At 66.5% G+C, this 56,542-nt stretch carries 50 protein-coding genes (1 of these 50 cut by a window edge); 22 read left to right on the top strand and 28 right to left on the bottom strand.

The features are described 5' to 3' along the window. Positions 1 to 374 carry the 3' portion of a nucleotide exchange factor GrpE gene (locus DQW50_RS07875; RefSeq protein ID WP_112078742.1) on the top strand. It extends 292 nt beyond the left edge of the window, so 374 of the gene's 666 nt are visible here — the last part of the coding sequence; its start codon lies off the left edge, out of view; it ends in the stop codon at positions 372 to 374. A 52-nt stretch (positions 375 to 426) separates the two neighbouring features. Here the strand turns inward: DQW50_RS07875 and surE are convergent, their stop codons facing one another. Then, a complete protein-coding gene (gene surE / locus DQW50_RS07870; RefSeq protein WP_112078741.1) occupies positions 427 to 1,221 on the bottom strand; it encodes a 5'/3'-nucleotidase SurE in 795 nt (264 codons plus the stop codon). Positions 1,222 to 1,381: 160 nt separating this feature from the next. Here surE and DQW50_RS07865 point away from each other — a divergent pair, with 160 nt between their 5' ends. Next, a complete protein-coding gene (locus DQW50_RS07865) occupies positions 1,382 to 1,699 on the top strand; it encodes a DUF5798 family protein (RefSeq protein ID WP_112078740.1) in 318 nt (105 codons plus the stop codon). 11 nt (positions 1,700 to 1,710) lie between these two features. Here DQW50_RS07865 and DQW50_RS07860 read toward each other — a convergent pair whose 3' ends face one another. The 3 genes from DQW50_RS07860 to DQW50_RS07850 form a co-directional block, all read right to left on the bottom strand. Then, on the bottom strand, positions 1,711 to 2,373 hold the full coding sequence (locus DQW50_RS07860) for a DapH/DapD/GlmU-related protein (RefSeq protein ID WP_112078739.1): 663 nt from the start codon (positions 2,371 to 2,373) through the stop codon (positions 1,711 to 1,713). Between the two features lie 60 nt (positions 2,374 to 2,433). Next, positions 2,434 to 2,754 carry a HalOD1 output domain-containing protein gene (locus tag DQW50_RS07855; RefSeq protein ID WP_112078738.1) on the bottom strand — a complete coding sequence of 107 codons (321 nt, stop codon included), beginning with the start codon at positions 2,752 to 2,754 and terminating at the stop codon, positions 2,434 to 2,436. An 87-nt stretch (positions 2,755 to 2,841) separates the two neighbouring features. After that, positions 2,842 to 3,627 carry a TrmB family transcriptional regulator gene (locus DQW50_RS07850; protein ID WP_112078737.1) on the bottom strand — a complete coding sequence of 262 codons (786 nt, stop codon included), beginning with the start codon at positions 3,625 to 3,627 and terminating at the stop codon, positions 2,842 to 2,844. A 369-nt stretch (positions 3,628 to 3,996) separates the two neighbouring features. Between DQW50_RS07850 and DQW50_RS07845 the strand changes: the two genes are divergently transcribed. Continuing rightward, positions 3,997 to 4,803 (top strand): TrmB family transcriptional regulator, encoded by an 807-nt coding sequence (locus DQW50_RS07845; RefSeq protein WP_112078736.1) that lies wholly within the window; start codon positions 3,997 to 3,999, stop codon positions 4,801 to 4,803. A 24-nt stretch (positions 4,804 to 4,827) separates the two neighbouring features. On the opposite strand, the gene DQW50_RS07840 is transcribed toward DQW50_RS07845, so the two are convergent. Beyond that, entirely contained in the window at positions 4,828 to 5,157 is a 330-nt protein-coding gene (locus tag DQW50_RS07840; RefSeq protein ID WP_112078735.1) for an ArsR family transcriptional regulator, read from the bottom strand. Positions 5,158 to 5,417: 260 nt separating this feature from the next. Between DQW50_RS07840 and DQW50_RS07835 the strand changes: the two genes are divergently transcribed. The 3 genes from DQW50_RS07835 (at position 5,418) to DQW50_RS07825 (ending at position 7,136) form a co-directional block, all read left to right on the top strand. Further along, on the top strand, positions 5,418 to 6,524 hold the full coding sequence (locus DQW50_RS07835; RefSeq protein ID WP_112078734.1) for a redoxin domain-containing protein: 1,107 nt from the start codon (positions 5,418 to 5,420) through the stop codon (positions 6,522 to 6,524). An 86-nt stretch (positions 6,525 to 6,610) separates the two neighbouring features. Further along, the gene (locus DQW50_RS18140; RefSeq protein WP_198664636.1) at positions 6,611 to 6,781 is read left to right on the top strand and encodes a hypothetical protein; all 171 of its coding nucleotides are present in this window, start codon (positions 6,611 to 6,613) and stop codon (positions 6,779 to 6,781) included. Positions 6,782 to 6,842: 61 nt separating this feature from the next. Beyond that, on the top strand, positions 6,843 to 7,136 hold the full coding sequence (locus tag DQW50_RS07825; RefSeq protein ID WP_112078733.1) for a HalOD1 output domain-containing protein: 294 nt from the start codon (positions 6,843 to 6,845) through the stop codon (positions 7,134 to 7,136). An 85-nt stretch (positions 7,137 to 7,221) separates the two neighbouring features. Here the strand turns inward: DQW50_RS07825 and DQW50_RS07820 are convergent, their stop codons facing one another. Further along, complete coding sequence (locus tag DQW50_RS07820; RefSeq protein ID WP_241964377.1) at positions 7,222 to 8,280, bottom strand: hypothetical protein; 1,059 nt, start codon at positions 8,278 to 8,280, stop codon at positions 7,222 to 7,224. A gap of 275 nt (positions 8,281 to 8,555) precedes the next feature. Here DQW50_RS07820 and DQW50_RS07815 point away from each other — a divergent pair, with 275 nt between their 5' ends. Together DQW50_RS07815 and DQW50_RS07810 are read left to right on the top strand one after the other, a co-directional pair. Continuing rightward, entirely contained in the window at positions 8,556 to 11,051 is a 2,496-nt protein-coding gene (locus tag DQW50_RS07815) for a bacterio-opsin activator domain-containing protein (RefSeq protein WP_127341319.1), read from the top strand. Between the two features lie 134 nt (positions 11,052 to 11,185). Beyond that, positions 11,186 to 11,431, top strand: coding sequence for a HalOD1 output domain-containing protein (locus DQW50_RS07810; RefSeq protein WP_112078731.1), 246 nt, complete (start codon positions 11,186 to 11,188; stop codon positions 11,429 to 11,431). A 13-nt stretch (positions 11,432 to 11,444) separates the two neighbouring features. Here the strand turns inward: DQW50_RS07810 and wecB (DQW50_RS07805) are convergent, their stop codons facing one another. The 3 genes from wecB (DQW50_RS07805) to DQW50_RS07795 form a co-directional block, all read right to left on the bottom strand. After that, complete coding sequence (gene wecB, locus DQW50_RS07805) at positions 11,445 to 12,548, bottom strand: non-hydrolyzing UDP-N-acetylglucosamine 2-epimerase (RefSeq protein WP_112078730.1); 1,104 nt, start codon at positions 12,546 to 12,548, stop codon at positions 11,445 to 11,447. Next, entirely contained in the window at positions 12,545 to 13,711 is a 1,167-nt protein-coding gene (locus tag DQW50_RS07800) for a glycosyltransferase family 2 protein (protein ID WP_112078729.1), read from the bottom strand. Before DQW50_RS07800 ends, wecB (DQW50_RS07805) begins: the two co-directional genes overlap by 4 nt. 368 nt (positions 13,712 to 14,079) lie before the next feature. Beyond that, entirely contained in the window at positions 14,080 to 14,364 is a 285-nt protein-coding gene (locus tag DQW50_RS07795; RefSeq protein WP_112078728.1) for a PadR family transcriptional regulator, read from the bottom strand. A gap of 276 nt (positions 14,365 to 14,640) precedes the next feature. Between DQW50_RS07795 and DQW50_RS07790 the strand changes: the two genes are divergently transcribed. Continuing rightward, the gene (locus DQW50_RS07790; RefSeq protein ID WP_112078727.1) at positions 14,641 to 15,162 is read left to right on the top strand and encodes a hypothetical protein; all 522 of its coding nucleotides are present in this window, start codon (positions 14,641 to 14,643) and stop codon (positions 15,160 to 15,162) included. Between the two features lie 31 nt (positions 15,163 to 15,193). Here DQW50_RS07790 and DQW50_RS07785 read toward each other — a convergent pair whose 3' ends face one another. The 5 genes from DQW50_RS07785 to DQW50_RS07765 all read right to left on the bottom strand — a co-directional run bounded on the left by DQW50_RS07785 (position 15,194) and on the right by DQW50_RS07765 (position 21,643). Then, complete coding sequence (locus DQW50_RS07785) at positions 15,194 to 15,802, bottom strand: hypothetical protein (RefSeq protein ID WP_112078726.1); 609 nt, start codon at positions 15,800 to 15,802, stop codon at positions 15,194 to 15,196. Positions 15,803 to 16,400: 598 nt separating this feature from the next. Next, positions 16,401 to 18,212, bottom strand: a complete 1,812-nt coding sequence (gene glmS / locus DQW50_RS07780; RefSeq protein ID WP_112078725.1) for a glutamine--fructose-6-phosphate transaminase (isomerizing) — start codon at positions 18,210 to 18,212, stop codon at positions 16,401 to 16,403. Then, entirely contained in the window at positions 18,212 to 19,411 is a 1,200-nt protein-coding gene (locus DQW50_RS07775) for a sugar phosphate nucleotidyltransferase (protein WP_112078724.1), read from the bottom strand. Before DQW50_RS07775 ends, glmS begins: the two co-directional genes overlap by 1 nt. A gap of 321 nt (positions 19,412 to 19,732) precedes the next feature. After that, entirely contained in the window at positions 19,733 to 20,035 is a 303-nt protein-coding gene (locus DQW50_RS07770) for a HalOD1 output domain-containing protein (protein WP_157964854.1), read from the bottom strand. Between the two features lie 399 nt (positions 20,036 to 20,434). Next, positions 20,435 to 21,643, bottom strand: a complete 1,209-nt coding sequence (locus DQW50_RS07765) for an alpha-D-ribose 1-methylphosphonate 5-triphosphate diphosphatase (protein ID WP_241964376.1) — start codon at positions 21,641 to 21,643, stop codon at positions 20,435 to 20,437. 270 nt (positions 21,644 to 21,913) lie between these two features. Here DQW50_RS07765 and DQW50_RS07760 point away from each other — a divergent pair, with 270 nt between their 5' ends. The 3 genes from DQW50_RS07760 to DQW50_RS07750 are packed head-to-tail and all read left to right on the top strand — an operon-like array spanning position 21,914 to position 26,051. Further along, positions 21,914 to 23,002, top strand: coding sequence for a DUF1616 domain-containing protein (locus tag DQW50_RS07760; RefSeq protein WP_112078723.1), 1,089 nt, complete (start codon positions 21,914 to 21,916; stop codon positions 23,000 to 23,002). Further along, a complete protein-coding gene (locus DQW50_RS07755; protein ID WP_112078722.1) occupies positions 23,002 to 24,918 on the top strand; it encodes a hypothetical protein in 1,917 nt (638 codons plus the stop codon). Before DQW50_RS07760 ends, DQW50_RS07755 begins: the two co-directional genes overlap by 1 nt. Then, the gene (locus tag DQW50_RS07750) at positions 24,915 to 26,051 is read left to right on the top strand and encodes a glycosyltransferase family 4 protein (RefSeq protein ID WP_112078721.1); all 1,137 of its coding nucleotides are present in this window, start codon (positions 24,915 to 24,917) and stop codon (positions 26,049 to 26,051) included. Before DQW50_RS07755 ends, DQW50_RS07750 begins: the two co-directional genes overlap by 4 nt. Here DQW50_RS07750 and DQW50_RS07745 read toward each other — a convergent pair. Beyond that, the gene (locus DQW50_RS07745; protein ID WP_127341318.1) at positions 26,036 to 26,254 is read right to left on the bottom strand and encodes a CopG family transcriptional regulator; all 219 of its coding nucleotides are present in this window, start codon (positions 26,252 to 26,254) and stop codon (positions 26,036 to 26,038) included. The genes DQW50_RS07750 and DQW50_RS07745 overlap by 16 nt on opposite strands. A 197-nt stretch (positions 26,255 to 26,451) precedes the next feature. Here DQW50_RS07745 and DQW50_RS07740 point away from each other — a divergent pair, with 197 nt between their 5' ends. Then, positions 26,452 to 27,657: a sulfatase gene (locus DQW50_RS07740; protein WP_112078719.1), complete on the top strand. Its 1,206-nt coding sequence runs from the start codon at positions 26,452 to 26,454 to the stop codon at positions 27,655 to 27,657. 63 nt (positions 27,658 to 27,720) lie between these two features. On the opposite strand, the gene DQW50_RS07735 is transcribed toward DQW50_RS07740, so the two are convergent. After that, on the bottom strand, positions 27,721 to 28,644 hold the full coding sequence (locus DQW50_RS07735) for a glycosyltransferase family A protein (protein ID WP_112078718.1): 924 nt from the start codon (positions 28,642 to 28,644) through the stop codon (positions 27,721 to 27,723). An 8-nt stretch (positions 28,645 to 28,652) separates the two neighbouring features. Continuing rightward, complete coding sequence (locus DQW50_RS07730; RefSeq protein WP_112078717.1) at positions 28,653 to 29,441, bottom strand: glycosyltransferase family 2 protein; 789 nt, start codon at positions 29,439 to 29,441, stop codon at positions 28,653 to 28,655. A 277-nt stretch (positions 29,442 to 29,718) separates the two neighbouring features. Between DQW50_RS07730 and DQW50_RS07725 the strand changes: the two genes are divergently transcribed. Then, complete coding sequence (locus DQW50_RS07725) at positions 29,719 to 30,858, top strand: hypothetical protein (protein ID WP_112078716.1); 1,140 nt, start codon at positions 29,719 to 29,721, stop codon at positions 30,856 to 30,858. Here DQW50_RS07725 and DQW50_RS07720 read toward each other — a convergent pair. Together DQW50_RS07720 and DQW50_RS07715 are read right to left on the bottom strand one after the other, a co-directional pair. Continuing rightward, positions 30,840 to 31,460: a cohesin domain-containing protein gene (locus DQW50_RS07720; RefSeq protein ID WP_112078715.1), complete on the bottom strand. Its 621-nt coding sequence runs from the start codon at positions 31,458 to 31,460 to the stop codon at positions 30,840 to 30,842. The genes DQW50_RS07725 and DQW50_RS07720 overlap by 19 nt on opposite strands. Beyond that, positions 31,457 to 32,860, bottom strand: a complete 1,404-nt coding sequence (locus DQW50_RS07715; RefSeq protein WP_112078714.1) for a metallophosphoesterase — start codon at positions 32,858 to 32,860, stop codon at positions 31,457 to 31,459. The genes DQW50_RS07720 and DQW50_RS07715 overlap by 4 nt, the downstream gene beginning before the upstream one ends. A 211-nt stretch (positions 32,861 to 33,071) precedes the next feature. On the opposite strand from DQW50_RS07715, the gene DQW50_RS07710 reads away from it, so the two are divergent. The 5 genes from DQW50_RS07710 to DQW50_RS07690 all read left to right on the top strand — a co-directional run bounded on the left by DQW50_RS07710 (position 33,072) and on the right by DQW50_RS07690 (position 38,460). Then, entirely contained in the window at positions 33,072 to 34,295 is a 1,224-nt protein-coding gene (locus DQW50_RS07710; RefSeq protein WP_321169395.1) for a Gfo/Idh/MocA family oxidoreductase, read from the top strand. 137 nt (positions 34,296 to 34,432) lie between these two features. Then, complete coding sequence (locus DQW50_RS07705; RefSeq protein ID WP_112078713.1) at positions 34,433 to 34,999, top strand: acyltransferase; 567 nt, start codon at positions 34,433 to 34,435, stop codon at positions 34,997 to 34,999. Between the two features lie 4 nt (positions 35,000 to 35,003). Then, a complete protein-coding gene (locus DQW50_RS07700) occupies positions 35,004 to 36,083 on the top strand; it encodes a DegT/DnrJ/EryC1/StrS aminotransferase family protein (protein WP_112078712.1) in 1,080 nt (359 codons plus the stop codon). After that, a complete protein-coding gene (locus DQW50_RS07695) occupies positions 36,080 to 37,081 on the top strand; it encodes a Gfo/Idh/MocA family protein (RefSeq protein ID WP_112078711.1) in 1,002 nt (333 codons plus the stop codon). Before DQW50_RS07700 ends, DQW50_RS07695 begins: the two co-directional genes overlap by 4 nt. Continuing rightward, on the top strand, positions 37,078 to 38,460 hold the full coding sequence (locus tag DQW50_RS07690; protein WP_112078710.1) for a nucleotide sugar dehydrogenase: 1,383 nt from the start codon (positions 37,078 to 37,080) through the stop codon (positions 38,458 to 38,460). The genes DQW50_RS07695 and DQW50_RS07690 overlap by 4 nt, the downstream gene beginning before the upstream one ends. Before the next feature lie 37 nt (positions 38,461 to 38,497). Here the strand turns inward: DQW50_RS07690 and DQW50_RS07685 are convergent, their stop codons facing one another. After that, complete coding sequence (locus DQW50_RS07685; protein WP_112078709.1) at positions 38,498 to 39,934, bottom strand: sulfatase; 1,437 nt, start codon at positions 39,932 to 39,934, stop codon at positions 38,498 to 38,500. A 210-nt stretch (positions 39,935 to 40,144) separates the two neighbouring features. Here DQW50_RS07685 and DQW50_RS07680 point away from each other — a divergent pair, with 210 nt between their 5' ends. After that, the gene (locus DQW50_RS07680; RefSeq protein WP_112078708.1) at positions 40,145 to 40,396 is read left to right on the top strand and encodes a hypothetical protein; all 252 of its coding nucleotides are present in this window, start codon (positions 40,145 to 40,147) and stop codon (positions 40,394 to 40,396) included. Positions 40,397 to 40,501: 105 nt separating this feature from the next. On the opposite strand, the gene DQW50_RS07675 is transcribed toward DQW50_RS07680, so the two are convergent. Both DQW50_RS07675 and DQW50_RS07670 read right to left on the bottom strand, forming a co-directional pair. Continuing rightward, on the bottom strand, positions 40,502 to 41,662 hold the full coding sequence (locus tag DQW50_RS07675; RefSeq protein WP_241964374.1) for a VCBS repeat-containing protein: 1,161 nt from the start codon (positions 41,660 to 41,662) through the stop codon (positions 40,502 to 40,504). 116 nt (positions 41,663 to 41,778) lie between these two features. Then, positions 41,779 to 43,290, bottom strand: a complete 1,512-nt coding sequence (locus DQW50_RS07670; RefSeq protein ID WP_112078707.1) for a lipopolysaccharide biosynthesis protein — start codon at positions 43,288 to 43,290, stop codon at positions 41,779 to 41,781. A gap of 419 nt (positions 43,291 to 43,709) precedes the next feature. On the opposite strand from DQW50_RS07670, the gene wecB (DQW50_RS07665) reads away from it, so the two are divergent. Then, complete coding sequence (wecB, locus tag DQW50_RS07665) at positions 43,710 to 44,804, top strand: non-hydrolyzing UDP-N-acetylglucosamine 2-epimerase (protein ID WP_112078706.1); 1,095 nt, start codon at positions 43,710 to 43,712, stop codon at positions 44,802 to 44,804. Between the two features lies 1 nt (position 44,805). On the opposite strand, the gene DQW50_RS07660 is transcribed toward wecB (DQW50_RS07665), so the two are convergent. The 6 genes from DQW50_RS07660 to DQW50_RS07635 all read right to left on the bottom strand — a co-directional run bounded on the left by DQW50_RS07660 (position 44,806) and on the right by DQW50_RS07635 (position 55,050). Then, complete coding sequence (locus DQW50_RS07660) at positions 44,806 to 46,014, bottom strand: antibiotic ABC transporter permease (RefSeq protein WP_198664635.1); 1,209 nt, start codon at positions 46,012 to 46,014, stop codon at positions 44,806 to 44,808. Continuing rightward, positions 46,011 to 47,540 carry an alkaline phosphatase family protein gene (locus DQW50_RS07655; RefSeq protein ID WP_112078705.1) on the bottom strand — a complete coding sequence of 510 codons (1,530 nt, stop codon included), beginning with the start codon at positions 47,538 to 47,540 and terminating at the stop codon, positions 46,011 to 46,013. The genes DQW50_RS07660 and DQW50_RS07655 overlap by 4 nt, the downstream gene beginning before the upstream one ends. After that, positions 47,541 to 48,563: a GNAT family N-acetyltransferase gene (locus DQW50_RS07650; protein ID WP_112078704.1), complete on the bottom strand. Its 1,023-nt coding sequence runs from the start codon at positions 48,561 to 48,563 to the stop codon at positions 47,541 to 47,543. Between the two features lie 212 nt (positions 48,564 to 48,775). Further along, positions 48,776 to 49,681 (bottom strand): polysaccharide deacetylase family protein, encoded by a 906-nt coding sequence (locus DQW50_RS07645; RefSeq protein ID WP_112078703.1) that lies wholly within the window; start codon positions 49,679 to 49,681, stop codon positions 48,776 to 48,778. 179 nt (positions 49,682 to 49,860) lie between these two features. After that, positions 49,861 to 53,121, bottom strand: coding sequence for a right-handed parallel beta-helix repeat-containing protein (locus tag DQW50_RS07640; protein WP_112078702.1), 3,261 nt, complete (start codon positions 53,119 to 53,121; stop codon positions 49,861 to 49,863). A gap of 297 nt (positions 53,122 to 53,418) precedes the next feature. Next, positions 53,419 to 55,050, bottom strand: coding sequence for a hypothetical protein (locus tag DQW50_RS07635; protein ID WP_112078701.1), 1,632 nt, complete (start codon positions 55,048 to 55,050; stop codon positions 53,419 to 53,421). 268 nt (positions 55,051 to 55,318) lie between these two features. Between DQW50_RS07635 and DQW50_RS07630 the strand changes: the two genes are divergently transcribed. Next, positions 55,319 to 56,449 (top strand): hypothetical protein, encoded by a 1,131-nt coding sequence (locus DQW50_RS07630; RefSeq protein ID WP_112078700.1) that lies wholly within the window; start codon positions 55,319 to 55,321, stop codon positions 56,447 to 56,449. Positions 56,450 to 56,542 lie beyond the last annotated feature (93 nt).

Below are 56,542 nucleotides of genomic sequence, written 5' to 3'. Positions count from 1 at the left end.
TCAGCAACTACAAACAGCGGGCCAAACGCAAGCGCGAGGAGATCCGCGAGCGGGCCTCCGAGGCACTCGTCGAACGGATCGTGCCGGTCCGAAACGACCTCAAGCGGGCACTCGACCAGGAGGACGGCAGCGACATCCGCCCGGGCGTGGAGTCGACACTCGGGAAGTTCGACGAGGTGCTCGCCGACGAGGGCGTCGAGCCGATCGAGCCGGAACCGGGCGAGGCGGTCGACCCCGCGCGCCACCAGGTCATGCTCAGGGTCGACAGCGACCAGCCCGACGGGACCGTCCACGAGGTGTACGAGCCCGGCTACGAGATGGGCGACCGCGTCATCATCGAGGCGCAGGTGACGGTCAGCGACGACGACGAGTGACCGGCAGCGACGACGAGTGACCGGCAGCGACGACGAGTGACGGTCGGGAGAGTCACTCCCTCGAGGAACGCTCGTACCGCTCCGCGAGCCCGTCGAGCGCGCCGTTCGACGCGACGCCGTGCGGGACCGTAAGCGGCGAGACCGACACCTCGCCGTCGACGACGGCACGGCGGTCGGTGCCGACCGAATCCGGCACGTCCGCCTCGGTCATCCGACCCCAGATCGGGTCGGCGAAGGTTATCGTGCCGTTTCCGTCGTGATCCGCGGTCATGCCGTACCAGTCCGACGGGCGCGTCACCCGCATGGGGGCGGGCTCCTCGTCGGCGATGGGCGCGTTCACGTTCAGGTAGTCGGCCGACTCGAAGACGCCGGCGTCGAACGCGTTGTCGACCAGGTACCGGGTGGCGCGGGCGGCGTGGTCGAAGTGGGCGGGCTCGAGGTCGGTCTTCCACCAGTCGTCGCCGCCGGGGACGTACATCGACGTCGCCACGGCGGGGACGCCGAAGAGCGCGGCCTCCACGGCCGCGGAGACCGTCCCCGACCGGCCGAGGACGTACGACCCCAGGTTCGCCCCCTCGTTACAGCCGGCGACGACCAGGTCGACGTCGGGAACGAGCTCGTCTACCCCCGCGACGACGCAGTCCACCGGGGTACCGTCGACCGCGTAGCCGAGCTCGTGGTCCGAGACCGTCACGCCGTCCGAGAGCGCCCGGCCGACCGAGGAGCGGTCGCCGGTCGGGGCAACCGTCACGACGTCGTACTCGTCTGCGAGCGCGTCGTGGACGGCTCTCAAACCGACAGCGTCGATGCCGTCGTCGTTCGTCAACAGGATCCGGGCTGCGCTCACACCTCTCTCTTGCCGGGTTCGAACAAAAGTCCACCGTCGCACGGGACGTCCCGGGCGAGGCCGGCGTCGCGGCTGTACCGAACCGGTTCCACCGCTCCGAGGGAGGCCCGACCCGGCGACGAACGGAAAAACACAGGTATCGTGGGTGTGAGTGCTCGGTATGGGATTCGGCGACACGGCGAAGAAGATCCAGACGCTCGCCGACAAGGCGGAGCGCACGTACCAGAAGATCAACGAGCTCCGGACGGAGGTCGAGGAGACCCAGACGACGGTGCTCGACACCTCCGAACGGGTCCAGGCGCTCGAAAACGAGATGGCCGAACAGCGCGCGGTCCTCGACGCCGTCGCGGAGGAGGTCGGCGTCGACCTCGACGCCGTGAGCACCGAGGCGCACATCGTCGAGGCGGAAACCGAGGAGGGGCCCGACGCGAACGGGGGCGACGGCACCGACGCACTCGACGATACCGACGAGAACTGACCGGGCGCTAGCTACTCGTCGGCAGTGTTTCCGTCGGCCGCTTCCACGTCAGCAGTGTTTCCGTCGGCCGCTTCCACGTCGCCGGCTCGGGAGACGACCTCCGCGGGAACGCCCGCCACCGTCGTCCGTGGCGGCACGTCCTCGGCCACGAGCGAGTTGGCGGCGACGCGTGCGCCCTCGCCGACCGTCACGCCCGGGAGGACGACCGCGCCCGCGCCGATCATCGCGCGGTCCTCGATCACCACGTCGCCGAGGCGATACTCGTCCTGGAGGAACTCGTGGCACAACAGCGTGGCGTCGTAGCCGACGATGGCGTCGTCCCCCACGGTGATCCGCTCGGGCCAGAACACGTCCGGCGTCGACTCGAGGCCCCAGGAGACGCCCGAGCCGACCGTCACGCCGATCCACGAGAGCAGTCGGTTCTTGAGCCGGAGGCTCGGTGCGATACGCGCGAGAACGATCACGACGTAGTTGCGAACGACGACGAGCGGCGACTTCGCGTCGGGCCAGGACCACAGCGAGTTCCGAACGCCGGGGGTCCGATGGCGTTCGAGCCCGTCGGCGCGCGTCCCGTCGTTCCCGTCCGTACTCGTCCGATAGGCGTCGACGCCCGATCGGCCGCTCGCGCCGTCCGTGCTCTCGTCGCTCGCGCCGTCCGTGCTCTCGTCGCTCACGTCCGGCCGTTCGCAGGGCACGAGTAAAAGGCTCGCTACCGCGTTCGTCGCGGTCCGCCGTCACTCGTCCGAGGGGACCGGACTGACGAAGACGTCGCCGCTCGCGTGAACGCTGACGTGCCGATCGGCAAAGACGAACGAGACGGACGTCCCCTCGTGGACCGTTCCCGAGTCGTTCGATCGAAACACCTCGTTCAACGCGTCGGTGTCGATGGACTCGGACAGGGAGTCGAGCGTCGTCGGCTCGCGATCGACGGCGACCGCGACGACCTCGATGACGGCCTCTACCGGGGTCGTCTCCGACCAGTCGTACCGGGAGTGGACGACGCCGGCGGTTCCGGATCCGTCGTCGTTGCCCGTTCGGTTCGGCTCGTCAATCATGTCGCGTACCGTCGGAAGTGTGTGATGCGTTCAAAGTGTCTGGTGGGTTCATCTCGTCGGTTCGGTGTCGCTCGGCACGGGACCGGGTCATCGCTCCAGTTGCCACGCGAAGATCGCTTTCAGGACGACGACGAGGCTGTTCGTCTCGCCCGACCCCCAGATCGCCGTCTCCGATGGCAGATCGGTCGGGTCCGCGTCCTCGTCGTCGACGAGGACGCTCACGAGCGCGCGCGTCTCGTCGACCATCATCAGTCGGCCCGCGGGCGTGTCCGACCAGAGCCAGATCGAGTCGAACGTCTCCGCCTCGGGAACCTCCTCGCGGATCCGGTCTCGCACGTCGGATGAGACGCCGCCCAGCCGGATCCGCACGCCGCGGTCCACAGCGGAACGGAGCGCGTCGATGACGTCCTCGTCGAGCAGTTCCTCGACGGTCATGTAGACTATCTCGTCGTCCGCGTCGCCGATGATCTCGGTCACGCGGTCGGTAACTGCCTCCCTCTCGTCCACGGTCCAGACGCCGCGCTGTTCCTCGGTTCGACGTGTCGGTTCGATATCGTCCAGTGCGGTCGTCAGGACCGACACCCGGTGAGACATCTCCCGTTCGAACTTCCGGGAGGCGGTCTCCGCCGATATCGCCCAGAACTCCTTGGGAGAGGAGTGCCGGACGTCGACCAACCCCCTCCCGTGGAGTTCGTCGATCGCGTCGTAGACCCGCGTCCGGGGGACGTCCGAGACCTCGCTCACGTCCTTTGCCGTGCCCGCCTCGAGACTCACGAGCGCGACGAACGTCCGGGCAGCGTACGCACTGAGGCCGAACTGCTCGAGTTGCTCGACGGCTGCGGATCGAGGGGTATCGAAGGATCCCGTGTTCATGGTATCGTGACGCCGTACTGCGGAAACCCGGCCACGAAGTGTGACCAGGCCCGGCACGCATCGGGTTGTGGTTGGGACACAAGTACCGAGGCGCGTACCGGGAGTGCGAGTACGACGTTGATAGCTATAATAGTTTTGTGATTAACCGGGTGAAAAGTCGGATCGGAGCGATCGATGACGGCTCGCGAACGTTTTTGTAGTTGTGACCTGAATCGTAACAGTACGTCTCTACAGGATAGAACACGGCGGGAGACCGTGTCACGTGGGACGTCTCCGGTAAGTCGGTCCCGGAGTCAGTGACAACGCCTATTTGGCCGGCGGTACGATAGGCGAAACGATCCGGAGTCTCCGGGTTGCGAGTTGGGACACATGAGCACTGATGATACAGCAAACGAAGCGATCGAAGTCCTTCAGCACCTCGGCTTGAAGGAGTACGAGGCGAAGTGTTTCGTCGGACTGTCACGCGTCGAGTCGGGGACGGCGAAACAGCTGAGCGAGATCACGGACGTCCCCCGGACGCGTATCTACGACGCGATCCGGGTGTTGGAAGCCCAGGGGCTCGTCGAGATCCAGCACTCGAGCCCCCAGCGGTTTCGGGCCGTCGCGATCGAGGAGGCCACCGAAACGCTTCGCGACCAGTACGAGGACCGCGTTGCGCGCCTCCATCGGGCCCTCGATCGAACCGAACCGGTCGAATCGAAGGAGGCGGACCAGGTCCAGGAGGTCTGGTCGATGTCCGGAACGGCCGCGATCGCGAACCGGGCGATTCAGCTGATCGACGACGCGACGGAGGAGGTCGTGTTGGTCCTGGGCGACGACTCACTGCTGACGGACGAGTTGATCGAGAGCCTGAACGCCCTCGATCCCGGGGTCGACCTGCTCGTTGGTGCCGTTAGCGAGTCGCTCGAGTCACGTATCAACGGGGTCATCCCGAACGCGACGACGTTCGTGTCCGGACTGGAGTGGTTGCGCAACGCGGGAGACGTGTCCGACAACCTGGCCATCGGTCGGCTCCTCCTCGTCGACCGGTCCTCGATCCTCGTCAGTACGATCGTCCCCGACACTCGCGAGGAGCAGGCTATCTTCGGCGGCGGGTTCCGCAATGGTCTCGTCGTGATCTCCCGGCGTCTGCTCGCACAGGGTTTGCTCCCGAGACACGATCCCCACCCGGAGTGACGCTTCTCGCCGTATCGACCCCCGTCACACCCAGTCGGCGGGCAGCCGGTCGCCGTTTTCGTCGAGCAGTTCGAGGAGGGGTCTGATCTCCTCGAAGTGAGGACCCTTGCTCACCGAGCGACTGTCCGGGTCGACGTCGATGAACCCGTGTTCCTCGAGTTTCGGGAGGTGGCGGTGACGCATCGACAGCAGTGGGTCCCCCTCGGCGGAGTCGGACGCGAGCCGATCGAACTCGACCGCGCCGTCGTCCGCCGAACTCGTGTCGAGAAGCGCGAGGAGCAGTCGGCGGCGAGCGACGTGGCCGAGCGCATCGAGGTGAGAATCGAACGCCGGAGAAGAGAGCTGTTCGTTCATGCGCGGAGAGACGACGCCACGATGCCTGAACCCCTCACGTTTTCATCAATCGAGTTATTTTGATTATGCGAGTGAATACGTGTGAGCGCACGGGTCCCACGGAAGAGCGCACGCGCCCCCACGGAAGGGCGCACGTGCTCCACGGAACCGCCCTGAGGGGAACGTCGGCTCTTCGACCACCGACGAACGGTTCGTGATCACGGCCCTTCAACCGCGGACGTAGCGATCGGCCTTTTATCACTCGGTCGCTTCGGGGGCGCATGAACGACGCCGAAACGGGTTCGTCCGTAGAGACGGTGCTCGACCGCGTTCGGACGCACGAGTTCCACCCCGTCGACGAGACGAGCTTCACGATCGACAGAACGCTCGAGGAGCACGGTATCGCGGACCTCGACGACGACGATTGGCGAGTCCGACTGCTCGCCGTCCGCGACCTCGTTCGGCTCGGTGACGCCGAAACGGCCGAGATCGCCGTCGGACTCGAGGACGACGACGTACAGGTACGCTACGCGTGTGCGACGGCGCTGGGAGTGCTGCGAGCCCGGAACGAGATCGAGTCGCTCGAACGGGTGGTTCGCGAGGATCCGGACCCGCTGGCACGGTCACAGGCCATCGTCGCGTTGGGACAGCTCGGTGCCACCCGGTCGATGGACCTGCTGCGCGATCGGCACGCGAACGACGACTCGAAGGACGTCCGCCATCAGGCCGAACTCTCGATCGACCGCATCGAGAAGGGTGAAGTCGCCGAACCCGAACTGGAGGCCGCGTATCGAGACCTCGACGAGGACACGTTCGAACGGCTGGCGGTCGGCGAGCCCGCGCCGTCGTTCGCGTTGCCGGACACCGACGGAGGGACGTGGGACCTCGAGGACTCGGTCGGGGACGGCGAGTGGACGGCCCTGATCTGGGTGTTCGCCGACTGGTGTCCCGTCTGTCACCGCGAGTTCGACGAACTGCTCGAACTCCGCGAGGAGTTGCGGGAGACGGACGTCAACGTGGCGACGATAGAGTGTCACGGTAGCTACCGCGGCCGAGTGATGGTCGGTCGGGAGCTCGAACCGGAGTACTGGTTCGCCGAGGAGTCGTTCGTCGAGTCGTACGCGGAGGAGATCTGGTGGCCGCACCTGCTCGACCGTGCGGGTGCGATCGGCGCGAAATACGGCGTCGATCCGATGGCCTACGCCGTCCACGCCGAGTACATCAACCGTCCCGCGACCGTCATCGTCGACCCGACTGGTACCGTTCGCTTCGCGTATTACGGGACGTTCTGGGGCGACCGGCCATCCATCGAGGAGACCCTGGAGATGATCCGGTCGGAGGAGTTCGAGTTCGAGCATCCGGAACGGCGGCACGTCGCGTCCGAGTGACGACCGGTGGTTCGTGGACCGAGCGGTCGAACGCTTCGCCACGGATCGCCGGGCCGAGCGGGTACGGTGGGTGTCGGACGATCGCCGTGAGACGAATCGACCGGATCGACCGGATCGACCGGATCGACCGGATCGACTGGATCGACCGGATCGACTGGATCGACCGGATCGACTGGATCGACGACGGTGTCCTTGCCCCGAGCGCAGTCGGGACGACGACGACGCGTCTCCCGCCGACGAACTGTTCAAACAGCTAATATTTTACCGACGGATGTATAAGTTTAAGATGCCGGATCCCGACTCTAACGTAAGATCCGCATGGGGCAGACATCAGGGGACACGGAACGGCAATCGGAGCGATCAAGCGGTTACACGACGGTATTCGAAAGCGCGGAGGACGCCTCCGTCTGTGTCGCGATAGTCGAGGCCGTCTCGGCGGTGATCGGCACGGAACCGACACGGCTCGATCCGCTGTACGACGTCGTCGACACCGACGCGCTCGAACGGCTCATCGAGACCGGTGGAACGAACGTCGAGGTCACGTTCTCTTTCGAGGGGTGTCGGGTCGCCGTCTTCGGGGACGGCGGCGTCGTCGTCACCGGTCCGATCTAGGGGTCACGACGTCGTCGGAGGGGCAGTCCGTCCGACACGGAGGGCAGGGACGGCACGGAGGGCAGGGACGACACGGTCGAGTAGCTCACTTGTTCCCCTCGCTCGCGAGGTGGTGGTTCATCACCGTGCGGATGCCATCGACGACGGCCTCCCCGTCGACGCTACGGATCTCGACTGCGCGCTTCCGAACGGTTCGGTTCCGGATATCCCACTCCCGAATGAACTCGGATTCGATCCCGTTCGATTCGATCCGGTCGACCAGCTGGTCGACGGTCCGGTCGTCGGCGTCCTCCAGTTCGTCCGGCGAGATCACGCCACGGCGAAGCGCGCAGACGACGACGCCCGAACTGACGTCCCCCTCCGCGAGCTCCCGTTCCCACGTCGTGATCCAGTTGCCGATCCGGGCCATCTGTTGGATCTCACACAGCAGGCTCCGGAGCACGCCGAACTCCTCGCGGTCGAACGACGGGGAGTACATGAGATCCAGACACGCGTAGGGGAACACCGTCATGTTGTAGGCGTCGTACCGTTCGGCCTCGGTTCGGTTCGCCATCGACACGTTGTGGTTTAAGAGTCGGGAGTACTCCATCGCGTTACAGGTCTGACGGAAGTCGTACTCGAAGACGTCCACGAACTCGTCGTACCGTGGGCCGTCCTCGATCGACGTCTCGATCTCGTTCCAGAGGTCGGCGAGGAAGTCGATCACGTCGTGATCGACGTCGGATCGTGTCGTGCCGGCATCGGCGTCCGTGGTCTCGCGGTCCCCGTCGGACCGCACCGTACCCTCCGCACCCGCCCTCGCGCGAAACGGGAGACGCCGTCCGACCTCGAAGGTCGCCCGTTCGTCGCTCACCTCCGCGAGGTCGTCGAGCACGGTGACGTATATCGTCAGGAGGGTCTTGGACTCGTAGAGCCCGTCCCTCGCGTCGTCGTCGACCGACGAGAGCGTGAACTCGTCGAAGAGGTTATGGATCCACTTCCAGAGAAACACGTCCCGTTCGCCGAGAACCCGATCGTATCGGCTCGCGTAGGTCCGTACCGTCGGTGGAAGGTCGATCTCGTCGATGCTGCGCCTGTATCCGTCCCGACTCCACGTCCCGTTCGACACGCGTGCCGCGACGTTTCCCTGACCCTCGTGTACCATACTAGTTAACACATCCATAACTGACTTAATTGTTTTGTTCTGTGTATAAGACACTAATTAAAGTAAGAATACGTGACTTTCACAAAGATTCTAGTAAGATAACATGAACGTAATAGATAGTATAAAACTCCGTATCAAGGCTTAATACAGGTATTTTCGTATAACCATACTATATCTATGATGTATCACTCCCGAGCGACCCTCTTCTGTCAATTCGACATATAATATTTTGAATATACGAAGGTATTTATCAGTACTACGGTGTGTTATACGATGTGTCTAACGACGCATCTGCGGAGGGAGACTCTGCGGGCGGTTTCGAACCCGCGGGGAATGCGTTCCGTCGGATCGCCGAACTCTTCGATGAGTCGTCCACCGGACTCCTCGTCGTAGACGACACCTCGACCGTGACCGCCTGGAACCGGACCGCCGTCGATCTGCTCGAACTCGACGAGGAACCGGGTAGACACGAGGTGAGCCGGCTCGCGGGTTCGGTGGGTGTCGACATCGATACAGCCGTCGAGAAGTCGTTTCGAACGGACGAACTCGTGGCGTTCGAGACGGCCCTCGACCGGAAGGAAGCGTTCGAGATCCGTGTCGTCCCGGTCGGGGACGTCGTCCTGCTGACGCTGCGGGACGTCGGCGAGCGCGTCGAGATGCGGCGCGAACTCCGACGGTCGAGCCGTATCCTCGAAACGCTCGACGACGGCGTATACACACTCGACGAGGCGTTCGTCATCACGACGGTGAACGACGCGGTCACGACGATAACCGGCTACGACCGCGAGGAGCTCGTCGGGTCACACGCGTCCATGCTCGCGGGGTCCGAAACGATCGAAATGGCGGACGAGATCATCGGCCAACTGCGTGCGGACGGCGCGGACGTCGGCGTGATCGAGTCCGCGATCCGGACGGCGGACGGCGACCAACTCCCGATCGAGACGCAGTTCTCGACGGTGGCGTTCGCGAACGGCCGAAAAGAGCGCGTCGGCGTGATACGGGACCTGACCGACCGGCGCCGGAGCGACCGGGCCCTCCGCGAGCTGAACCGGTCGGCCCGCCGATTCCTCCGAGCGGACACGGAACGGGCCGTCCACGAGACGATCCTCGACGTCACCACGACGGTGTGGCCGGACGCGACCGTCGTTTCCTACTCGTTCGACGCGGTGGAATCCGTCCTCGACCCGGTCGTCGCGTCCGGGGAACTCCCGGGACCCCGCGGGCCCGGAAGCACCGTGTGGGAGGAGTTCCTGACCGGGGAGGACGGCGTGACGGTCCCCGCGGACGGGCCTTCGCCCACACGGCCGGACGTCCACGACGAAACCCACCCGAGCGGGCGCGTCGTCGAACGGTCCGAGGGGACGGGGGGGTCGACGGTCCGAACGTTGTACGCGACGCTCGACGAGTACGGACTCCTCTACGCCGAGATCCCGGAGGGGAAGGACGCGAAAAACGTCGAGGAGTCGGTGGAGCTGGTGGCGGCCAACGCGGTCGCGGCGCTCGGACGCGTCGCCCGCGAGACGGAGCTGTCTCAGCAGAGCGAGGCCCTGACCGAACGGAACCGGACCCTCGAACAGCTCCACGAACTCAACGACCTGATCCGTCGCGTGAACGCAGCCCTCGTCGACGCCCGCACCCTCCAGGAGGTGGGCGACGCCGTCTGTGCGCTGTTGGTCGACGCGGACCCGGTCCGGTTCGCCTGGTTCGGCGAGACGTATCTCACCGGCGGCGGTCTCGACCTCGTCTCCGACGCGGGCGACGGCGGGACGTACCTCGACACGCTCGCGTTCGGGAGCACCGCCCCCCCGACCGATCGGTCCGCGTTCAGAAACGACCCCACCCGTCGCGCGCTCGATACCGGCGAGACCGTCGTCGTGACCGACGTCTCGAAGCGGCTCCGCGAGGCCGGGTGGCGGGAGCACGCGCTCGTGTGCGGATTCCGGTCGATCATCGCGGTCCCGCTGTCGTACGAGGACCTCGACTACGGGGTGCTCACGCTGTACGCCGACCGGGTGGGGACCTTCGACGGGGAGTTCGGCGAGCTGCTCGTGGAGCTCGGGAACACGATCGCCGACGCGATCGACAGCATCGAAACGCGGCGCTCGCTTCGAAGCGAGTCGTTCGTCGAACTCGAGATACGCGTCGACGCTCCGGACGCCCTCCTCGTCCGTATCGCCGACGCGGTCGGGGAACCGATCCGGATCGACGGGACGGTGCCGCAGGGGGGCGACCGATCGTTGGTGTACGCCAGCGCCGACGTCGACCTCGAGCCGGCGGCCTCGACGGTCCATGCCGTCGAATCGGCTCGTCGGATCGACGACGGGGCGACGCGTCGGACGGAGCTCTCGGTCACCGGTCCGACCGTGGCCGATCGGTTGGCGGCCCACGGGGCGAACGTCGACTCCCTCGTGGCGACGTCGACCGGTATCGACGCCACGGTAACGCTCCCGCGATCCGAAAGCGTCAGGTCGTTCGTGGAGGCGCTCGACGACCGGTACGGCGCGGTCGAACTGCTCTCGCGTCGGGACACGGAGACGACCGGCGGGCGGTCGTTCGGACCGACGACCGCCGCTGATCGGCTCACCGACAGACAGTTCGAGGCGGTACGGACCGCCTACCTGGCCGGGTACTTCGAGTGGCCCCGGACGAGCACGGGCGAGGAGGTCGCCGAGGCGATGGGGATCACACAGCCGACGTTCAACAGACACCTCCGAACGAGCGAGCGAAAGCTCTTCTCGGACGTGTTCGGTGGGATCGACTCGACGGAGTAACGTCGAACCGGATCTCCCGGTGATCGACGTGAGCCGGTCGGGGTGACGCTACGTGTGTAGTACCGGATCGAACGACATGCTATCCTCGTTGAAGAAGTCGGGATATCCCTGTACCCGTTCGGTACGGACAGACGATGGACCCGAACACAGTCGACGACATCTGCTGGCGGATCGTCACGACCATAGCCGACGAACGGGACGTCGACCCGAGCGCGATCGACGACCGGCTACAGGACATCGTAGACGTCGAGTCCCTGTCACGACTCGTCGATCGGGCGTGGGGATCCGACGACGTCGACCTGTCCGTCTCCTTCCGGATGGCCGGGTGTTTCGTGACGATCACCGGCGACGAGACCGTTCGGGCGACGGTTCCGGAGTGACGCCGTCCCGCGCTCACGAGACGAGCCGGTCGGTCGTCGACTCGACGGGGAGTTCCGCGAGGATCCGTTCGGTGGCGTCACCGTCGCCGAACGGGTTCCGCCAGTCCCCGGGACGATCGATCGCCTCCGCGACGCGTCGAACGATCCGGTCCGGATCACACGAACTGAGTCTGTTCGCGCCGACGTCGACCGTCTCCGCTCGGGCGGTCTCCTCACGCGTCGTTACACAGGGGACGCCGAGGACACACGCCCGCTTCTGGACGTCGTCAGCATCCGTGAGGATCGCCTCCGCGGCGGCCTCAAGCCGGAGGACGTCAAGGTAGTCTGGAGGGTCGATCCGTCGGATCCGGTCCGGGAGTTCGATCCCGAACGCGTCGAGCCGGTCCCGAGCCCGCGGACGGACCGGATACACCACGTCACGCCCGTGCTTCGTGGCGGCCCGTCCGACGCCCGAGAGGAGTCGCTCGAACCGGGTGCGGTCGTCGACGGTCCCATCACGGTCCGTCGTTAGCAGGAAGAACCCTCGGGACTCGAGTCCGAGGTCCTCGAGTATCGTACTTTTCCTGCGTGCGATGTCACGGTGGCGGCGGGTAGCGTCGACGACCGGGCTCCCAGTGACCGTGATCCGAAGCGGTGAAACGCCCTTGCGAACGAGGTAGTTCTCGTCCCCCTCGGTCGGCGCGAAGAGGAGGTCGGAGACGTGGTGTGCGACGGTTCGGTTCATCCATTCGGGCGTCGTTCGGTCGTGGTTCCCGGGTCCTGCATCGACGTGCCCCGACCTCGTGTCCAGCTTGCCGGCGGCGATCGCCCCCGCGAGGGCGCTGTTCGTATGACCGTAGACCAACACGACCTCGGGTGATATCTCCCGAAGGGTCCGATCGAGACCGATCAGCATCTCGCCCGTCTGCCGCCCCTCCGACGCCGAGCCGACCCCGAGCGTGTACTCCGGTTGCGGAAGGTCGAGCCGGTCGAAGAACGCAGTATCGTGTGTCTCCGGGTGTCGTTGGCCCGTGTGGATCACGGCGTACTCCATGTCCCGACGACGACAGGCCTCGATCACCGGTGCGAGTCCGATCGCCTCGAGTCGGGTCCCGAGGACGAAGGCGACGTCGCTCATCGACGGTCGGGGTCCGTTGGATCGATCGTCCCGCCGTCCCGGATCGGTTCGGGTATGGATCCGGGGAGCGTCCGACCCCGTTGGCCGGCGTCCGCGTGGTCAGTGGTCGGCTGTTCGACGTCCCGCACCAACCCCTCGTTCTCGGAGACGTCGAACCACGCACCGAGCGTCAACAGCAGGCCACCGAGTACCCCGACCGTGACCGAGGTCATTCCCCCCAAGAACCCGTCGACGGCGGGCGTGGACACGGCGTACACCCCGCCGGCCACCCCGGTGATCAGGGCGAGAGCGCCCAGAACGTAACAGACGATGAGCGGATGAAACCGCCGGACGAAATACGAGCGCACGAGTCGCTCGAGGAAGTTCCGTGCGAGCAACATCGACAGCGTCGGGACGAACCTCGAGTACCGGATACCGCTCGTCTCGTCCGCGTACTTCGCCGGGTGGGAAACGTCGGCGATCGGCTCCCGGTTGATGTTGAGCGCGAGCAATAGGTGGTTAAGGAACCCGTACTGGTCGTACAGACGGTCGAACCGGATCCGCCGTAACCCCTCGTTGGATATCGCGGTGAACCCGTTCTGGGGGTCGGAGAGGTCCCAGTACCCGCTCGAAACCCGCGTCAAGAACGTGAGGAGCCCGTTCCCGAACAGCCGCCACCGGGACATCTGTTCGTAGTCCCGTCCGGACCGTAGCCGGTTCCCCTTCGCGTACGTGGCGTCGCCGGCGATCACCGGTTCGATGATCCGCTCGAGGTGGTCCGGGTCCATCTGTCCGTCGCCGTCCATCACCGCGATCACGTCGATGTCGTCCGCGAGCGCGTGGGCGTAGCCGGTTTTCACCGCCGCTCCCGCACCCCTGTTGGTCCCGTGTTGGATCGGCACGACCTGGGGTGTCACCCCGCCGTCGGTTCCGACCTCGACCTCGACGACGGACCGATCCGCCCTCGGGCCGACCGGTTCGACGCCGTCGACGCCAGAACCGACGGGCGAAGCGTTGATTCGACGGGCGTGTTCGCGGATCTCTGCCCACGTGTCGTCGGTCGACGCGTCGTCGACGGCGTACACGCGGTCGACGTACGCCGGGATCGTCTCGATCACCTCCCCGACGTGGCCCGCCTCGTTGTACGCCGGAACCACGACGCCGACGGTGTGGCCGTCGTACATCGTTACCCGGCACCTCCGGTTCGGAGCGGGTCGATGGAGTGTCGACCCGCGGCAGGGTACCGAGCGGGACCGTAGCGCACGCGACGGCCGACGCCGCGGGCGCGCCGATCGATACGTACTCGCCACCACCCGCCTCGCCGGGAGAGGGGAGTCCGGTACCGGTCACGTCCAGTTCGTATTCCGTTCATGGTACGGTCCTTTGGTGTGATCTCGACCGCCCGGGAACGAACGCGACCGGACGGGGATCGTGTATGCGAGAGACGGACGAATCGGGCTTTGTTATAGAGAGCCTCACGCCCGTTTCCCCACACCTACCGTCGAGGTCCATGGCACCTGCCGTCGGAGTTCACGGCACCTGCCGTCGAGGTTCACAGGTTCACGTGGCCGTCTTCCCACTCTCGACGTCGTTTGAGGCTCTCTATCGCTTTCTCTGTGGAGCTGTAGTAGTTGGTCCGGCGGTCGCTCTTTCCTTTCTCCACGAAGTCCAGCTTCACCAGCGTGTCCAGGTTCGGGTACAACCGGCCGTGGGTGATCTCGCCCATGTCCTGCTGAAGCTCCTGTTTTATGTCCTGACCCGACGGGTTCGTTTTGCCGGCGATCACGTACAGCAGGTCACGCTGGAAACTGGTTAGCTCGAAGAGCAGGTCTGTCATTGATCCCGACAAGGGGCGATCAGAGTTTTGTTATAGAGAGCTAAATCGACCGTACGACAGGTCTTTCGGCCTCGCCGACCGAGACGGAGCACCGCGATCCGGACGGGAGGAACGTCCCCGTCCGTACCTCGAACACGTCCAACTGGGGCGACAAGGGAGTCAATATCGGCCGATATGGACGTGATAACAAATTGATTGAAGGATAACTGTTGGACCGATCGAGCGTGCTTGTGTGATGACGGGGCCGAACGGTCATCGAATGATGACAGTGAAGATATGAACGAGACGGAACAACTCACCAAAGACGAAGTATTCGAGGTGCTGAGTAGCTCGCGTCGTCGACAGATACTGTACCATCTGCACCGTCGGGGCGGGGAGGCCGACCTTCGCGACCTCGCACGCGACACCGCGCGGGCGGAGAACATCGATTCGATCACCGACGACGTGGTCAAGCGGCTCTACATCTCGCTGTATCAGACGCACGTGCCGAAACTCGAGAAGGCCGGCGTAGTACGGTACGACAGCGACGACAAGGTCGTCGTGCTGACCGACCGGGTCACGGACATCGCCCACGTCCTGAACAAGGAGATCGAACCGAACAGGCAGTGGTCGCTGTACTACGTGTTGCTCGCGATCGCGGGGATCGGGCTCGCGATAGCGCAGGTGAGCGGGGTCGCACCAGCCGTGACGACGCTCCCGTTCGTCGTCGTCCTGCTGGCCCTCGCGACGTTCCAATACTACGAGACGGAGGTACGAGACCACGGATACGGCTTCCTCGAACAGATCGTTTCGGAGTGAGCCCGCTCCCGTTGACCCCGCGTGACCGGGGTCACGTGAGCTGTTGGAGGAGCACGATGAACACGATCCCGACGACGCTGAGTAGCGTCCACCCCGCCGGCGGGATCGCCGCCAGCGGGCCGACCCCCAACGTCCCGAGCCCCACCGGAACCAGGATCCCCGTGGCGACGGCCGGGATCAGCCAGGACCGCTCACCGGCGTCGGTCTCGTCGTCGGTCCACTCCATGTACGGGACGAGCGACGAGACGGATTCCTGGAGCTCGACGGTACCACGGTTCTTGTCGTACTCGACGACGCCGAGCGTGTCCATCTTGGGCAGGTGACACTGGTAGAGCCCGATGTACACCCGTTTCCGCTGGTCGGAAGAGAGCTGTTGGACGGTGATGTCGTTCTCGTCCGCAGCGATGTGCTCCGCGAGCTCATCGAGCTTCGCGGACCCGCCGTGTTCGCGGAGGTACTCGATGATCTTCCGACGACGGCTGTTCTTCAGTAAATCGAAGATTTCGCCCTTCGTCAGGGCCGAGCCGTTCGACCGAGGTTGCTTCCCGATCTGTTCTAAGTTCGACACGTCCGTTTCCGATGATGTATTCGAATCGGCGACGGATGAGCTCCCGCCGAATGACCCCTTTCCTGCGCTCATGGTCTCACACACCAGCGGTATCCTATTAGATATAGTGAACGTAATCCCGTTTCGCTCTCGTTAATTATCGTTTGATATCAGGTCAGGTCTCCACTGGCAGTGGTCGAAAGGTCGTCGCAGTCCTGTGATTACGTCGGTAGGAATATCATACTGGGGGGGATCTCGCCGATTCCGGCCGACCGAACGGCGACTTTCGCGGTTACCCCGGTTCGTCGCTCGCTCGCTCCGCTGGATCGACCGGATAACACGTTATATAATCCCGTACATATCGAGTTATTGAATAATATTCGATCGCGTTATATCGCCGTGAACGACGTTATGCGACTGCTATCACTCGGACGGCGGTCGTGGCGTCCCTACGGCCCGGAAACCGACGATGCGTCCCGGAGGGCCAACGATGCGTCCCGGAGGGCCGAACAATACGTCCCGGAGGGACTCTCGTCGCGTCCGTCGGTTCGGAAGCGGAGCTCCGGAGACACGTCCGTGGAAGGGGTGTATGGCTGTGTGGGGACGCACGCTGAGTCGGGACGCATGGCTGTGTGGGGACGCACGCTGAGTCGGGACGCGTGGAGACGGCCGGGTGCGACGGTCGTCCTCCTCACTCCACGGTGACGCTCTTCGCGAGGTTCCGCGGCTTGTCGATAGGGCGAGCGAGCATGTCCGCAGCGAGGTACGACACCAGCTGGAGCTGGACGTTGGCGAGGATCCCGGCGACGTCCCGGTGTGTGTCCGGGATCGAAAGCACGTGGTCGGCGTACTCCGTCGCTGCCGTGTGGTCCCCGTCCGTGACCGCGATCACGGGCGCGTTGCGGGCGCGGACCTCCTTGACGTTGTGTACGGTCTTGGTGTCGTCCCGGCCCGTGAAGACGGCGAACACCGGCGTGTCTTTCGTGACGAGGGCCAGCGGACCGTGCTTGAGTTCGGCCGCGGAGAAGCCCTCCGCGTGGTCGTAGGTGATCTCCTTGAACTTCAAGGCCCCCTCGAGCGCGACGGCGTGACCGACGCCGCGTCCGAGGAAGAAGTACGACTCACAGTCGTGATACGCCGAGGCGACCGCCTGCGCTTCCGACTCGTCGAGGACCTGCTGGACGTCGTCCGGGAGGACCGTCAACGAGTCGAGGAGGTCGCCGGTCGATCGGGGCGTCGCCCCGTTCGTCGCGTGACTCAGGCGTTCACACAGGAGTATCAGGGTCGCGACCTGCGAGGAGAACGACTTCGTCGCGGCGACGCCGATCTCGGGACCGGCACGGATGTACACCGTGTTCTCACACTCCCGAGTGACCGTCGACCCGACGACGTTCGTCAGCGCGAGCGTGCGGGCTCCGGTCCCCTGGATGGCGCGAATGGCCGAGAGGGTATCCGCGGTCTCGCCGCTCTGTGAGACGGCGATCACGAGGGTTCGCTCGTCGACCGGTGGCGGGTTCGACCCGTACTCGCCGGAGAGGAACGCCTGCGCGACGATACCGCGGTCGGTGAGTAGCGACCGGGCGTACATCGCCGCGTGGTACGACGTCCCCATGGCGACGAGGTGAACCGACTCGATCCCCGAGAACGTCCCCTCCGGGAGCTCCTCCAGGTCCACGCGCTGTTCCAACGGGTCGGTCCGGCCGCGAACGGTCTGCCGGAGGGCCGTGGGCTGTTCGTAGATCTCCTTCAACATGTAGTGGTCGTACCCGCCCTTTCCGGCGTCGTCGGGGTCCCAATCGACGGTCTCGACCGACCGCTCGACGGCCGCGCCCTCGGCGTCCGTGATCGCGTACCCCTCGGAACGGATCGCCACGACGTCCCCGTCTTGGAGGTAGACGACCTCGTCGGTGTACTCGAGGAACGCCGGGACGTCGCTCGCGAGGTAGTAGCTCTCGGGGGACCGCCCGAGGACCAACGGGGAGCCACGCCGCGTTCCGAACACGGCGTCGGTTCCCTCGAACACCGCGGCGATCGCGTAGCTCCCCGAGAGGCGGTCGATCGCCATCCGGAACGCCTCCTCGGGTGGGTGGCCGGCGGAGCGGAACTCCTCGATGAGGTGGGGAACCACCTCGGTGTCCGTGTCGCTCGTGAACTCGTGTGTCGAGAGCTCCCGTTTGAGCTCGGCGTAGTTGTCGATGATCCCGTTGTGGACCACCGCGACCCGTTCGCGACAGTCGGTGTGGGGGTGTGCGTTCGCGTCCGTCGGGGGGCCGTGCGTCGACCAGCGGGTGTGACCGATCCCCGTCCGACCGCGGACCGACGACCCGTCCACCGACTCACAGAGGACGTCGATCTCGCCCTCACGCTTCACCACGTCGAGACTGTCGGCGTTCACCGTCGCGATGCCGGCGGAATCGTACCCGCGGTACTCGAGGTTCCGGAGCCCCGAAAGGAGTTCCTCGACCGCGTCGCCGTTGCCGACACGTGCGGTGATCCCGCACATCAGCCGACCACCTCCGCGCCCTCGTCGACGTCGCGGCCGAGCGTGACTCCGGCTCCGACACTGCTCCGGGGGCCGATCCGGCATCCCGGCTCGATCGTGACGTTCGCGCCGACGGTCGCCCGGTCCGCGACGACGCCACCGAGGCGCCGGTCGGCGTACGCCGTCCCGTCGAGCACGACCGTCGCCGACCGACCGGGGGAGACGGTGCCGTCGCCGATCGTCGCGCCACTGCCGACGATGCTGTCACGCAGGAGCGTGTTCACGCCGACCCTGGCGTCCGGACCGACGATCGAGTCCTCCAGCACCGCGTTTTCGTCGACGATGGTGCTCGACAGCAGACAGCTCCCGCCACGAACGACCGCGCCGGCGGAGACCTTACAGTCCGCGCCGATCCGGACGTTCTCGCCGATCACGGCCGAGTCGTGGACTCGTGCGGAGCCCGCGACCCGTTCGTCGACGTCGACGAGTTCCGGGTACGAGTAGAGCAGGGTCTCGTTCGTCGCGAGCAGGTCCCACGGGTACGACGAGTCGAACCAGACGCCGTTGGGCGTCTCGGCGAGGACCTTCCCGTCGAGTTCCGCTATCGCGCCGGTGAGGGGCCGTTCGCCGTCTCGGAACCGCGTTCGTTCCAGGGCGTCGAAGATCGTCCGGTCGAACGCGTACACGCCAGCGTTGATCCGCGAGGAGGCGCCGTCGCCACCCTCGTCGATCCGGTCGACGAGGCCGTCGCTGACGCCGACCGTCCCGTACTCCGAGGCGCTCGTCGTCGCGGCGACCGCGAGACAGGCGACGGCGTCCGACCGCGCGTATCGACGGGCGACCTCCCCGACCATCGTCCCGTCGATGACGTTGTCACCGTTCACCACGAGGAACTCGCCGTCGACGTGGTCCTCGGCGGTCTGGAGGGCGTGTCCGCTCCCGAGTCTGGTCTCCTGGGTGACGTACGTGAGGTCCATCCCGTCGTACCCGTCCCCGAAGTGGTTCTGGATCCGTCTCCGTCGGTGGCCGACCACGAGCACGACCTCCTCGACGCCGATCGACACGAGCGCGTCGAGGGGGTACTCGAGTATCGGGCGACCGGCGACACGGAGCATCGGCTTCGGTTGGTATCTGGTGAGCGGACGGACACGCTTTCCCTCGCCGGCAGCGAGGACGACGGCCTGATCGAACGGACGGGCGACGGTCCGATCCGAACTCATGATCGCGTGGGCGACGCCATCGATCCGCGACCTCGTTCCCGGGTATCGACCCGCCGATCAGTGTACGTTCGACAGCCTGCTCGGTTCATACCCCTCGGGAGGCGTGTGACGGATATTGTAATGGGGAACCTTTCCGGACAGGAACGAACGAACGGTTCGTCGGGCGCGACCGACGGCCCCGTTAGGTACCTCTTACGTCGCTCCGTCGGCCGAGTCCGTTACCGGCCCATCCCTCGACGGACGATCGGGAGCCGTCCGCGACCGGAGACCCGAGAGCGGAAGCGGACTCACGGTTCGGTGTGGTATCCGATCGGCGAGGGGTCAGTCGGACAGGAGCGCGACGGAGTCCGCGGTGACGACGACGGTGTACCCACAGTACCGGAAGGAGACCCGCAGGTCGGCGCGACCGTCGCGATCGACGCCCGCGATCAGGTCTCCCAGCGCCTCCGGGTCGACGGCGTCGTTCAACACCGGAAGATCCGTCGAATCGACGCCCTCTTCCTCCGCGACCGTCCGAACGATGTCTATCGTCACGGACGTCTCGGGCGTTCTGTGCGTCTCGGTGACGACCGTTCCATCGAGGGGTTTCGTTTCGGAATCGCCGTCCGAGGCAAACGGACTCATGTGATGGTGATAGCCGATCCTCGAAGACCGGTATAAAAAGGCCGTCGATGTCCGGCAGGTGGCCCCCAGGGTGTGTCGACCGGGTCGCAGGTCCCGCTCGGCTCGGACGACGGGACGACGACGACGCCGACGCGGGGCCGTTTGATCGGTATTAATTCGGTCCGATCCGTGCCGTGAGATACGGGTATCACGACGCCGTTCTCACGGTTCGATCCGGTGAGACGGCTCGAGGAGACCGGTCGGACACGGCCGTCGACGGGGGACGATCTCCCCCCGCACCGGGATATTTCACGGTTGTTAAATATATACGTGGGGCCCTTCCGTTCGTCCGTATCACGGGTGGGATCGACCATCCCTGACCCCGGAGGGTCGATGTCGGTCGTGGTACCGGTCCCCTTTTCAGTGGAGAGACGACTGGCCCGCGGCCCGTCCTCCCGGCCGGCGGCGTTCGGGCGTTCGACGGCGCGACTCGCCGCCGCTCGTGAGGACCTCGGTCCCGTCGACGAAAACGCGTTCGACGGTCGGGAGCGGGTCGGGGTCGACGACGAGGAGGTCCGCGCGTGCACCGACCTCGATCCGGCCCCGATCGTACATGCCGACCGCGTCGGCGGGGTTTCTGGTGACCCGGTTCGTTCGGACCGGAAGCGGCTCACCGGTGTCGACGAACGGCGCTGCGAGCAGCGACGGCGGGTGGTAGTCGGAACACAGGACGTCGACGATCCCGTCGCCGATCGCCGCCCGCGCCGAGAGGTTGTCCCAGAGGCTCCCGCCCCTGAGGAGGTTCGGCGCCCCCATCACGGTGGTCATCCCCCGGTCGCTCGCGTGGCGTGCGGCCTCGTGGGTGAGCGGGTACTCGGCGATCGATGCCCCGTGATCGAACAGCCGATCGATGTCGTCCGCCGTTTCGTCGTCGTGTGACGCCAGCGGGACGTCGGCTGTCTCCGCCACCGCGGCCACCCGCTCGGACAGCGAACGACGGTCCGTCCGCGAGAGCGACTCCCGTTCGGAGATCGTCTCCGCGACGCGCTCGCTGGGCCAGTTGCGGTCCTCGACGTAGTGCCGCTCGAACGCTTCGCGGTCGTACTGCCCGTCGCCGGGTACGTGATGCATCACGGAGACGAGATCGACGTCCACGTCCGCAGACAGCCGCTCGACCGACCGCACGCTCTCTTCGACCAGCTCACAGCGGGCGTGGACGCGGTTGTCGGAGAGCAGGTAGGTCGCGTTCGCGACCTCGGTGGCGAGCTCGGTGGCCTCGGGGATCGTCCGGTCGTCGTCCGGCGAGTTCTCGAAGGCGATCGCGTGGAACTTCGTCGTCACGCCGGTCAAGACGTTCACGCGGTCCGCCATCGAGAGGGCCATGGCGGTGTCGACCTGCGCACCCGAACGAGGGTGGAGGTGCCGTTCGACGTCGTCGCCGTGGAGGTCCACGAGGCCGGGCATGACCAGCCGGCCCTCCGCATCGACGGTCTCCGACCGGGGGAGGACGCCGCCTCCTGCCCCGCTCACGTCCGCGATACGGCTCCCGGTGACGACGACCCGTCCGTCGTCGATGACCTCGGTCGGCGTGACGATCCGGCCGCCCCGGATCTCGGTGATACCGGTCATCGTCCCGAGCGCGGACCGGCAGTGTGCGGGTCGATGCCCGGGCTGGAGACGACGGCGTACCGGGAGGGATCGTCGGTCGAGAGAGGTGCCATACCGCACTCAATACCGGGAGAACGTCTTTGTTAATCACACACAACGGTACGTCACAGCGGACGGTTCACCCCGCCGCGCTCATGAACCCCTCGACGGACGCGATCCGCGGATCGGCCCCCTGAACGGGATTAGCCGTACAATAACAATGACCTGACGACGTCGAGTTCGGGCAACGAAATGACGATCACTCGCTCCCGTTCGTATCCCGAACTGCTCCCCTTTCTGTGGCCGGTTCCTGCGGTTTTACTGGTCAGTATCGTCGTTCTGTGGCTCCCGTCGGGGTCCACGCTTCGGCTGTTGTCGGCCCTCGTGGCGCTGTCGTTCCTCCCCGGATACGCCCTGACGCTCGCGGTGTTCCCCGGACGGCAACCGGGCTGGAGCGACACGCCGACGCCGATGGCGTCGGAACACCGGGAGTCGACGCTCTCCTCGCTCGGTCCCATCGAACGGATCGCGATGGGGGTCGGCTTCAGCGTCTGTCTGATGCCGCTGTACGGCTACGTCGTCGCGCTCGGGATCGGCGGATACGATCCCGGGACGGCGGTCGTCCTCGTGTCGGTCACGACGGTCCTGTCGACGCTCCTCGCCCTCGGCAGGGTCGCGCTCTCGCCGAGTACCCTCACCGCTCCGTCACCGTTCTCCCGATTGGCGACGGACGTGGTCGATCGGAGCTCGGCACCGACGCGAAACGAGCGGGTGCTGAACCTCGCCGTCGTCGCCGGGCTCCTCCTCGCTGCGGCGTACCTCTCGGTCTCGATAGCGATGCCGCCGGAGAGCCCCGAGTACACCACGGCCACCCTGTTGACCGAGAACGACGACGGGGAGCTGGTCGCCGACGGATACCCCGACCGGCTCGGGGAGGGCGAGTCGGCGGAGCTCGTCTTTCGGCTCGAGAACCACGAAAACCGCGAGGTCGAGTACCAGGTCATCGTCCAACACCAGCGCGTGGCCCCGGACGGGAGCGTCATCGAGGAGACGAGGCTCGACCGGTTCGAACGCACCGTCCTTCCCGGGCAACCCTGGGACGAGAGACACAGCGTCACGTCGGCGATGTCGGGCGATCGGAACCGGCTCGTGTATCTCGTCTACGTCGGCGACGCGCCCACGGAACCGACGGTCGACAACGCCTACCGGAGCCTCACGCTGTGGCTCGGCTCGGGCGACCCCCCCGAGGAAACCAACGCTCTGAGCCCGTCGTCGAACGTTCCGGCTCCCGAGCAACGGGTCGATACGGAACCCGAACTCACCGACGGGAGGGCGGGCTGATGTCACCGGGACTGTCGTCGACGTACGCGACACGGAACGTCGGGCCGATCGCGCTCCTGATCGGGACCCTCTGTTTCCTTATCGCCGTCTCCGCCGCCAACGCCGCCCCGGCGACCGGCACCGAGGTGTCCATCTACGCTGAGACGCCGGTGCTCTTCTGGGCCGGCATCGGCATCGCTCTGTTGGTGGGGTTGTTCACGCTGGCCTTCGCCGTCTCCTGGACCCAGTGGGCGGGCGGTCTCGCACTGAGCGGCCTGTCCGTGCTCGCGGTCGTCGCGCTCCCGCTCGTCCGCGGCTACTTCTTCTACGGCCTCAGCGACTCGCTCCGTCACCTGGGAGCAGCACGAAGGCTGACCACGGGTGACCTGGGCTTCTTCGAGATCGTGTACCCCGGAGCGTACGCCTACAGCGGGTTCCTGGCAGTCCTCTCGGGGATCCCGCTGGAACGGGCGATGCTGTTCGTCGTGTTCTCGATGATGGTCCTCTTCGTCGTGTTCGGCACCCTGTGTGTTCGGACCATAGTCGCGCGTCGCCGAGCGGTCGCAGTGGCGGCCGTCTCGATGCTCCTGTTCTTGCCGGTGAACCAGATAAGCCTCCATCCGCACTTCCACACGTTCTCGTTGACGACGTTCTTCGCGCCGGTCCTCCTGTTCGTGGTGATCGGACATCTGACCGCCGACACGGCGGACTCGACGCTCCCCGGACGGCTGTCGTCGACGGACCTCGGCTTCGGCGTCGGGGCGTTCGCGGTCGTCCTCTATCACCCGCTCGCGGCGACCGACCTGCTCATCGTCATGGGAGCGATAGTGGCGATCCAGTGGGTCGGGCGGCGGATGTTCTCCGGAAGCCTTCTCGCGCGCTCGCCGCCGCTTTACGGACAGTTCCTGTTCTTGCTGGTCGTCTTCGCCGTGTGGAGCGGACAACAGGACGCCGCCTTCAGTCACTCCACGAACATCGTCGAGGCGCTGACCGGATTCGTATCCGGGACCGCGGACGCCGGACAGGACGTGACACAACGGACGGAGTCGGCCGAGTCCGTGGGGCTCGGAATCGGCGAAATATTCGTCAAACTGTTCCTGGTGAAGGCGTTCTACGTGCTCGTTGCCTCCGCGGTCGTGCTTGCGAACCTCCGGTCGAGGTATCTCGAGGACGAGAGCAGCACCGTCACCACGGCGTTTTCCGTCTCCGGGATCGCGCTCGGTGCCTTCGCGCTCGTCACCTTCGTGGGCGACATAAACGAATACTTCTTCCGACACATCGGCTTCGGGATGATACTCGTCGGGACCCTCGCACCGATCGGGTTGACGAAGCTCGTCGACGCCGTCGAAGGTCGCTCCCCCGGATTGGAGACTTCCCTCAAACTCGTCGGCGTCGTCGCGCTGGTGATCGGCGTGACGCTCTCGATGCTCGTGATCTTCCCGTCGCCGTACATCGCACAACCGACCCAACACGTCTCCGAACAGCAGTACGAGGGGCACGTGACCGCGATAGAGTACCGTGCGGAGGGCGCGGCGCTTTCGTCCGGTCGCGGCGGCCCCCGTCGGTATGCGACCGCGATGGGTGACTACCTCGATCCGCGCCTCTCGTGGAAGACGCCCCCGGAAGCGCTCCCCGGGGAGTTGCGTCGCTACCGCGGTGACGACTTCGCGACGGCGGACTTCTACTACTACATCCAGACCGAACACGCGGAACGGAAGGAGCTGGTCGCGTTTCGTGGAATCCGCTACAACGCGGCTGACTTCAGGGACGTCGACCGGACGAACGGCGTGAGCCGAATCATGAGCAACGGGGAGGTCGACGTCCACTACGTCGAGTACGACGACGGTGGCGAGACGTTCGGCCCGGCGCGACTCGACCCGAAAGAGCCGGTCCGACCCGACGGTTCGAGGGTCGACCGCGGGGGTGTGGACCCGTGAGCTCGACGCGCGCCGACCCCGGCGTCGAGGTGCTCCTCGTCGGCCCGTCGCGCTCCGGCGGCGGCGGCGTGAACCGCTACATCGCCGAGCAGCGTCGACACCTCCCTGACCACGTTCGAACACGCGTCTACAGCGTGGCCGTGCCGCCGGGGAGGGGGGCCCTCCGGTTCGTTCTCGCCGCCCTCGTCGCGCTCCGGCAGATGCTTCTGTTCCCGTTCCGGCGCCCGCCCGACGTCGTCCACGTCCACAGTTCCCACTGGTACTCCTTCTATCAGTCGTCGTGGTACGTGCTCTTCGTTGCGTTCGTGTGGCGTCGCCCGGTCGTCCTCCACGTACACGGGTCGTCGTTCGACGAGTTCCTCGAAACCGACTCGCGTCCCGTTCGAGCGCTACAGAACGCCGTCTTCGACGCGAGCGACGTCGTCGTGGCGCTTTCCGACGGCTGGGCCGAACTGATCGGACGGCGGGTCGATCCGCGGAAGGTGACCGTGCTCCACAACGCGGTCGACGTCTCCGAGTACGAGCCGTCGGTCTCGACGTCGCCGATACTGCTGTCGTTCGTGTCCAACCACGTCGAACGCAAGGGGGTCAACGAACTGGTGACGGCGATCGATCGGCTCGCAGCGGTGCGTCCGGTCGACGTCGTCATCGCCGGGAAGGGGCCGGAGTCGCACCTGGCCGAGGACCTCGCCGAGGCACGACCCGGCGTGGAGTACGTCGGCTTCGTCCCCGAGGAACGGAAACGCGAGATCCTCGCCGAGTCGTCGGTGTACGTGCTCCCGACGTACGCGGAGGGCGTGCCGATCGCGATCCTGGAGGCGATGGCCGCCGGCAACGCCATCGTCTCGACGGCCGTGGGCGGGATCCCGAGCGTCGTCGACGACCGGAACGGCGTGCTCGTCGAACCCGGGGACGCGGACGCGCTCGTCGACGCGATCCGAACGTTGCTGGAGGACCCCGACCGCGTGGAGACGATGGCGAGGGAGAGCAGACGCCGGGCCGAACGGTCACACTCGTGGGAGGGCGTGACGGAGGAACTGGTCGACCTGTACTACTCGCTCGCCGAGTCGTCGCCGCCCGACGCCGACCCGTCGACGACCGGGTCAGAGACGGGTTCTCAGGCGTCCAGATAGCCGAGCGAACGGAGCCGCGCCTGGACGTCGTCGTCGTCGACGTCGTCGTACGAGCCGTCGTCGTCGGCCGCCAACACCTCCTCGAGGACGAACTGGACGTACTCGTCGACAGATCCGAACGTCGTCCCGGCGATCCGCCGCTCGGTTCGCTCGTGAAGGTGTTCCGCTATCCGGACGGTCCGTTCGTCGGTGTCGGCGTTCATCGTGTTCACGCCGAGACCTACGGCGCGTGACCGACTTCAGTAACCCCTCGCTAACGGACGGGTCCGCGCCGGACCGTCGCCGTCGGCGCTCGCCCGTTCTCAGTGGTGGTGTCGGAACCCGCCGAGCGGGGCTCCGAAGCCGTCGTCCAGGGTAGGACACGTATAACAAGGTTCGGACGCCGGGAGTGACGGCTAAGATGGGAGATCCACGGAACGTCGTGCTCGTCACGGTCGATAGCCTTCGTGCCGGCCGATGCGGCCACCTCGGACACGACGGCGGTCTCACGCCGACGATAGACGGGCTCGCGGAGGACGGGCTACGGTTCGACAACGCCATCGCGCCGGACGGCTCGACGCGCGGGTCGTCGACGACGTTCATCACGGGGAGCTATCCGTTCGACCGTCCCGGCGGCGATCGGAAGGAGACGATCCGGAGACAGCTCCGCGCCCGCGACACGCTCGCCGAGCGGTTCGGCCGGATGGGCTACGAGACGGGAGCGTTCACCGCGAACCCCTGGACCTCCCGGTCGTTCGGCTTCGACAAGGGGTTCGACCGCTTCGAGGACTTCATCGACGACACCACGTCGAACCGGTTCGACGTCGACGCCGAGGGGGACGGCGGCGGGGTCCGCGGGACTGCGATCAGGCTCCTGGACTGGTGGGAGGGACAGGAGATGTTCATGTCGTGGGAGTCCTTTTACGACGACATCGAGCGATGGATACGGTCGGCCGAGGAACCGTACTTCCTCTGGGTGTTCCTCGTCGACGTCCACATGCCGTACATTCCCCCGAAGGAGTACCTCGGGTTCCGGCCGCTGACGTACGCCGCCAACGCGTGGCTCTTCGGCGGCGCGAACGACCGAACGAGCCCCCTGTTCCGGGACCGACTCCTCTCGGCGTACGACAGCACCGTCGAGTACACGGACGACTTCGTCGCGACCCTTCTCGGCGACGTGGGCGACGACACCGTCGTCTGCGTCCATGCCGACCACGGGGAGCTGTTCGGGGAGGAGGGTCGGTACGGACACGGCTACCTCCACGAGTCGGTGATCAACGTCCCGTTCGTCGTCGGGAACGTCCCCTCCGAGCGCGTCGAGCGTCCGGTCACCCTCGAGGCGATACCGGAACTCCTCACGGGTCTCGCGGTCGGGGACCGGCCGACCGTCGAGCGACCGTACGTGACCACACGGAACGGCGCCGGGATGCGGATCGCGAGGGGAGCGAACTGGCGGTATCAACGGACCGCGGAGGGCGAGTCGGTCGCCGTTCGGGAGAACGGACGGTGGCACGGCCGGGAGGACGGTCCGTTGTACGAGATCGGACGCTCCATCGTCCGCCGGCGTGACGCGACGGACGCGGAGCGCGAACGGGTCGCCACGGCGGTGCGGGACATCGAGGTCTGACACCGATCACTGGAGTCGCCGTTTGCGGAACGCCACGACCGGAGTCGAAGGATACTGCCGGGGCTACCGTACGGACCGGTTCACCCGCTTGGCGAGGTCGTGCGTCACCGGGCCGCCGACCGCCGCCGCCATCGTCATCCACGCCAGCCCGTACGTCGGTCGGTGACGGACCGCGGCGAGCGCGTGACGGACCGCGTCGCGGTACCGTCCGCTGTCCAGGGCGGTCCCCGCCAACGACCGCAGGAGGGTGGCACGAAACGCGCCTTCACACCCGTACTCGCGCGCGAGGTCCAGGTGTTTGTTCAACAGTAGGGGGTAGGAGACGTCACGTTTCGTCTCGTAGTCGCCGCTGATCTGTTCGTGTCCCATCCGTCTGACGACGAGCGGCTCCGGCACGGCGGCGAACTCGGTGTGGAGCGACAGCCGGAAGTACCACTCCCGGTCCTGCCAGCTCGGAAAGCGGACGTCGACACCCCCGGCTGTGTCGACGACGCTTTTTTCCACCAGCATACACGAGAACGGATTGAGCGACGCACCGCGGAGCATCGCCTCGGTGACGTCCCCGCTCGTGGTCGGCGTGCGAACGTTCGTCGTCCTCCCGTCGTCGACGTAGCGCTGTCCGGTGTAGACGGCGCCGACGTTCGGTCCCGACGAGTTCATCGCTGCGAGTTGGCGTTCGAGCTTGGTCTCCAGCCAGACGTCGTCGTCGTCGATGAACGCGACGTATCGCCCCCGTACAGCGTCGATACCCGTGTTCCGCGCGGCGGCGGCGCCGCGGTTCTCCTCGTGACGAACGAGCGTGACGTCGACCCCGTCGGTGTCGATACCGTCCAGGAGCGGCGCCACCGGCTCGGGGGAGCAGTCGTCGACGACCACCAACTCGACCGCCGGGTACGTCTGTGTCACGACGCTTTTCACGGCGTCCTCGAAGTACGCCGGCCGGCCGTACGTCGGGAGGACGACGCTGACCGCGTGATCGTCGGCCATCGAACGTACTAACGACGATACCGTACTTCGTTATCGACGGAGTACCCGCCGACATCCGTCCCGTCTCGGCCCCGCCGCATACCGACCACGCGGCCCGCGAACTGCATCAGGTTCGACCCCGCCCTGACCACGGCGTGTTTCGGCGAGGTCCCCACGTAGTTCATGGGGTTCACCACCTTCTGGGCCGTCCGGAAGTACTGCTGTGACCGCGGGACGCCCTCCTTCTCCCAGAGGTACGGCGTCTGGAGCTCCAGTCTGTACTGTTTGCGCCAGTAATCCCGCACCGAGTCGGCGTACGGGTGGACCACGAGCAGCTCCGGATCGTAGTAGATCGGATACCGCGTGAGCATCCGGTCGGCGAGCTCCTTCTCCTCGTGGCCCCACGTGATGTTCTCGTCCCACATCCCGACCGCTTCGAACACTTCCGCCCGGCAGGCCGCGTTACACCCCCAAAAGCGGGTGACGTAACGAGGTGTCGCGCCCTGGTCGTAGTGGCTGGCGAACCGTTCGATCACGTCGCTTCGGGGGTGGACGATCTTGCCGGTGACGACGGACTCGCGCTCCAAGAGGTCCGCGACCCGTTCGAGGTAGCCGTCGGTCGGCAGCGAGTCGTCGTCGAGGAAGACGAGCTTCTCCGCGCTCGCCCGACGGATCCCCGCGTTTCGGGCCTTCGTCGCGGAGTCCTCGCTCTGGACGAGCACCTCGTAGTCGTCGAACGGTTGCGACTCGAGCCGCGCGACGGACTCGATCTCGTCTCTCGGCTTGAGGGTGGGGACGATTACGCTGAGTTCTGGCATGGATACCATCTGCCGCGATCGATCGCTCTGTCTTCCGGGTGGATACTACCCGAAACGACGGTCGCGTAGATTGTTATTCCGCACCTACCGAGGATGACACCGTGTTCGATAGAGCAGTATGAACGGGTTTGGTTCTACATATAGCGATATATAATCCTACTAACAAACCCGGCCGACCTCGAGTTTGTCCATATCGAATGATTTGCCAGGTTCGAACCCGTAGACGTTCGTCAGTATCCTTAGTTGGACCTCACGACCCCCTCGGGGTGTCGGGGCGATGAAACGGCATTACTACGACTTCTTCGGCGCGGTCCTGCTCGAGGTGCGCGGCGACGGCGGTCGCTCGACCGGGCAGTTCTACACGATGTTCGACCGCTTCGAGGTCGACGACCCGGACCGCGAGCCGGACGTCGTGATCGAACGGACGACCGAGGACGTCGAGTCGGAGACGGTCCTCGGCGATCCGGGGGACCACTACGGGTGGACCGGAGATCGGTTCGTCGTTCGGGACGGGTCGAAGTTCATGGCCGTCGAGCCGGGCTGGGACCACATCTACGTCTCGCCGGACTGGGAACCCTTCTTCGCCACGTATCCCGTCGAGTTCCGGATCAGGGAGGCGCTCGTAGAGGACGGTTACGCGCTCGTCCACGGGTCGGCCGTCGAGCTGAACGGGGAGACGACCGTGTTCCCCGCCTGGCGAGGGGGAGGAAAGACGAACACGCTCATCTCGCTGTTGCGCGAGGGGGCCGACTTCCTCTCCGACGACCGGCTCTGGGTCGGCGTCGACGGGACCGCCCTCGGGTATCCGTTGGCGGTGAACCTCCAGCCGTACAACGTCCAGTCGTTCCCGGAGCTCGAGGTCCGACACGACGGGCTCCGGGACCGCGCCCGCCACGAGGTGAGCGAGTTCATCGAGCTGAACGTGGACTCGAACGCGAGTCTCGCACACAACGGGGTCAACTTCCTCAATCGAAAGTTCCTGACGGGGAACGGGCGGAGCTTCACGACCGTCGAAGAGATGTTCCCGCGCGCCGACCACGTCGCGGAGTCGACCGTGGACGACGTCGTGGTCCTCGGAGCGGCACCGAACAGCGACCACGTGGCGATCGAGGAGGCGTCCGCCGACCGGGTCGCCTCGGCGACCGACGCGATCAGTTACTTCGAGTGGAACGAACTCCTCGAGGAGTACTTCCGCGCGTACGACGCCCTCTGTCCCGGTCCCTCCATCACCGAACGGCTGGAGGACGTGGTCGACGCCGAGGCGGCGGTCTTCCGGGAGCTGTTCGCGGACGTGGGAACCTACCGCGCGGCGGTCCCGCGGAGTGCCGAGTGGCACGAGGACGGACTCGACCGCGAGATAGTCGACGGCATCCGATCGCTCTCCGACACGACCGAACCCTATCTCCGTCTCCAGTAGAGGTAGCCGTACGTCGTCGCGCCCGCGGCGAGGGCGGTCGTCACCCCGAAACCCGGCACGACCGCTTCGGTGGCGTCGGCCTCCGACACCACGGTGACCGTGAGGCCGTCGAATCGGCCGATCCCCCGCTCCCGAGCCACGTCGTCCGAGAGTTCCGTCTCGGACTCCACGAACGCGATCGGCGTCCAGTTCCCGCCGCTGCCGACCACCTCGACGGTCAGCGTCGCGAGCGCCGGGTCGCCGACGGTCGAGGACCGGTACTGGTTGAACGCGACCCGCCCGCCCTCCTCGTCGACGTTCGCCACCGGGTCGTCGAACTCGTCCGTTCCCGACACCGAGACGACCTCCACCACCTCCGGATCGTAGGCGAGCACGGCCTGGTAGGCGGACACGTTCGTCGCGTTCGCCGTGACCGTCAGGTTGAACCGCTCGCCGTCGGTCCCCTCGAGCGACGTCCCGCCGTCGGCACCCGTGACCCGGACCGACGCGTCGTCTGCGGCGACGACGCCGGCGCTCGAGACGATCGCACCCACGACCAGCGCGACCGTGACGGCGACCGCGACCGCCGGCCGTCGTCCCGCGGACCCGGTGAGTCGGGTCATCTCGACCCTCGCTCGTTCGCGATCTCGACCACGTCCGTGATGTCGACCTCACCGTCTCGGTTGGCGTCCGCTACGTCTCGATCGAGCTCGACGTCCCGGTCGGCGAGGTACCGTTGGACGAGCTCGACGTCGTCGTCGTCCACGTCGCCGTCGCCGTCGACGTCTCCGGGGGATCGGGACGGCAGGGACGCCGAGAACCGGTCCTCGAAGTCCAGATCGAAGGAGATGTGGCTGTCGGCGTTGACCTCGTACTCGGCCAGGTGGGGCGAGTACGTGTGTACCTCAATACGATCGGGAGCGTCCTCGCCACCGTCGGGCACGAAGGTGAGGAGTCGGAGTCGGTCGAAGCCGGTCGCCTCCCGTGCCTGATAGTTCGCGAGCAGTTCGTAGACGGTGAGTCCGTCCCGGTTCTCGGACGTCTGGTGGTACTCGCCGTCGTTCTCGTGAAAGTGGCCGCAAAGCACCGCGAACACCTGCGCGTTCGGCTCGACGAGCTTTCGCCAGACCGCCTCCCCGCCGTTCCCGTCCCCGTCAGCCTCCTGGACGTAGCGGGTCCGGCCGGGGTTCAGTTCGCCCCCATCCGCTTCTTCGTCCCCGTCCGCTTCTTCGTCTCCCCTCGTATCCCGCTCGGCGTTGCCGTCCGTGAGGTACGAGTGCGTCGTGAGCAGGGTCGGGCGCTCGGGGTGACGGTTGAGGACGCTCTGTGCCCACTGGAGCGTCACGTCACGCGGTTCCCACTCCAGCGCGAGGTGGAGGAAGTCGTACCCGCCCGCGGAGAACAGTTGATACGAGTTCGCCTCCTCGTCGCCCGGGCCGGTCCCGCCGAACCACTCGTAGCCGTCGAACCGCGACGCGCCGAAGTACGTCGTGTAGGCGTCCAGCCCGGACCGTCGGACTCCCGTCTCGGCGTAGTCGTGGTTCCCGGGAAGCGTGCTGTAAGGGACCACTCCGTCCAGTTCGGACAGCGCGGCGTCCATCCACACCCACTTCGTCGGGTCGTTTCCCTCGTTGACGATGTCGCCCTCGTGTGTGACGAAGACGATGTTCTCCGCGTCCGCGTTCTCGACGATCCAGTCGACCTGGTCGATCGCGAACCGATACCATCGATCGTTGACCGTGAAGTACTGCGTGTCCGGAAGCGCGACGACCGTCCACTGCTCGCCGGCGGTATCCGGTTCCGTGTCGGACGCGTCCGTCACTGCTCCCGACGTGTTCGGCTCCGTGGCAGACCCTCCGCCCGTCGCGCTCGCGAGGAGCGGGACCCCGGCCGCCGTCGCGCCGATCCGAACGAACGACCGGCGCGAGATGCCCGTCGTGTCGGCGGACGCCCCGTCACGCCCGGAACCGTCGGTATCGCCGGTAACACGGACCCACTGGCTTGGAGCGGAGTTGAAACGCATTGAGACGTGACCTGGAGACGAAAACGGTTCACGATCACAAAGGTATAGCCGGATTTATCGAGGTACCGCGGAGTTAATCGGCGGATACTCTGCCGAACCGATCGGCCGAAGTCGATGCCGGAGAACCGATCGGCCGAAGTCGATGCCGGAGATCGGACCGTAGCGATTAACGAACGCATAGTGATGACCGTGTCGCCGACACGGTTCGGTAATGGCACTGCGAGCCGCGATCATCGGAACCGGAGCGGACCCGGACGAGCGCGACCGGACCGGCTACGCGATGGCGTACCGCCACGCGCCGGGGTATCGACGACTCGACGGCGTCGAGCTGGTCGCCTGCGCTGACATCGTCCGGGAAAACGCCGAGGCGTTCGCGGAGACGTTCGACGTCCCGTCGAGACACGTCTACGAGGACTACGAGGAGATGCTGTCGGGGGCGGAACCCGACGTCGTGAGCGTCTGTGTCCCCCCGGCGATCCACGCCGACATCGTCGTCGACTGCGCCGAGAGCGGGGTCCCGATCGCGGTCCACTGTGAGAAGCCGATGGCGACGACGTGGGGCGACTGCCGGCGGATGGTCGAGGCCTGCGACGAGGCGGACGTCCAGCTCACGATCAACCACCAGCGACGCTTCGGCGCGCCGTTCACGCGGGCGAAGTCCCTGCTCGACGACGGGACCGTCGGGGAGTTACGGCGGATCGAGTTCGGCGAGGTGAACCTCTACGACGCCGGCACGCATCAGTTCGATCTGGCCGGCTACTACGCCGACTGGTCGCCCGTGGAGTGGGTGCTGGCGGGGGCCGACTTCAGCGAGGCGAACGAGTGGTTCGGCACGCGAAACGAGAACCAGGGGCTCGCACAGTGGCGCACAGAGAGCGGCGTCCACGGCCTGGCCTCCACCGGCGAGGAGCCGGGAACCGGGAGCGACTTCACCGGGTGTTACATGCGGCTCCTCGGCGCGGACGGGGCGATCGAGATCGGCGTGGAGGACGGGCCGGCGCTCAGGTACCGGACCGACGACGGGGGGTGGACGACCGTGGACACCGGCGAGGACGTCCACGGACCGAACCCGGGGAAACTCCGCCTCGGGCTGGCGAAACTCGTGGATCGCGCACCGATCGGAAAGGGAGACCGGGTCACCCCCACGTCGTTCGTCGATCGGGCCATCGAGGAGGTCGTCGGCGCGCTCCGGGAGGACCGGGACCCGGTCATCGGCGGCGAGCGGTCGCTGTACGCCGCCGAGTTGCCCTTCGCCTCGTGGGAGTCGGTGCGCCGGCGCGCTCGCGTGGACCTCCCCTTAGGGATCGACGACAACCCGCTCCAGGCGCTCGTCGAGGACGCGGAGTCGGGAGCGGGCTCGGGAGAAACCGGGGACCGCGAGGCGAACGAAACCGGGGACCTCGAGACGAACGAAACCGGGGACGTCGGGCGGTAGAGCCGTCGTCCGCTCGGAGCCGTCGTCGGGTTAGGTCGCTACTACGCAGGGTTTTTCCGGGGCATAACAAAACGTCGCTGGGCGGTAGCAGTCGACGAAATGGACAGTCAACCAGCAACCGACGCGGAGGAGCGTCGATGACCGCGTCGGACGACGCGGATATCGCCGCGGACGTGACGCTCGGAAGCGACGACGGGGCCGATCCGGTCATCGGCGACGACGCGACGGTTCGGTCCGGGACGATACTCTACCACGACGTCGTGGTCGGCGACCGGTTCCGGACGGGGCACGACGCCCTCGTCCGTGAAGAGACGGAGATCGGCGACGACGTGCTCGTGGGAACCAAGACGATCATCGACGGCCACACCACCGTCGGCTCGGGAGTCAGCCTCCAGAGCAGGGTGTACGTTCCCTCCCACACGACGATCGGCGACGACGTCTTCGTCGGCCCGGGCGCGGTGTTGACGAACGACCCGTCCCCGGTCCGAACGAGATCGGAGCTGAACGGACCGACCGTCGAGGACCACGCCTCGATCGGGGCGAACGCGACCGTCCTCCCCGGCGTGACGATCGGTCACGGCGCGTTCGTCGCCGCCGGAGCGGTCGTCACGCGGGACGTCCCGCCGGAGACGCTGGCGGTCGGCTGCCCGGCGCGCATCGAGCCCCTCCCCGAGGAACTGACCGGCGGAAACCGGATCCGGTGACCCCATGATCTCCATCGCGGATCCCACGATCGGAACGGAGGAGAAACGGCGCGTCGAGGCGGTGTTAGACTCCGGAATGCTGGCCGAAGGCGAGGTCGTCGACGAGTTCGAGGAGTCGTTCGCGGACTACTGCGGCGCCGACGTCGGGGTCGCCACCACGAACGGGACGACCGCGCTCCACGCCGCCCTCGTCGGGCTCGGCGTCGGCCCGGGCGACCGGGTCCTCACGACGCCGTTCAGCTTCATCGCCACGGCGAACGCAGTACGACTGGCCGGCGCGGAGGTCGACTTCGTCGACATCGACCCCCGAACGTACAACCTGGACACCGACGCGCTGGAGGCACGCCTCCGCGACGGGGACCCCGTCGACGCGGTCGTCGCCGTCCACCTGTACGGGCTCCCCGCGGACGTCGAACGGCTCACCGAGCTGGCCGACGAGTACGACTTCCGGCTCCTCGAGGACGCCGCGCAGGCACACGGCGCGTCCTACGAGGGCCGACGCGTCGGGAGCTTCGGGGACGCCGCCTGCTTCTCGTTTTACCCGACGAAGAACATGACCACGGGCGAGGGCGGGATGATACTCACGGACGACGACGCGGTCGCCGAGCGGGCGCGGCGGTTCGTCGACCACGGCCGGACGAGCGGCTACGAACACGGGTCGGTCGGACACAACTTCCGGATGACGAACGTCGCTGGGGCGATCGGCTGCGCACAGCTCGAACGGCTTCCGGAGTTCCTCAGAGCGAGGCGGCGGAACGCTACCGGGCTGACCGAACGACTCGCCGACGTCCCCGACGTCACGACGCCGGTCGAACCCGCGGGGTACGACCACGCCTATCACCAGTACACGGTCCGGGTGCCGAACCGCGACGCGCTCCGGGAGCACCTCTCGAACCGGGGCGTGGGGACGGGCGTCTACTACCCGATACCGATCCACCGGCAACCGGCGTACGACGACGTGTCGGGGTCGTACCCGGTCGCGGAGGCGTGCGCCGAGGAGGTCCTCTCGCTTCCCGTCCACCCGGAGCTCGACGGGTCGGACCTCGACCGGATCGTCGAGGCCACCGCGGGGGCGATAGCATGACCGTCGACGTCGGCGTGATCGGCGTCGGCTCGATGGGCGGGAACCACGCCCGCGTGTACGCGGAACTCCCCGACGCGAACCTCGTCGGGATCGCCGACGCCAACGTCGATCGGGCCGAGGAGGTCGCAGGAGAGTTCGGAACGACAGCGTACGCCGTCGACGAACTGATCGACCGCGTCGACGCGGCGTCCGTCGCGGTCCCGACGCAGTACCACGCTGACGTCGCCGGCGCGTGTATCGACGCCGGCGTCCACGTGCTCGTCGAGAAGCCGTTCGTCGACTCGCCCGAGGCGGGCCGCGAGTTGCTCCGTCGGGCCGACGAGGCCGACGTGACCGTTCAGGTCGGCCACATCGAACGCTTCAGCCCCGCGGTCACGGAGCTGTCGCGGATCGTGCGGGACGTCTCGCCGATCGCGATCGACGCCCGGCGGCTCGGCCCGCCGACCGACGAGGAGCGCTCGATCGACGACGGCGTCGTCCACGACCTGATGATCCACGACCTCGACGTGGTTCGCTCGTTGGTCCCCGGGGAGGTCGTCGAGATCAACGCGTTGTGTACCGATGACGGCCAACACGCGAACGCACAGCTTCGGTTCGACGACGGCACTGACGCCAGCCTCACCGCGAGCCGCGTGACCCAGAAGAAGGTGCGTGACCTCACGATCACCGCGGAGAGCTGTTACATCGAGCTCGACTACCTCATGCAGGACCTGGAGATCCACCGTCAGTCCCGGCCGGAGTACATGAAAGTCGAGGGGAACGTCCGGTACCAACACGAGGGGATCACCGAACGGCCGATGATACGGTCGGGGGAGCCGCTCCGGTTCGAACTCGAGTCGTTCGTCGAGTCTGTCGCGAACGGGACGGTCCCGCGCGTCACGGGCGCCGACGGGCTCCGTGCGATCGAGCTGGCGGACGCGGTCCGCGAGCGTGCGCGCGGGAACGACGGCGTCCGATCGAGGGGCGACGGACGGATCACGTCCGGGGTGAACCGATGACTCGACGCGCCGGGCGGACGGCCGGGGTGGAGGGGTCGGCACCGCTGTACGGGATCGGCCCGGACGACGAGATACGGGCCGTCATCGAGGGGCGGAACGCCGGCATCGCGGTGTACGGGCTCGGGAAGATGGGGCTCCCGCTGGCGGCCGTCTACGCCGCCCGCGTCGGCGACGTGATCGGCGTCGACGTCGACGAGTCGGTCGTCGAGTCGCTCAACCGGGGCGACTGCCACGTGGACCGCGAGCCCGAGCTCCCGAGGCTGACGAGACGCCTCGTGGAGGACGGGCGGTTCCGGGCGACGAGTCACGCGCGGGCCGCGGCGGACGCGGCGAGCGTCCACGTCGTCATCGTGCCGACACCCATCACCGACGCGAAGGAGCCGGACCTCTCGATCCTCGACGCGGTGGTCGACGCCGTCGCCGACGGCCTCTCCCCCGGCGACGTCGTGTTCGTCGAGTGTACCGTCCCCCCGGGGACGTGTCGCGACCGCGTCGTGCCGACGCTCGTCGAGGGGAGCGGGCTCGACGCCGACGAGTTCGGCGTCGCGTTCTGTCCGGAGCGCACGTCGAGCGGCCGGGCCATCGAGGACATCACGGGCGCGTACCCGAAGGTCGTCGGCGGCGTGGACGCCGAGAGCGCCCGCATCGCCGAGATCGTCTACGGGTACGTCACCGACAACGAGGTGGTCCGCGCCTCGAACGCGCGGACGGCCGAGGCCGTGAAGCTGTTCGAGGGGCTCTACCGCGACGTCAACATCGCCCTCGCGAACGAGCTCGGGACGCTGGCCGACGACCTCGCGATCGACGTCAGGGAGGCCATCGAGACGGCGAACACCCAGCCGTTCTGTAACATCCACGACCCCGGACCGGGCGTCGGCGGCCACTGCATCCCATGGTACCCGTACTTCGTGATGAGCCGCGTGACGGAGCCGACCCCGCTCCTCCGGATGGCCCGGGAGGTGAACGACTCGATGCCGGCGTTCACCGCGCGGATCGTCGAGCGGGAGCTCGACGAGCGGGAGACGCCGATCGACGGCGCGCGCGTCCTCGTTCTCGGCGTCACGTACCGGCCGGGCGTCGAGGAGACGCGGGCGACCCCCGCCGGCGCGCTCGTCGGCGAGCTGACCCATCGCGGCGCCGAGGTCCTCGCATCGGATCCCCTGCTCGACGACGAGGCGATCGCGTCGTTCGGCGCGGAGCCCGTCGCCCTGTCGGGGCTGGCGCGAACGGACCCCGACGCGGTCGTCGTCGTCACCCCGCACGAGGAGTTCGACGCGATCGAGTGGGACGGCTTCGACGACGTCGTCGTCGTCGACGGCCGGGACTCGGTCGGCGATACCGGGCACCGGACGTACACCATCGGCTCCGGCCGCCGGTAACGGGGCCGTACCGGGGTCCGATCCCCTCCGATCGCCGTCACAGGTAGCCCAGATCGGCGAGCTGCTGTTCCATGGCCGCCGAGTACTCCGCCGTCCCGTTACTCCCGTGGCTCCCGTCACGGACGGTCATCCGGCGGAACGCGTCCTCCAGCTGCCCGTCGAGCCGGTCGCGGACCGCCGGTCGTTCCTCGCCGACGTCCGTCTCCTCGTCCGGGAGCGCGAACAGCTCCGCTCGGTCCGAGCTCTTCAGGTACTTGAACTCGTCCGTTCGGAGCGCCGTCACCGGGGTCCCGTGGTACCGGGAGACGTCGAACTCGGAGTCCGCCTCCAGGTACTCGTCGAAGTCGGGGACGCCCCGCTGGCTGATGGCGTAGTCGGGCGCGGTCTCGCGGAGGTCGACGCCGCTGAACTGGTCGTGGCTCACCCCGAGCCGTTCCGCGACGGTTCGGGTCACGTCGACGTGCTGGATCACCGAGTCGCGCGTGCCGGCGATCCCGTCGAGCCCCGAGACAACCATGGGAACGTTCGTCAGGTGGTCGTGGAGGACCAGGTTGTGACCGAGGATCCCCTGTTCGCCGAACAGGTCCCCGTGGTCGGCGGTGACGACGAACACGGTCTTGCCCGCATCGAGCTCCCGGACGTGATCGAAGAGCGTGCCGACGAACTCGTCCGCGTACGCGATCTCCGCGTCGTACATCGCCCGGAGCGCGTCCCACTCGTCCGGCGTGAACGGACAGCCGTCGGCGATCCGTTGGATCATCCGGTCCCGGCTGTCGTACGTCTCCAACGACAGCTCCAGCGCCTCGCTCGCCGAGTACGCGATGTCGTCGGTGAAGCGGTCGATCCACTTCCGTGGGGGCGTGTACGGCAAGTGCGGGTTCGGACAGTGCGTGTAGAGGAAAAAGGGAGAAGCGTCCGCCGAAAGCGTATCCAGCCACCGTTTCAGGGTCTCCTGCATGACGTACGTCTGGTTGTGTTCCCGCACGTTGAGGGAGAACCCCGGACCGTAGCGTCGGGAGCGAAGGAGGTATCGGAGTGCCTCGCGCCGGGTCTCGGCGTCGTTGAACGCCTTGCGGAGCAAGAAGAGGTGGTGTTTCTCGAAGCCCTTGTCGAGCCCCGTGGCCTCGCTGAGGTACGAACTCGGCGTGAGACACGCCGTCCGGTATCCCCGGTCGCGGAGGAGTCCCGGAAGCGTGGCGACGTCGTCGGGGAGCGGCTCCTCGGCCTTCCCGTCGTATCCGACGCGGTGTTCGGACAGGTACGTTCCCGTGAGGATCGAGGCGCTCGACGCCGGCGTCCACATCGACTGGGAGAAACAGTGCGGAAACGAGACCCCGTCCGACTGCTCCGCGATCCGGCGCAGGTTCGGTGTCGTCTCCCGTTCGTATCCGCACACGGACGCGTTCGCAGCTCGCACGCTCTCGAGCGTTATCCAGACGACGTTGGGACGGGCCTCGTCACGCTCCTGGCTCATGGAGCGTGTCCGATAAGCTACCCCATGAGTATACACCGTCTAACCGGAGACCGGAGGCGATACAAGGGCGAGTAGCGCAGGTAGGCGAACGCGAGGTGCCCCCACGACCACATGGTCGGTCGACGACCCCCGCTCGACGGTCGACCCGTCCGGTCGATCGCTCGGCGTTCCGGCGCGACTATTGAAATGGTCCCCGCTCGAAGGGGCGACATGGATCGAGAGCCGAGCCGAGAGGACCCGGCGAAGGGCGACGAGTACGTGCTTCCGGACGGGTCCACCGAGATCGTCTTTCTCGTCGAGGGCGGGCGCGTCCTGACTGTCAGCGAGTACGAGAGCATCGACGCGTTCGAGGAGGCCGTCTCGACCGGCCGATACGTCGGGACCAGGGAGGAGGTGGCGACGATGCCCGGCGTCGAGGCGTTCGACGGGCCCGACCCCGCGACCGACGACCCCGAGGACTGAGGGGGGGACCGTCGGGGCCGAGGGACCTCGGTCGACCTCGGGGTCCACCCCGGGAAGCCCCGAAGCCACCCCGGGAAGCCCCGAAGCCACCCCGGGAAGCGTCGGTCACTCCTGGTACCAGACGTCGACGGTGCGGTGGGCGTACCCCTTCCCCACGACGTCGAGTTGCCCGTCGCCGTCGAGGTCGACCAGTTTGGCCTCGTGTGTCGGGACGCCGCTGTCGATCAACTCCGATCCGAACGTCCCGTCGCCGCGGTTCCGGAACACGAACTGCCGCGGGTCGTGACTCGGCTCGAGTCCCATCTCCGCGACGAAGATGTCCAAGTGGCCGTCGCCGTCCAGGTCGGCCACCTGGAGTGTGTGCGGGTTCGAGAGGTCCTCGTGGAGGACCGTCAGGTCCCACTCCGGCGGGTCGAAGACGCCGAGCCGCCCCCGCCGGTCGCCCTGGTACGGGAGGTCGCCCTCGGTGACGACGAGTTCCGGGTCGCCGTCGCCGTCGACGTCGGTAGCGACGACCCGCGTCCACTCCCACCCCTCCGCGACGACCTCGCGGTCCCAGGACCCGTCGTCGTTCCGGTGGAACACGTTCGTCCCGGCGACGATCTCGGTCCGGCCGTCGCCGTCGACGTCGAGGACCTGGACGCCCTCGACGTTCAGGTCCTCGGCGACGACGTGCCGGTTCGAGGCCGGCCACGGCTCCAGCCGCGGGTCCGCCGGAACGTCGTAGTAGAAGACGACCTCGCTCTCCTGTGAGAGCGCGAGCACCTCGAGGTCGCCGTCGTCGTCCACGTCGGCCACCGCCACGTCGTGGTACTTCTCGAAGTCGTCGGTGATAAGCCGGCGCGTCCAGCGGTCCCGCGGGTCGGCCGGCTGCTCGAACCAGTAGAGCTCGTGCCGGTTGACGTTCTGTCCGGTCACGAGTTCGAGCCGGCCGTCGCCGTCGATGTCGCCGAACGCGGCGCCGATCGACAGTTCCGGGGCCCGCGCGACGTCATGACGCTCCCAACCGGGGTTCTCGTACCAGAAGACGTTGTACTCGAGCCGGTCGATGAGTTCGCGGGTGCCGGGGAGCTTCCCGAGGCTGATCCGTTTGTTCAAAACGGGGAGGGTAACGGGGAGCTTCCGGCCCACGGCGCCGACGACGACGTCGGGACGGCCGTTCCCCGTGAGGTCCGTGGTGAGACAGAACCCCATGCGGGCGGCCGGCGGGTCGTCGTCGATACACTCGTGGCGGAGTTTGAGCCGCTTGCCGACTTGACTCGACATGGCGACTGGTGCTCCGGAGGTGACATTGTAACGGTGCTGTTAATCCGTCGATAGACCCCTGGCGAGAGACGAGGGACGTCGACGCGAGACGAGTGACCACCGGCGGGGGCGGACCGTCACGCGGCGAGGTTCCGGTAGATGCGTTGGAAGTCGTTCGTCACGTTCCAGTTGCTCACCCACTGGAGGGCCAGGACGTTGACACTGAAGACGACGGCACCGACTGCGATGAGGAGAACCAACGTCACCGGCGCCCCGAACGGCGAGATACGTCCGAGAGACCAGACGACGAGCCCCATGGGCACGCTCGCGAGGAAGGGATAGACGAACTCGTAGACGATAGAGCGGACGGGGATGTCGATGGCGCGCGACGTGATGTAGATGTCGAGCGGGAGCATCGGGAACACGAAGATCCCCGTGACGGTGAGTGCGGTCCCGACGATGCCGAACGCGTCGGTCATCGGATAGATGAAGATGGCGATGAGGACGACTCGTATCGCGGACATCTTGGTGACGTAGTCCGGGCGGCCGATCGCCTCCCAGACGGGACCGAACGTCTTCCCGATCGCGCGCATCAGTCCGTAGAACGCGAGGACCTGCATGGCGGGGATGGCCGGCGTCCACTCCTCGCCGAAGACGGTGAGTATGAACTCGGGGGCGACGGCGGCGATCCCGATCGCCGACGGGAAGGCGACGAAAGAGGACATCCGGATCGTCTTTCCGAAGGCGTTACGCAGCTGTTCCGGGTCCGTCTGGAGCTTCGAGAACGCGGGGAACATCACGCTGGTTACCACCTGCGACAGTTCCGTCGCCGGAGCGTTGGAGAAGCGGTAGGTGTACTGGTAGTACGCGAGCGCCGTCGGCGTGAGGAACCACCCGACGAAGGCGTCGTCGCCCTCGCTGTAGAGGAAGTACAGTATCGACGAGCCGGTGAGCCACTTCCCGTAGTCGATGAGCTCCTTGGCGACGTCGACGTCGAACGAGGGATACGGCCGGTAGCCGTGGATGGCGTACGAGATGAAGAACTTCGTGACGTCGGCGGCGACGAACCCGAAAACGAACGCCCACGCCGTCGGGTGGACCATCGCGTACCCCACCCCCACGACGAACTGGGCGATGTCCCCGCCGATCTTGTACACGAACTCCTTGTGGAACTCGAGGTCCTTCCGGAAGTACACGATCCCGGGGTTCCGGAAGCCGAGGAGGAGCGGCGAGAGCCCGAGGACCTGTATCAATCGGACGGCCCGTGGTTCGCCGAAGAACGACCCGGCGACGAACGGCGCGGCGAGGAGGAGGACGCCCGATATCAGCACCCCCCGTCCGATCTCCAGCATCCACGTCGTGTTGAGGTGGCTGTCGACGTCGTCTTCCACCTTCTGAATGAGCGCGTGGTTGAGGCCGATCTTCGTGAACCGCTTCGTCGCGCTCAGGGTCAGCAGGCCGATGCCGACGAGACCGAGCTCGCCGGGACCGATGACCCTGGCGAGTACGGCGAGGAACCCGAGTTGGAGCGCCCGCCCCACCACGTTCTGGCCCGCCAGCCAGGCCCCGCTCTTGACCGTGCGTTCCGCCATGCCCCCCCCGGGCGTCAGCCGTTGGATCAGCGCCCGCAGCTTATCCAGCGGACTCATCGAACGACGTGACGGTGGGGCGCAGCTCGGAAGCTCGCTAGTGAGGCACACGACGGCGTCGTTCGTTCCATTACCTCGTTGTGACCGCGGATCGGCACAATGTAATGTCACTCCTAATGCGAGCGAGCCCGGTACGTCGAGGGAAACCCGAGCCGTCGTTTCCGGAGATCGACCCACCGTATCCTGAAGCGGGTCCGCGTCGACCGCCCGCGCCCGTCGTCTCGCGTCCACGAGGCAACCACGACGACGCGGCGGTTAACCGCCGATGAACTACGCCGGGAGCGATCGAACTCGCGATCGATGCGAGACGGAACCCGCCACACGTCGCGCCACGGACGGCATCGCCGGTCGCCGAACGGCCTCGATAGCGCTTCGGGAGCCACCGAACCACGTCGGCTGTACGACGGCCGGGGGATCCGATGAACGACCCGACGGTGCTGTCGGTCGTCGGCGCGCGCCCGCAGTTCGTCAAGGCGTTCCCGGTGTCGGGGCTGCTTCGCGAGCGGGTCCGGGAGGTGCTCGTCCACACCGGGCAACACTACGACTTCGGGATGTCGGACGTGTTCTTCGAGGAGCTCGACATCCCCGAACCGGAGTACAACCTCGGGGTGGGGTCGGCGAACCACGCGGTCCAGACCGCTGTGATGCTCCGGGAGCTCGACGCCGTCGTCGAGTCGGAGGAGCCGGACCTGGTCTTGGTGTACGGCGACACCAACTCGACGCTCGCCGGCGCCCTCGTCGCAGCCAAACGGGGGATCCCGATCGGCCACGTCGAGGCGGGGCTCCGGAGCGGGAACTGGTCGATGCCGGAGGAGGTGAACCGGGTGCTCACGGACCGCTGTTCGGACCTGCTCTTCGTCCCCTCCGAGCGGGCCGTCGGGACGCTGGCCGAAGAGGGGATCACCGACGGCGTGACCGTAACCGGCGACGTCATGTACGACGCGATCCTGCGGGTGCGCGAGCGGGCGGTCGCGGAGTCGACGGTCCTGGACGACCTCGACGTCGACCCGGACGAGTACGTCCTCGCGACGGTCCACCGACAGGCCAACACGGACGACCCCGAACGGCTGGCCGCCATCGTCGAGGGGCTGGCGTCGTCGCCCCGTCGCGTCGTCGTCCCCCTCCATCCGCGGACGGAGGGCGCGCTGGAGCGTCACGGCCTCCTCGAGCGGGCGACGGACGCGCTGACGCTTACCGATCCGGTCGGGTACGTCGACTTCGTCGGGCTCCTGGCGGGGGCCGAGCGCGTCGCGACCGACTCCGGCGGGGTACAAAAGGAGGCGTTCTACCTCGACACCCGGTGTGTCACCCTCCGCGACGAGACTGAGTGGGTCGAGACGGTCGAGGCCGGGTGGAACGAACTCGTCGGGGCCGACGCCGAGGCGATCCGCCGGGCGCTCCGACGGACGGACGAGTTACCCGAGAAACCGCCGCTGTACGGCGGCGGTCACGCGGCGGAGCGGGTGGTCGACGGCGTCGTGGCGTTCCTCGACTCCGGACCGTCCGAAACTTGAGTCACTCCAACGCCGGCGTGAGGTACCGCGAGATCCCGTGGGCCATCCACGCCTGACACCACCGCATGAGCGTGGTCCGTTTCGTGTAGAAGCGACGTTTCTCGTGGTAGAACGCCCCTTTCCGGTCCGAGAGGTTGTCGACGGCCCACCCGAGTATCCGGCGGGCGAACGCCTCCTCGCCGAGCATCGAGAACACGACGGCACCCTGCGCCGACGAGTGAACGTCGCGGGGGAACTCGTTGGCCTCGTCGTTCCGCGGCGCGCCCTCGTCGGTGAACAACCCCCGATAGAACGGGAGCGCGTCGGCGAGCGTGTCGGCGTACCGCTCCGTCCCACAGACCTCCCGATACCTGAGCAGCGACTCCACGACGAAGCCGTTGTGGAAGTTGTCCATCGAGAGGTGGGACGTGTCGGGCGGGTCGCGGTACATCCACCCTCCCTCCGCCGTCTGTTGGGCTGCGACGTAGTCGAGGATGCCCCTCGCGCCGGCCCGGAACCGGTCCTCCCCGGTCACGTCGTAGAGGTTGGTGAGGAGCCGCGCCCCGAGTGCGTTCGCGTTCAGCGTGTAGTGTTCCCCCGTGTCGATCGGTTTGTACTTGATCCGGGCGCCGTCCGGGTGACTCGAGTACTCGAGGTCGTCGAAGACGAAGTCGCCGGCGGTGACGGCGACGTCCAGGTAGGAGGCGTCGAGGTACTCCCCGGCGGCTAAAAGCGCCTTCACCGCGTACGTCGTGCCGACGATGCCGGGGTCGTTCGGGAGGGTCCGCTTCGAGAGCCCCTGGAGCGGGTGTTTGTGGCCCCCGCAGAACCCGCTGTACCCCGTGCTCCGATTCTCGACGAGCCACGTCGCCAGCTCGCCGGCGTCCTCGCGGAACCGGTCACGGCCGGTGAGTTCGTACGCGCGGAGGTTGGCGAGGGTGAACAGCGCGACGCCCATGAAGTTGCGTCGCGGTTCGACGCCGAGGAGCGGCCGGATGTTGACCGGCGATCGGCGGACCGTCTGCTGGAAGACGAGGTTCAGCCACTTGTTGTCGACCGGTATCGATCTGAGGAGACGACTGCTCTCGCCGTCGTAGAGGTCCCAGCCGCAGTAGTCCCGTTCGCGGGCGTAGTCGAGCACGCCGACGAGGTGGTGGAGCGCCCACGGGTCGGCACGTGACGGCTCGAGGTCGTCCACGACCTGGACGGGGACGTCGGTACCGTCGGTCATTCGAGGTACCCGAGGTCCTCCAGTCGTTTCTCCAGCTCCTCGTCGGCCGTGGCGTCCCGTTCGCCGTCGCCGACGATGGGCTCGCGCGCCACGCGCTCGGGGAGCCCGCCCCGGAACGGCTCCTCGAACGCCTCGCCCTCCATGTCCGTCGGGACGGGCGCGTCGAGGTACCGGAGCACCGTGGGTGCGACGTCCAGTATCGACCGCGTCGAGAGCTCGCCGGCGGAGACGTCGGGGCCGTGGACGAGCAGGGTACCGATCGGGTGGTTGCCCGAGGTCCACGACGTGACCTGCCGCTCGACGACGGAGGGCGTGACGCCGCCGTACACCTCCCACTCGTCGGCCGCGACGAGCATCAGGTCGGGGGCCTCCTCCACGTGGTCGCCGCTGTACACGTCCTCGGCGTACCGCACCGATTCGAAGGGGGACTCGCCGTCGACGCTGATCGCCTCCAGCTCCGCCTTGAGCTCCTCCCTGAACCGATCGGCGTCGTCGCCCAGGCGGTCGCGGTTGACGTATATCGGGCCCTGGCTCAGCGCCACCGCGTCGGACGCCTCCCAGTTCACCCGGTTCGCGAGCTCGAACGTCGGGATCGGGTACCCGGACTCGACGACGCGCTCGTAGAGCCGTTCGGGCAGCACCCGTCGCGCGAGCGCGCCGGCCGTCCGCGGCGAGACGCCGACCCGCTTCAGAAGCGAGTAGACCCCGCCGGTCATCCCGTCGCCCGCCTTGCTCTCGATGGAGAGGTGGCCGTTGTCGATGAGGTACTTGTTGATGACGAACGTTCGGTCGATGTGTGAGTGTCCGTGATCGGAGTAGACGACCGTCGTCAGGTCGTCCGGCAGCTCTCCCAGGTACTCGTCGATGAGCTTCCAGCCACGCTCGGTCTCCGGACCGTCGCCGAAGTGGTGCTGGAGGACGTTTATGTAGAAGACGGTCAGGTGGACGTACGCGAAGTCGTCCGTTTCGAGCGTCTCGAGCAGGAGTTCGAACCGCGACCGGATCACGTCGAGCGCCTCCTCGACACCCCCGGGCGCGTTCACGTCGTCGACGCCGACCTCCCAATCGTACTCGCGCCGGAGCCGGTCGTGGAGTTCCGGCGGGTACGTCATCGGATCGGCGCCGAGGTCGACCTCGAAGGGCGCGCCGAAGCCGGAGACCATGACGCCGTCGAGTTCGGACGGGGGATACGTCATCGGTACGTTCAGGACCGCACACCGCGTTCCCTCCTCGGAGAGGTAGTCCCAGACGTCGGCCGTGTCGAACGAGTCGGCGGTCGGCGAGGTGAGACTGCCGGTCTCCCGATCGAGGTTGAGCCACCAGAACACCCCGACCTGTCCCGGGTTCTTCCCGGACGTGGAACAGCGCCACGCCGGACAGGTCACGGGCGGGAGGACGGTCTCGAGCGGGGCCCTCGTCCCCTCCTCGACCATCCGCTCCAGGTTCGGGAGCTTCCCGTCCGCCATCATCCGGTCGAGTTTGTGCCACGCCGCGCCGTCCAGTCCGAGCGAGAGTAGTCGAGTCATCTATCTGAACCTCCTGTAGAGGTCGGAAACGACGTTCATCGCCCGCGTTCCCCGTTCCATCTCGAAGTACCCGACCGCAGTCGGGTTGTACTTCGATTTGTACCGACAGAGGTGCCGGGTGTTCGCACCGACGAAGTTACACGTGGACGTTCCGGCGCCGATCCCGTCGACCATCGACCGCCAGTTCAGGACGTCGTTGATCGGCACGTCGACGTCGACGTCCGGCTTCGGCGACCCCTGCCAGAGCGTCACCCGGTCGTCGCCGTGGAGCGTGAGCCGACCGCTCACGGGGCGCCCGTCGACCTCGGCGACGTAGACGAGGAGCGTGTCGGGGCCGAGGGCGTCCCGGAGGTCGGCGACGTACGCCTCCTCGAGGAAGAGCCCGCCGTCGCCGTCGTCGTATCTGGCGTTTATCCGACCGAGGACGTACTCCAGCCCCGCTTCGCCCCGCCGTTCGATGGTGTAGGCGTCCTCGGGCGTGTTGCGGATGGACTTCCGTGCGTCCCTGGTCATCGACGCCAACAGCGCCTCCTCGCCCACGGACAGGTCGATGTCGTAGGTGTACCGCGGGGAGACCTCGAAGTCGTTCCACTGGAACGGCCGGACGTCGTCGTACCCCTTCGGCGAGACGACGTGGAAGTACTTCGGCTCGAGGTGTGTTTGCACCCAGTCGAAGCTGGCCTCGGCGAACCGGTTGTTCCGCTTCTCGAAGCGCCGCTGTTTGAGCTTCCGATAGTTGACCAATACGGGGCCGAGGGCCGGGACCCCCATCCCCGGCGGCGGGGAGAACGCCGTCGTCACGGGGCCCTTTCGTAGCTCGAACACGGGGAAGACGCCGACCGGCTCCTGTCCCTTGGATCCGACCAGCGGGTGGAGGGTGGCGTCGCTGTGCTCCTCGATGACTCGCAACGCGTCCCACCGGTGGAACAGCGTTCCCATCGGGGAGTCGTCGACCTGACCGTCCCAGGTACCGTCGAGACCGTCCAGCTGGCTCGAGTCGGCGCGCTCGACCTCGATCGTCATGCGTCTCGGAACCTCCCGTCCGAACTCGGTCGAGAGTAGATACGTATCGGTTGCCGTCTGTACATCTGATAGTTCGGACGGCGGGCCGTCTCCACATCGTTATACGCTCAATACTTCGTCGCAGCGGCGGCGACCGCGTCGACGACGGGCGCCTCGACGACTACCGGTCGAACGGTGTCCCGACGACTACCGCTCGAACGGCGTCCCGACGACTACCGCTCGAACCGACCGGGTTCCACCAGCTCGCCCGGCGGGCCGACCCACCCGCCGGAGTCCAACGCGTACTCGATGATCCAGCGATACAGACGGCGATACCCCGGGAACTCGCGGTCGTTGAAGTACCGCGGGTGCCACAGCACGGTCATGACCGCCCCGTTTCCGGCCGCTTCGTCGACGAGGTCGGCACAGGTCGAGCGGGCCGCCTCGAAGTCGTCGCCGGGGTCCGGCAACGCTACCTCCATGGCGGTGAGCGGAAACACCACGAACGCGTCGTCGAACGGACGGACCGGATCGTACCCGTGGGTGAACCCGACGGAGGAACTGGACCCGAGGCTCGCGTCGTATCGCAGCCCGACGTCCCGGTGGTACTCCCACGTCTCGTCGGCGAGTTTGAGGTGATGCTGTCGGCCGCCGAGGACGGCATGACCCAGCACGGATTCGAGCGTCTCCTTCTCCGCCGAGAGCCTGTCCCTATCGGTCGCGGAGTGGAACGACCCGTGGAGCCCCACCTCCCAGCCGCCGTCGTCGAGCCGGCGGACGACCGTCGCTATCTCGGCGTCGGTGAGGTCGTATCGACCCGCGTGTTCGAGGAGGTTGGCCGGCCGGATCCACTCGCGTGGTCCCTGGCTCGCGAACAGGCTCGGCTCGTTGAGGAAGTAGAACGCCGACCGAACGCCGAGCTCCGACTCGAGCTGTATGACCTCCTCGAACTGCCAGTACGGCTCGACGCTCGGCCGAAGTGACGAGAGGTGGTATAGCGGGTCTCCGGAGAGTGCGAAGTACAAGGCCTGATACGTCTTGTACGGTCTATCGACGTCGTGTGTGGGACACAGCGCGAACTCGTATCCGTCGGGGACCGCGATCCGCGTCGGATCGGCGGGGTCGGTGGGTGATTCCATTGGGGTGGGTGATTCCATTGGCCTCGAACGCGCGACCTCCCTGGGTGGGATCGCCGAAGGCAACGTTCGAACCGACCCGTACCCGGAGACGACGTTCGAACCGATCCGAACGCTGCGGGGACTTCGTTACGCGCCCACATCTCGGCCGGGCGAGGGAGTAAATCTCGGCGTAAGCCCGGTTATTCGACGGTCTGGAACGTCGCGACCGCGGACCCGCGGAGTTCGAGCTCGTCGATGGAGCCCGTGAACCAGTACGCGTCAACCCCTCGGTGGACGACGCCGACGACGGAGTCCGCATCGGTCTTCGGTTCGAGCGAGTCCCACTTTCCGGCCCCATCGGTGGAGTGGTCCTCGCTCTTCGAGACGTCTCCGGACGCCGAGAACTGGTACGAACTGACCTCGTTGCTCTTCGAGCCGTCGAACTCGATGAGGTTGAGTTCACCCGACCCGTCGGCGCCATCCATCAGCTCGCCGTTGCGGTACACCTCGACGCCGCCCGTGACCGTGAGGTCGGTGATGACGCCCGAGAACCCGTACACGTGCGTTCCGTCCTGGATCGCGCCCTCGGCGCTCGAGTCGGAGACGTTGTCCTCGACGTCGTCGGTCGAACTGCTCCCGGCAGCTATCTCCCCGGACACCGTGAACTCGTAGCTGGTTGCCTCGCCGTTGCCGACGAAGCTCAGCGTGTTCGGGAGGTCGTCCTCCTCGCCGAGCGTGGAGAGGTCGTCGCCGTCGAGGACGGTCCCGTTGACCGTGACGGTGGCCGCGTCGGGGTCGGTGACGGCGACCCCCTCGAGCGAGCCGGTGAAGTGGAACGCCGAGCCGTCGGTCGTCGACCCGTTCACGAGCCCGTCCTCGACGGTCGCCCCGTCGCCCGTGGCTCCGGGTACCACGTCGCCCGACGCCGAGAACTCGAACCCGCTCGCGTGGTCGTCGTCGGACTCGACGACGAGGACGTTCTCGCCGAGGACGGCGGGGTCAGCCTCCCGGAGGTCCTCCGGGTTCTGGAGCACGTACTCGTCGACCTCCAGGTCGACGCCCTCGTCCGCGAAGTAGACCGTCGCGTACTCGAAGTTAGTGCCCGAAAAGGTCGTGACGTGGCCGTCGACGTAGAAGTCGTCGACGCCGCGGAGCCTCCCGGTTCGTCCGGAGACGGTATCGCCGTCCGGCTCCTCCTGTGCGTACTCCCCGCTCTCGAGGCCCTCGCTCGCGGTCAACTCGTACCGGACGACCTCGCCCTCCCGCGTCTGGGCGACGACGATCCGGTTCCCGCTCGTCTTCTGGTCCTCGCTCGTCCCGCCGAGCGTGGAGAGGTCGTCGCCGTCGAGGACGGTCCCGTTGACCGTGACGGTGGCCGCGTCGGGGTCGGTGACGGCGACCCCCTCGAGCGAGCCGGTGAAGTGGAACGCCGAGCCGTCGGTCGTCGACCCGCTCACGAGCCCGTCCTCGACGGTCGCCCCGTCGCCGGTCGCGCCGGGAACCACGTCGCCCGACGCCGAGAACTCGTAGTCGATCGCCGTCTCACCGTCGGATTCGACGACGAGGACGTTCTCTCCGAGGACCGCGGGGTCCGCCTCCCGGAGGTCCTCCGGGTTCTGGAGCACGTACTCGTCGACCTCCAGGTCGACGCCCTCGTCCGCGAAGTAGACCGTCGCGTACTCGAAGTTAGTGCCCGAAAAGGTCGTGACGTGGCCGTCGACGTAGAAGTCGTCGACGCCGCGGAGCCTCCCGGTTCGTCCGGAGACGGTATCGCCGTCCGGCTCCTCCTGTGCGTACTCCCCGCTCTCGAGGCCCTCGCTCGCGGTCAACTCGTACCGGACGACCTCGCCCTCCCGCGTCTGGGCGATCACGACCCGGTTCCCGCACGTCGCGGGTTCGGATGTAGAGTCGTCGGTGGAGTCCTCCTCGGTAGAATCGTCTGTGGAGCCCTCCTCGGTAGAATCGTCCGTGGAGTCGTCCCCGGAAGAGCCGTCCTCGGTCGAATCCGAGCCGTCGTCCCGCCAGGAATCGACGACCGGCGCGGGACAGCTCTCGTCCGAGGTGAGGTTGGTCGTCGTGACGTCCGCACTCTCGAAGATCGTCGCCTGGCCGCCGACGTTCACGTTCGTGTCTTCGATGGTCGCGTCCGACGTCCCCTCGAACCGTATCCCGTCCGTGTTGGGCATCTGAATACAGCTGTTCTTCACCGTCGTCCCGTCGCGTCCCCGGACGTCGATCGCCGGTCGCCCGCTCCCGGTGCCGGTGACCGAGACGCCGTCGAGGACCGCCTCGTACGGGGTACCGGCCTTGTCCGCCGATTCGGACTTGATCAACACCGGGTAAATATTCTCCTGGTTACACTCGATGCGCGTGTTTCGGACGCGCATCCCGCCCGTGTCGCCGTTGTTCATGATGCCGGCGACGCCGTTGCCGGCGTTGTTGACGACGATGTCACAGTCCTCGACGAGCGGTCCGTTGTACTCGTATTCCGCACTCTGGATCCAGATGCCGCGGTTCAGTTGGACGCCTCCCGGGTCTTTGACTTCGGCGTCGGGATGGAGGTCGTCGATGTCCATGACGATGGTGGTGTTCTTGATCCACGACTCGTCGCTGGTAACGCGGACCGCGGTGTGCGCGCAGTTCTTGAAGTAACTGTCCTCGACGCGAACCGGCCCTTCGGCCTTCCCGGCGTAGATCCCGGACTCCGTGGCGTTGTGGATCTCGAGGTTCCGATACGTGATGGTGCCCTTCGAGGAGCGTCCGTTGAAGATGGTGAGCGTCGTGCTCGGGTACTCCGGGAACTGGCTCGGTCCCCTGCGAGTCACCCCGTCGACGAGCGCTGAGCCGTCGGGGTCGGTGATGCTGAAGATGAGCAACTGTTCGCCGCCGTGGGGTGCCCACCCGTTGACGAGGAGGTCCGTTACGTAGACCTTATCCGAGAAGATCCCCTTCATTAACGTCATCGAACTGTCCCATTCGTCGCGGCGGTCGAGCGTGACGGACCCGACGTAGAAGCCCGACTGATCGCGGTCGGGCTCGAACATGGTCGGACCAGTCCCGGACACCGGCTTGAACACGACGTCCTCGCGGTCCCCCGTCGTGCTCTCGATCCCGAAGTCGTCGGCACGGAGTCGTACCGAGTCGCTCACGAGGTACTCGCCGGGTGGGAACTGAACGAGCGTGTCGCCCTCGCTCGCGACGTCGTCGAGGACCCCGTCTACACGGTCGCCGTCGGCGATCCCGAGGTCCGAGTCCGCGTTCAGTACCCGTCCGAATTCGATGCCGTTGCGCTCCGCCGATCCGGTCGACGAGGCGTGGGTCGTACCGGCCCCGGCTCCGACTATCCCCACGGCCGCCGCGCCGTACCGGAGGTACCTCCGTCGATCGAGGAGAAGAGTTCCCCCCTCGGTCCGTCCTTCGGAGCCGTTCTCACGTCCACTGGTGTTCGATTTCGAGGTCATCGCAACTGTTATTCGGATATTAATTACGTTAAGTATTTCTTAACATAATCATCCAATGGCTCGTGAATTTCACGGGTATTCAGGTAAACGAACCTGATTTTCAGTATCCGGTGAGCGAAAGACAGACCGGTTCTAAGCCCTAATTAGAGCATGTTAAGTAGATATTAACCCGGTCGGAATGTCCTCACGGACGTGTTTGGTGGGATTCTACTGTAATCGAGAGGACACGATGGGAACGACGATGCGACCGGACGCCGAACGAACACGGTCGCTCTTCGGCGTGCGCCTCGACGGACGTCATCCACGGAGGTGTCCGAACCGGACGCTGTCGTCGTCCACGCTCGTGACCACCGCCGCGGCCACGTCGTCGTCGACGTCCCGAAACGGGAACACGGTTCGGTCCTCGGTGAGATCGAAGCCAGTCATCTCGCTGACTCCGAAGCGCGACGTCACCTCGGGTCCTAACCCCCCGTTCATGCTGAACTCGTTTCCCTCCCCAAACTCGATAGCGTAGTCCTCGAGCGACCCCGACGGCCGTTCGATACGGAGCGGGATCCCGTTGGTTCGGACGGTCACGTCCTCGAAGGCTGTCCCGCCACAACCGACGAGGTCTATCCCCCGACGGGCCCCGAACTCCCGTTCCGAAACGACGGAGACGTTCCGAAGCGTGGAGTTCGGTCGACCCATGATCTCGACGGCTGGCCCCGTCGATCCGTACTCCGAGAACTGTACGTCCTCCAACTCCACGTTCCAGGGCGATTCGACGTACTCGGACGGATATACCGCCCGGAAGGAGGGGTACCGGGTCCAGTTCCGGAGGGTAGAGTCGCGCATCGTCATCCCGCCCTGGTTGTGCGATATCTGTACGAGCGCCTGCGTGACGAACGTCGAACGGAGCTCGAGCTCCGTGTCCTCGATCAGTCCCCCCGTGTATCCCTTCTCTCCGGACTGCATTCGGATACCACGCATGTTCTCTTCGACGCCTCGATTGTCGGGGTGGAAGTCGTCCGAGTCGATAACGATGGTCGCATCCCGTATATACGACCCGTCCCCGGAGATCCGGACGGCATCGTTTCGATTGTTCTTGTAGAACCCGCCCTCAACGTGGACGTCTCCGGGACCCTTCGACGCGTATATGCCGTTCTCCCCCGCGTTTCGTATGTCCAGGTTTCGATACGTGACGGTTCCCACGTGGGCGTGTCCGGAGTAGACACAGAGTTCGTTGTTGGGATACGGGGCGAACACTTGCGGTCCCGTTCGGACGAACCTGTCGACGACCGCCCGGCCGTCCGGGTTCACGACGTTCAAGAGGAGTGCGCTCACCCCGTCCGGGTCGCTCGTCGGGTTCGCGCCGGCCTTCTCGACGTTGTGGATCTGGAGGTTGTCGTCCACGAAAAACGTCATCCCCATGCTTCGGTCGAACTCCTCCCCGAGATCGAAGCTGAAGTTCTCGAAGAGCAGGTCGGTCCCCCGTTCCTGTACTTTGAACTCGATCCGGGAGCCCTCGGTCGTGACGAACTTCACGTCCGTCCGGTCCTCTCCGAGGCCGGCCAACCCCCAGTTCGACAGCTCCTCGACCGAGATCGATCCGGCGATCTTGTACCGCCCCGGCGGGACCTCGATCAGCGCGTCGCGTTCGAAGCTCCTGACGAGCCAGGGGTCGATGCGACGGTCCCCCTCCGGGTCCCACCCGAGGTCTTCCACCGCGTCGAGACGTTCCTCGAACCCGAACTCCTCCTGGAGTCGCTCCCACCTGTTCTCGGGCTCGGGCTCCGGCTCGGAGGGCTCGGGATTCGAGGAGTCGGACCCGTTCGGTTCCGCCCCGTTCGATCGGTCCTCCTCTTCATCGTCTTCCGCCCGGCCGCCACAACCGGCGACCGATCCACCGAACCCCGCCGCTAGCGAACCCAACAGCGCTCGGCGATCCATTACTTCCTAGCGGGGCGTGACGAGTTTAGTTAGCACGTTCATATAGGCGAAGCCGAACGCCCGATCGCCGTGTGGACCGCTCGATTCAGCCGATAAGCGGTCGTTAACCTCGCAGCGAGAAACGGTCCCAGTGACGGTCCGCGTCGGTACGGTATCGGATGGGCGATTCGTTCGGTGACCGTCATGTCGAGCGTCCGTCCGTTTGACCGGCGTTACCGGGTATATTCTCCGTAACTATACTCCCGACCGTCCAAGCTGTTTCGAACTGATGCGCGTCGGCATATTCACCAACACGCCCGCACACGTCCACCTGTATCGGAACGCGATCGCCGACCTCGAAGCCGACGGCCACGACGTCGTCGTGTTCGCGCGCGACGACGGGTGCGCGCTCGACCTCCTGGAGTACTTCGGTATCGATCACTACGTGTACGCGAACGTGGACAACGCGAAGCGGAACCTGTTCTTCAAGCTCCCGAAGCACCTCCGGAACATCCATCGGATCCTTCGAAAGGAGGAGCTCGACCTCGTGTTCGGGATGGGGGTCTACTCGGCGTTCGCCGGGACGGTGTCGAGGACGCCGACCGTCCTGGTGACGGACTCGGAGCCGATAGCGATACAGTACGTCGCGATGTCCTTTTCACCGTTCGTCCAAGCGCTCTTAACGCCCGAGTCGTTCACGCGCGAACTCGGGAAGAAACACTACACGTTCGACGGGTTCAAAGAGACCGCGTATCTCCATCCGGACGTCTACACGAGCACGGGGACGATCCGGGAGGAGCTTGGGATCGGGTCCGACCCGTTCGTGTTGATCCGGTTCAACGCGTTCAACGGGCACCACGACGTCGGGCGTCGCGGGTTCACGTCCGAACAGAAGCGCGAGCTGATCGACCGGATCTCCGAGCACGCGACGGTGTTCGTCTCCGACGAGACGGGCGTCCTCGATCTCGACGGGAGCGCCGCGCGAGCGTACGACGCACACCCGGCGCTGATCCACGAGGCACTCGCCGAAGCCGAGCTCCTGATCGCGGACACACAGACGATGATCACCGAGGCCGCCCTCCTCGGAACCCCCGCGATACGCTCCAACTCCTTCGTCGGCGACGGGGACATGGGGAACTTCAAAGAGTTGGAACGGGCGGGTCTGGTCTACAACTTCCCGGAGTTCGATCCGGTCGTCACGACCGCCGAGGAGTTGCTCACCCGACCGGACACGGACGAGGTCTGGGAGCGAAAACGAAGCGAGTTCCTCTCGGACAAGTGTAACCTGACGGCGCTCATCGTCGGTATCGTCGATCGGGTCGACGTCACCGGATCGATCGGCGAGGCGGTTCGGAAGAACCCCGAGCTGATCCGTCGTCGTGGATCCCCGTTCGCGGTGCTGTCGGCGATTCACGACTGACGTCGTGGGGTCGCCCCGTACCGGTCCGGTGGCGAAGTTACATGTAGCCGAGGTCGCGGAGGCGCTCCATGAGGTCCTCCTTGTCCTGGGCGC

Origin of the sequence: Halorubrum sp. 48-1-W (assembly GCF_003287355.1) — an archaeon.
Classification (GTDB): Archaea; Halobacteriota; Halobacteria; order Halobacteriales; family Haloferacaceae; genus Halorubrum.
This window is presented reverse-complemented; position numbering and strand designations above follow the sequence as displayed.

What these genes read in the sequence shown, in the direction of transcription:
- DQW50_RS07710 (WP_321169395.1), top strand. Translation starts at nt 33,072, where the DNA reads ATGGCACTGCGAGCCGCGATCATCGGAACCGGAGCGGACCCGGACGAG.
- wecB (WP_112078730.1), bottom strand. Translation starts at nt 12,548, where the DNA reads ATGAGCGACGTCGCCTTCGTCCTCGGGACCCGACTCGAGGCGATCGGA.
- DQW50_RS07685 (WP_112078709.1), bottom strand. Translation starts at nt 39,934, where the DNA reads ATGAGCCAGGAGCGTGACGAGGCCCGTCCCAACGTCGTCTGGATAACG.
- DQW50_RS07725 (WP_112078716.1), top strand. Translation starts at nt 29,719, where the DNA reads ATGAAACGGCATTACTACGACTTCTTCGGCGCGGTCCTGCTCGAGGTG.
- DQW50_RS07660 (WP_198664635.1), bottom strand. Translation starts at nt 46,014, where the DNA reads ATGACCGACGGTACCGACGTCCCCGTCCAGGTCGTGGACGACCTCGAG.
- DQW50_RS07855 (WP_112078738.1), bottom strand. Translation starts at nt 2,754, where the DNA reads ATGATTGACGAGCCGAACCGAACGGGCAACGACGACGGATCCGGAACC.
- glmS (WP_112078725.1), bottom strand. Translation starts at nt 18,212, where the DNA reads ATGTGCGGGATCACCGCACGTGTCGGCAACGGCGACGCGGTCGAGGAA.
- DQW50_RS07735 (WP_112078718.1), bottom strand. Translation starts at nt 28,644, where the DNA reads ATGGCCGACGATCACGCGGTCAGCGTCGTCCTCCCGACGTACGGCCGG.
- DQW50_RS07785 (WP_112078726.1), bottom strand. Translation starts at nt 15,802, where the DNA reads ATGAGCGCAGGAAAGGGGTCATTCGGCGGGAGCTCATCCGTCGCCGAT.
- DQW50_RS07640 (WP_112078702.1), bottom strand. Translation starts at nt 53,121, where the DNA reads ATGACCTCGAAATCGAACACCAGTGGACGTGAGAACGGCTCCGAAGGA.
- DQW50_RS07635 (WP_112078701.1), bottom strand. Translation starts at nt 55,050, where the DNA reads ATGGATCGCCGAGCGCTGTTGGGTTCGCTAGCGGCGGGGTTCGGTGGA.
- DQW50_RS07770 (WP_157964854.1), bottom strand. Translation starts at nt 20,035, where the DNA reads ATGAGTCCGTTTGCCTCGGACGGCGATTCCGAAACGAAACCCCTCGAT.
- DQW50_RS07655 (WP_112078705.1), bottom strand. Translation starts at nt 47,540, where the DNA reads ATGACTCGACTACTCTCGCTCGGACTGGACGGCGCGGCGTGGCACAAA.
- DQW50_RS07820 (WP_241964377.1), bottom strand. Translation starts at nt 8,280, where the DNA reads ATGGTACACGAGGGTCAGGGAAACGTCGCGGCACGCGTGTCGAACGGG.
- DQW50_RS07645 (WP_112078703.1), bottom strand. Translation starts at nt 49,681, where the DNA reads ATGGAATCACCCACCGACCCCGCCGATCCGACGCGGATCGCGGTCCCC.
- DQW50_RS07825 (WP_112078733.1), top strand. Translation starts at nt 6,843, where the DNA reads ATGGGGCAGACATCAGGGGACACGGAACGGCAATCGGAGCGATCAAGC.
- DQW50_RS07835 (WP_112078734.1), top strand. Translation starts at nt 5,418, where the DNA reads ATGAACGACGCCGAAACGGGTTCGTCCGTAGAGACGGTGCTCGACCGC.
- DQW50_RS07845 (WP_112078736.1), top strand. Translation starts at nt 3,997, where the DNA reads ATGAGCACTGATGATACAGCAAACGAAGCGATCGAAGTCCTTCAGCAC.
- DQW50_RS07740 (WP_112078719.1), top strand. Translation starts at nt 26,452, where the DNA reads ATGGGAGATCCACGGAACGTCGTGCTCGTCACGGTCGATAGCCTTCGT.
- DQW50_RS07775 (WP_112078724.1), bottom strand. Translation starts at nt 19,411, where the DNA reads ATGAGTTCGGATCGGACCGTCGCCCGTCCGTTCGATCAGGCCGTCGTC.
- DQW50_RS07795 (WP_112078728.1), bottom strand. Translation starts at nt 14,364, where the DNA reads ATGACAGACCTGCTCTTCGAGCTAACCAGTTTCCAGCGTGACCTGCTG.
- DQW50_RS07760 (WP_112078723.1), top strand. Translation starts at nt 21,914, where the DNA reads ATGACGATCACTCGCTCCCGTTCGTATCCCGAACTGCTCCCCTTTCTG.
- DQW50_RS07730 (WP_112078717.1), bottom strand. Translation starts at nt 29,441, where the DNA reads ATGCCAGAACTCAGCGTAATCGTCCCCACCCTCAAGCCGAGAGACGAG.
- DQW50_RS07810 (WP_112078731.1), top strand. Translation starts at nt 11,186, where the DNA reads ATGGACCCGAACACAGTCGACGACATCTGCTGGCGGATCGTCACGACC.
- DQW50_RS07850 (WP_112078737.1), bottom strand. Translation starts at nt 3,627, where the DNA reads ATGAACACGGGATCCTTCGATACCCCTCGATCCGCAGCCGTCGAGCAA.
- DQW50_RS07675 (WP_241964374.1), bottom strand. Translation starts at nt 41,662, where the DNA reads ATGTCGAGTCAAGTCGGCAAGCGGCTCAAACTCCGCCACGAGTGTATC.
- DQW50_RS07695 (WP_112078711.1), top strand. Translation starts at nt 36,080, where the DNA reads ATGACCGTCGACGTCGGCGTGATCGGCGTCGGCTCGATGGGCGGGAAC.
- DQW50_RS07630 (WP_112078700.1), top strand. Translation starts at nt 55,319, where the DNA reads ATGCGCGTCGGCATATTCACCAACACGCCCGCACACGTCCACCTGTAT.
- DQW50_RS07755 (WP_112078722.1), top strand. Translation starts at nt 23,002, where the DNA reads ATGTCACCGGGACTGTCGTCGACGTACGCGACACGGAACGTCGGGCCG.
- DQW50_RS07800 (WP_112078729.1), bottom strand. Translation starts at nt 13,711, where the DNA reads ATGTACGACGGCCACACCGTCGGCGTCGTGGTTCCGGCGTACAACGAG.
- DQW50_RS07670 (WP_112078707.1), bottom strand. Translation starts at nt 43,290, where the DNA reads ATGAGTCCGCTGGATAAGCTGCGGGCGCTGATCCAACGGCTGACGCCC.
- DQW50_RS07765 (WP_241964376.1), bottom strand. Translation starts at nt 21,643, where the DNA reads ATGACCGGTATCACCGAGATCCGGGGCGGCCGGATCGTCACGCCGACC.
- DQW50_RS07700 (WP_112078712.1), top strand. Translation starts at nt 35,004, where the DNA reads ATGATCTCCATCGCGGATCCCACGATCGGAACGGAGGAGAAACGGCGC.
- DQW50_RS07690 (WP_112078710.1), top strand. Translation starts at nt 37,078, where the DNA reads ATGACTCGACGCGCCGGGCGGACGGCCGGGGTGGAGGGGTCGGCACCG.
- wecB (WP_112078706.1), top strand. Translation starts at nt 43,710, where the DNA reads ATGAACGACCCGACGGTGCTGTCGGTCGTCGGCGCGCGCCCGCAGTTC.
- DQW50_RS07715 (WP_112078714.1), bottom strand. Translation starts at nt 32,860, where the DNA reads ATGCGTTTCAACTCCGCTCCAAGCCAGTGGGTCCGTGTTACCGGCGAT.
- DQW50_RS07705 (WP_112078713.1), top strand. Translation starts at nt 34,433, where the DNA reads ATGACCGCGTCGGACGACGCGGATATCGCCGCGGACGTGACGCTCGGA.
- DQW50_RS07745 (WP_127341318.1), bottom strand. Translation starts at nt 26,254, where the DNA reads ATGAACGCCGACACCGACGAACGGACCGTCCGGATAGCGGAACACCTT.
- DQW50_RS07720 (WP_112078715.1), bottom strand. Translation starts at nt 31,460, where the DNA reads ATGACCCGACTCACCGGGTCCGCGGGACGACGGCCGGCGGTCGCGGTC.
- DQW50_RS07840 (WP_112078735.1), bottom strand. Translation starts at nt 5,157, where the DNA reads ATGAACGAACAGCTCTCTTCTCCGGCGTTCGATTCTCACCTCGATGCG.
- DQW50_RS07680 (WP_112078708.1), top strand. Translation starts at nt 40,145, where the DNA reads ATGGATCGAGAGCCGAGCCGAGAGGACCCGGCGAAGGGCGACGAGTAC.
- DQW50_RS07865 (WP_112078740.1), top strand. Translation starts at nt 1,382, where the DNA reads ATGGGATTCGGCGACACGGCGAAGAAGATCCAGACGCTCGCCGACAAG.
- DQW50_RS07790 (WP_112078727.1), top strand. Translation starts at nt 14,641, where the DNA reads ATGAACGAGACGGAACAACTCACCAAAGACGAAGTATTCGAGGTGCTG.
- DQW50_RS07650 (WP_112078704.1), bottom strand. Translation starts at nt 48,563, where the DNA reads ATGACGATCGAGGTCGAGCGCGCCGACTCGAGCCAGCTGGACGGTCTC.